The organism is Lachnoanaerobaculum orale (genome assembly GCF_003862485.1).
Classification (GTDB): Bacteria; Bacillota; Clostridia; order Lachnospirales; family Lachnospiraceae; genus Lachnoanaerobaculum; species Lachnoanaerobaculum orale.
The window spans coordinates 32,264-89,934 of record NZ_RRCM01000002.1; the positions used below are offsets into that span (position 1 = coordinate 32,264).

56 protein-coding genes (1 of these 56 cut by a window edge) are annotated in these 57,671 nt (G+C 37.0%); 4 read left to right on the top strand and 52 right to left on the bottom strand.

Features of this window, described 5'->3' with window-relative positions:
• Positions 1-82 precede the first annotated feature (82 nt).
• From EHW90_RS10300 to EHW90_RS10355, 14 genes are all read right to left on the bottom strand, one after another.
• Entirely contained in the window at positions 83-796 is a 714-nt protein-coding gene (locus EHW90_RS10300) for an RloB family protein (protein ID WP_124952694.1), read from the bottom strand.
• A gap of 2 nt (positions 797-798) precedes the next feature.
• Complete coding sequence (locus EHW90_RS10305) at positions 799-2,148, bottom strand: AAA family ATPase (RefSeq protein ID WP_124952695.1); 1,350 nt, start codon at positions 2,146-2,148, stop codon at positions 799-801.
• A gap of 318 nt (positions 2,149-2,466) precedes the next feature.
• Positions 2,467-2,853, bottom strand: coding sequence for an SMI1/KNR4 family protein (locus EHW90_RS10310; RefSeq protein WP_124952696.1), 387 nt, complete (start codon positions 2,851-2,853; stop codon positions 2,467-2,469).
• A 95-nt stretch (positions 2,854-2,948) separates the two neighbouring features.
• Entirely contained in the window at positions 2,949-3,377 is a 429-nt protein-coding gene (locus tag EHW90_RS10315; RefSeq protein ID WP_124952697.1) for an HNH endonuclease, read from the bottom strand.
• Positions 3,377-6,550, bottom strand: a complete 3,174-nt coding sequence (locus tag EHW90_RS10320; RefSeq protein WP_124952698.1) for an ATP-binding protein — start codon at positions 6,548-6,550, stop codon at positions 3,377-3,379. The genes EHW90_RS10315 and EHW90_RS10320 overlap by 1 nt, the downstream gene beginning before the upstream one ends.
• On the bottom strand, positions 6,551-6,721 hold the full coding sequence (locus EHW90_RS13290; protein ID WP_167456753.1) for a hypothetical protein: 171 nt from the start codon (positions 6,719-6,721) through the stop codon (positions 6,551-6,553).
• Between the two features lie 116 nt (positions 6,722-6,837).
• Positions 6,838-7,371 carry a hypothetical protein gene (locus EHW90_RS10325; protein WP_124952699.1) on the bottom strand — a complete coding sequence of 178 codons (534 nt, stop codon included), beginning with the start codon at positions 7,369-7,371 and terminating at the stop codon, positions 6,838-6,840.
• Positions 7,372-7,383: 12 nt separating this feature from the next.
• Complete coding sequence (locus EHW90_RS10330) at positions 7,384-9,687, bottom strand: dynamin family protein (protein WP_124952700.1); 2,304 nt, start codon at positions 9,685-9,687, stop codon at positions 7,384-7,386.
• 3 nt (positions 9,688-9,690) lie between these two features.
• Complete coding sequence (locus EHW90_RS10335; RefSeq protein ID WP_167456754.1) at positions 9,691-12,429, bottom strand: dynamin family protein; 2,739 nt, start codon at positions 12,427-12,429, stop codon at positions 9,691-9,693.
• Positions 12,430-12,496: 67 nt separating this feature from the next.
• Positions 12,497-13,930 (bottom strand): hypothetical protein, encoded by a 1,434-nt coding sequence (locus EHW90_RS10340; RefSeq protein ID WP_124952702.1) that lies wholly within the window; start codon positions 13,928-13,930, stop codon positions 12,497-12,499.
• A 58-nt stretch (positions 13,931-13,988) separates the two neighbouring features.
• On the bottom strand, positions 13,989-14,939 hold the full coding sequence (locus tag EHW90_RS10345; protein WP_124952703.1) for a helix-turn-helix transcriptional regulator: 951 nt from the start codon (positions 14,937-14,939) through the stop codon (positions 13,989-13,991).
• Between the two features lie 213 nt (positions 14,940-15,152).
• Positions 15,153-15,305, bottom strand: coding sequence for a hypothetical protein (locus tag EHW90_RS13355; protein ID WP_207667053.1), 153 nt, complete (start codon positions 15,303-15,305; stop codon positions 15,153-15,155).
• On the bottom strand, positions 15,292-16,143 hold the full coding sequence (locus EHW90_RS10350; protein ID WP_124952704.1) for an Rpn family recombination-promoting nuclease/putative transposase: 852 nt from the start codon (positions 16,141-16,143) through the stop codon (positions 15,292-15,294). The genes EHW90_RS13355 and EHW90_RS10350 overlap by 14 nt, the downstream gene beginning before the upstream one ends.
• Before the next feature lie 232 nt (positions 16,144-16,375).
• The gene (locus EHW90_RS10355; RefSeq protein WP_060930842.1) at positions 16,376-16,639 is read right to left on the bottom strand and encodes a type II toxin-antitoxin system RelB/DinJ family antitoxin; all 264 of its coding nucleotides are present in this window, start codon (positions 16,637-16,639) and stop codon (positions 16,376-16,378) included.
• A gap of 205 nt (positions 16,640-16,844) precedes the next feature.
• On the opposite strand from EHW90_RS10355, the gene EHW90_RS10360 reads away from it, so the two are divergent.
• Together EHW90_RS10360 and EHW90_RS10365 are read left to right on the top strand one after the other, a co-directional pair.
• Positions 16,845-17,027, top strand: a complete 183-nt coding sequence (locus EHW90_RS10360; protein ID WP_060930843.1) for a hypothetical protein — start codon at positions 16,845-16,847, stop codon at positions 17,025-17,027.
• A complete protein-coding gene (locus tag EHW90_RS10365) occupies positions 17,020-17,628 on the top strand; it encodes a hypothetical protein (RefSeq protein WP_060930844.1) in 609 nt (202 codons plus the stop codon). Before EHW90_RS10360 ends, EHW90_RS10365 begins: the two co-directional genes overlap by 8 nt.
• A 35-nt stretch (positions 17,629-17,663) precedes the next feature.
• On the opposite strand, the gene EHW90_RS10370 is transcribed toward EHW90_RS10365, so the two are convergent.
• From EHW90_RS10370 to EHW90_RS10485, 24 genes are all read right to left on the bottom strand, one after another.
• Entirely contained in the window at positions 17,664-18,011 is a 348-nt protein-coding gene (locus tag EHW90_RS10370; RefSeq protein ID WP_124952705.1) for a DUF2304 domain-containing protein, read from the bottom strand.
• Positions 18,008-18,700, bottom strand: coding sequence for a glycosyltransferase family 2 protein (locus EHW90_RS10375; protein ID WP_124952706.1), 693 nt, complete (start codon positions 18,698-18,700; stop codon positions 18,008-18,010). The genes EHW90_RS10370 and EHW90_RS10375 overlap by 4 nt, the downstream gene beginning before the upstream one ends.
• 2 nt (positions 18,701-18,702) lie before the next feature.
• Positions 18,703-19,638, bottom strand: coding sequence for a glycosyltransferase family 2 protein (locus EHW90_RS10380; protein WP_124952707.1), 936 nt, complete (start codon positions 19,636-19,638; stop codon positions 18,703-18,705).
• The gene (locus EHW90_RS10385) at positions 19,635-20,867 is read right to left on the bottom strand and encodes a lipopolysaccharide biosynthesis protein (RefSeq protein ID WP_124952708.1); all 1,233 of its coding nucleotides are present in this window, start codon (positions 20,865-20,867) and stop codon (positions 19,635-19,637) included. Before EHW90_RS10385 ends, EHW90_RS10380 begins: the two co-directional genes overlap by 4 nt.
• 13 nt (positions 20,868-20,880) lie before the next feature.
• The gene (locus EHW90_RS10390) at positions 20,881-21,888 is read right to left on the bottom strand and encodes an ATP-grasp domain-containing protein (RefSeq protein WP_124952709.1); all 1,008 of its coding nucleotides are present in this window, start codon (positions 21,886-21,888) and stop codon (positions 20,881-20,883) included.
• A 2-nt stretch (positions 21,889-21,890) separates the two neighbouring features.
• On the bottom strand, positions 21,891-23,318 hold the full coding sequence (locus tag EHW90_RS10395; RefSeq protein ID WP_124952710.1) for a lipopolysaccharide biosynthesis protein: 1,428 nt from the start codon (positions 23,316-23,318) through the stop codon (positions 21,891-21,893).
• Positions 23,318-24,298, bottom strand: a complete 981-nt coding sequence (locus EHW90_RS10400; protein ID WP_124952711.1) for a glycosyltransferase family 2 protein — start codon at positions 24,296-24,298, stop codon at positions 23,318-23,320. Before EHW90_RS10400 ends, EHW90_RS10395 begins: the two co-directional genes overlap by 1 nt.
• An 8-nt stretch (positions 24,299-24,306) precedes the next feature.
• The gene (locus EHW90_RS10405) at positions 24,307-25,185 is read right to left on the bottom strand and encodes a glycosyltransferase (RefSeq protein ID WP_124952712.1); all 879 of its coding nucleotides are present in this window, start codon (positions 25,183-25,185) and stop codon (positions 24,307-24,309) included.
• A 9-nt stretch (positions 25,186-25,194) separates the two neighbouring features.
• Positions 25,195-26,175 carry a glycosyltransferase family 8 protein gene (locus tag EHW90_RS10410; protein ID WP_124952713.1) on the bottom strand — a complete coding sequence of 327 codons (981 nt, stop codon included), beginning with the start codon at positions 26,173-26,175 and terminating at the stop codon, positions 25,195-25,197.
• Between the two features lie 63 nt (positions 26,176-26,238).
• Positions 26,239-27,903 (bottom strand): 2-isopropylmalate synthase, encoded by a 1,665-nt coding sequence (leuA, locus tag EHW90_RS10415; RefSeq protein WP_124952714.1) that lies wholly within the window; start codon positions 27,901-27,903, stop codon positions 26,239-26,241.
• A 62-nt stretch (positions 27,904-27,965) separates the two neighbouring features.
• Entirely contained in the window at positions 27,966-29,312 is a 1,347-nt protein-coding gene (glmM, locus tag EHW90_RS10420) for a phosphoglucosamine mutase (protein WP_124952715.1), read from the bottom strand.
• Positions 29,312-30,172: a dTDP-4-dehydrorhamnose reductase gene (rfbD, locus tag EHW90_RS10425; RefSeq protein WP_124952716.1), complete on the bottom strand. Its 861-nt coding sequence runs from the start codon at positions 30,170-30,172 to the stop codon at positions 29,312-29,314. The genes glmM and rfbD overlap by 1 nt, the downstream gene beginning before the upstream one ends.
• Complete coding sequence (rfbB, locus tag EHW90_RS10430; protein ID WP_060930857.1) at positions 30,172-31,194, bottom strand: dTDP-glucose 4,6-dehydratase; 1,023 nt, start codon at positions 31,192-31,194, stop codon at positions 30,172-30,174. The genes rfbD and rfbB overlap by 1 nt, the downstream gene beginning before the upstream one ends.
• Positions 31,195-31,215: 21 nt before the next feature.
• A complete protein-coding gene (gene rfbA, locus EHW90_RS10435; protein WP_124952717.1) occupies positions 31,216-32,109 on the bottom strand; it encodes a glucose-1-phosphate thymidylyltransferase RfbA in 894 nt (297 codons plus the stop codon).
• 164 nt (positions 32,110-32,273) lie between these two features.
• Positions 32,274-32,675, bottom strand: a complete 402-nt coding sequence (atpC, locus tag EHW90_RS10440) for an ATP synthase F1 subunit epsilon (protein WP_124952718.1) — start codon at positions 32,673-32,675, stop codon at positions 32,274-32,276.
• Positions 32,676-32,683: 8 nt separating this feature from the next.
• Positions 32,684-34,075 carry a F0F1 ATP synthase subunit beta gene (gene atpD / locus EHW90_RS10445; RefSeq protein WP_124952719.1) on the bottom strand — a complete coding sequence of 464 codons (1,392 nt, stop codon included), beginning with the start codon at positions 34,073-34,075 and terminating at the stop codon, positions 32,684-32,686.
• A 23-nt stretch (positions 34,076-34,098) separates the two neighbouring features.
• Positions 34,099-34,965: an ATP synthase F1 subunit gamma gene (gene atpG / locus EHW90_RS10450; protein WP_124952720.1), complete on the bottom strand. Its 867-nt coding sequence runs from the start codon at positions 34,963-34,965 to the stop codon at positions 34,099-34,101.
• 12 nt (positions 34,966-34,977) lie between these two features.
• Positions 34,978-36,477 (bottom strand): F0F1 ATP synthase subunit alpha, encoded by a 1,500-nt coding sequence (gene atpA, locus EHW90_RS10455; RefSeq protein WP_009446568.1) that lies wholly within the window; start codon positions 36,475-36,477, stop codon positions 34,978-34,980.
• A gap of 45 nt (positions 36,478-36,522) precedes the next feature.
• Positions 36,523-37,056: an ATP synthase F1 subunit delta gene (gene atpH, locus EHW90_RS10460; protein ID WP_124952721.1), complete on the bottom strand. Its 534-nt coding sequence runs from the start codon at positions 37,054-37,056 to the stop codon at positions 36,523-36,525.
• Positions 37,044-37,559 carry a F0F1 ATP synthase subunit B gene (gene atpF, locus EHW90_RS10465; RefSeq protein ID WP_060930864.1) on the bottom strand — a complete coding sequence of 172 codons (516 nt, stop codon included), beginning with the start codon at positions 37,557-37,559 and terminating at the stop codon, positions 37,044-37,046. Before atpF ends, atpH begins: the two co-directional genes overlap by 13 nt.
• Before the next feature lie 12 nt (positions 37,560-37,571).
• On the bottom strand, positions 37,572-37,829 hold the full coding sequence (gene atpE, locus EHW90_RS10470) for an ATP synthase F0 subunit C (protein WP_007594440.1): 258 nt from the start codon (positions 37,827-37,829) through the stop codon (positions 37,572-37,574).
• 74 nt (positions 37,830-37,903) lie between these two features.
• On the bottom strand, positions 37,904-38,632 hold the full coding sequence (atpB, locus tag EHW90_RS10475; protein ID WP_009446565.1) for a F0F1 ATP synthase subunit A: 729 nt from the start codon (positions 38,630-38,632) through the stop codon (positions 37,904-37,906).
• The gene (locus EHW90_RS10480) at positions 38,629-39,042 is read right to left on the bottom strand and encodes a hypothetical protein (protein ID WP_040458181.1); all 414 of its coding nucleotides are present in this window, start codon (positions 39,040-39,042) and stop codon (positions 38,629-38,631) included. Before EHW90_RS10480 ends, atpB begins: the two co-directional genes overlap by 4 nt.
• Positions 39,035-39,328: an AtpZ/AtpI family protein gene (locus tag EHW90_RS10485; protein WP_124952722.1), complete on the bottom strand. Its 294-nt coding sequence runs from the start codon at positions 39,326-39,328 to the stop codon at positions 39,035-39,037. Before EHW90_RS10485 ends, EHW90_RS10480 begins: the two co-directional genes overlap by 8 nt.
• A 429-nt stretch (positions 39,329-39,757) precedes the next feature.
• Between EHW90_RS10485 and EHW90_RS10490 the strand changes: the two genes are divergently transcribed.
• Positions 39,758-41,068: a cell wall-binding protein gene (locus EHW90_RS10490; protein ID WP_124952723.1), complete on the top strand. Its 1,311-nt coding sequence runs from the start codon at positions 39,758-39,760 to the stop codon at positions 41,066-41,068.
• A 9-nt stretch (positions 41,069-41,077) separates the two neighbouring features.
• Positions 41,078-42,985, top strand: a complete 1,908-nt coding sequence (locus EHW90_RS10495; RefSeq protein ID WP_124952724.1) for a GH25 family lysozyme — start codon at positions 41,078-41,080, stop codon at positions 42,983-42,985.
• A gap of 58 nt (positions 42,986-43,043) precedes the next feature.
• On the opposite strand, the gene EHW90_RS10500 is transcribed toward EHW90_RS10495, so the two are convergent.
• The 14 genes from EHW90_RS10500 to lepA form a co-directional block, all read right to left on the bottom strand.
• Entirely contained in the window at positions 43,044-44,126 is a 1,083-nt protein-coding gene (locus tag EHW90_RS10500; protein WP_124952725.1) for a tetratricopeptide repeat protein, read from the bottom strand.
• The gene (locus EHW90_RS10505) at positions 44,117-44,713 is read right to left on the bottom strand and encodes a helix-turn-helix domain-containing protein (protein ID WP_124952726.1); all 597 of its coding nucleotides are present in this window, start codon (positions 44,711-44,713) and stop codon (positions 44,117-44,119) included. The genes EHW90_RS10500 and EHW90_RS10505 overlap by 10 nt, the downstream gene beginning before the upstream one ends.
• A 172-nt stretch (positions 44,714-44,885) precedes the next feature.
• Positions 44,886-45,983, bottom strand: coding sequence for a UDP-galactopyranose mutase (gene glf, locus EHW90_RS10510; protein ID WP_124952727.1), 1,098 nt, complete (start codon positions 45,981-45,983; stop codon positions 44,886-44,888).
• A 12-nt stretch (positions 45,984-45,995) separates the two neighbouring features.
• Entirely contained in the window at positions 45,996-46,961 is a 966-nt protein-coding gene (locus EHW90_RS10515; RefSeq protein ID WP_124952728.1) for a UbiA prenyltransferase family protein, read from the bottom strand.
• On the bottom strand, positions 46,939-47,814 hold the full coding sequence (locus EHW90_RS10520) for a phosphatidylserine decarboxylase (protein ID WP_124952729.1): 876 nt from the start codon (positions 47,812-47,814) through the stop codon (positions 46,939-46,941). Before EHW90_RS10520 ends, EHW90_RS10515 begins: the two co-directional genes overlap by 23 nt.
• A gap of 6 nt (positions 47,815-47,820) precedes the next feature.
• The gene (locus EHW90_RS10525) at positions 47,821-48,414 is read right to left on the bottom strand and encodes a CDP-alcohol phosphatidyltransferase family protein (protein WP_124952730.1); all 594 of its coding nucleotides are present in this window, start codon (positions 48,412-48,414) and stop codon (positions 47,821-47,823) included.
• A gap of 1 nt (position 48,415) precedes the next feature.
• The gene (locus EHW90_RS10530; RefSeq protein WP_124952731.1) at positions 48,416-48,991 is read right to left on the bottom strand and encodes a CDP-archaeol synthase; all 576 of its coding nucleotides are present in this window, start codon (positions 48,989-48,991) and stop codon (positions 48,416-48,418) included.
• Positions 48,988-49,353, bottom strand: a complete 366-nt coding sequence (locus EHW90_RS10535) for a diacylglycerol kinase (RefSeq protein ID WP_124952732.1) — start codon at positions 49,351-49,353, stop codon at positions 48,988-48,990. Before EHW90_RS10535 ends, EHW90_RS10530 begins: the two co-directional genes overlap by 4 nt.
• Before the next feature lies 1 nt (position 49,354).
• The gene (locus tag EHW90_RS10540) at positions 49,355-50,425 is read right to left on the bottom strand and encodes a hypothetical protein (RefSeq protein ID WP_124952733.1); all 1,071 of its coding nucleotides are present in this window, start codon (positions 50,423-50,425) and stop codon (positions 49,355-49,357) included.
• Entirely contained in the window at positions 50,425-52,554 is a 2,130-nt protein-coding gene (locus tag EHW90_RS10545) for a PEP/pyruvate-binding domain-containing protein (RefSeq protein WP_124952734.1), read from the bottom strand. The genes EHW90_RS10540 and EHW90_RS10545 overlap by 1 nt, the downstream gene beginning before the upstream one ends.
• Positions 52,551-53,642: a DegT/DnrJ/EryC1/StrS family aminotransferase gene (locus EHW90_RS10550; RefSeq protein ID WP_124952735.1), complete on the bottom strand. Its 1,092-nt coding sequence runs from the start codon at positions 53,640-53,642 to the stop codon at positions 52,551-52,553. Before EHW90_RS10550 ends, EHW90_RS10545 begins: the two co-directional genes overlap by 4 nt.
• Before the next feature lie 27 nt (positions 53,643-53,669).
• Positions 53,670-54,692 carry a threonine aldolase family protein gene (locus EHW90_RS10555; protein ID WP_124952736.1) on the bottom strand — a complete coding sequence of 341 codons (1,023 nt, stop codon included), beginning with the start codon at positions 54,690-54,692 and terminating at the stop codon, positions 53,670-53,672.
• 10 nt (positions 54,693-54,702) lie between these two features.
• Positions 54,703-55,860 carry a radical SAM family heme chaperone HemW gene (gene hemW, locus EHW90_RS10560; RefSeq protein WP_124952737.1) on the bottom strand — a complete coding sequence of 386 codons (1,158 nt, stop codon included), beginning with the start codon at positions 55,858-55,860 and terminating at the stop codon, positions 54,703-54,705.
• Between the two features lie 3 nt (positions 55,861-55,863).
• A protein-coding gene (gene lepA, locus EHW90_RS10565) for a translation elongation factor 4 (protein WP_124952738.1) crosses the window boundary here: on the bottom strand, positions 55,864-57,671 show its 3' portion. It continues 4 nt past the right edge of the window; only the last 1,808 of its 1,812 coding nucleotides appear in the window; its start codon lies off the right edge, out of view; the stop codon is at positions 55,864-55,866.

Sequence of the window (57,671 nt, forward strand, 5' to 3'; positions counted from 1 at the left end):
ATGCCTTCTCTTCTACCCTCTTTTATCCACTTGTCTTTAGATTCTTCTTTAAATATGTCGTATAACTCCTTCATTGCATCCGTCATCTTATTACCCTCCTTATATATGGGTTATCTTTTATAATCCCCTCTATAATCAACCCTATATTACTACTGATTCTGCCTTTTATATTATGTATATCTTGATTAATATATTTCTCCTGTTTGATTGCAATCATAATATCTTCTGCAAGATCACCTATTTGAGGGTTTTTCTTGGAATTCATCCCTGTTATATTAAGCAAAACATCCTTTGCATAACTATATTTACCATCAACCATATTTAAGAAATATTCTTCCCTGCCTTTTATATAATCTTCATAGCTGCCTTCTTTATGAAGTAACAAAAATAATTCAAAATTAGGATTAGAAACTGCCGCTATATCACTCTTTTCAATATCTTCTATCAATTTATCGTAACCTTCTACTTTTTCTTCAAAAATATCCCCATCAAAAACTATAATCATTCTGTCACGCTCTACATCAAAGTCATTTTCCGCCAGTGCTTTCTGCTTATTTGCAAATTCAACAAGATTCTTTGCAAATGATATGTTTCTATCTTTATCTGTCTTTTCCCAAAGGCGAATATCTATTAAGGGGTGTATACCCAAATTCTTTCTGAGGTCAATCAATTTTTTGAAATAAAAAGTTTCAGTATTTGCACCTTCACATATAAAGTAATATTTCCTCAAAGGCTCAATTTGTTCCTCTAAATCAGAAGAACGCTTATTCCAATTTGTATAAGTATGAACCGGCATAACTACACCTCTTTATTAAATTGAAATTGCTTAAACACAGGTATCGCACCATATCTTCCCTCTAAATAAGCCTTACTTAGTTTTTTGTCATATCTTTCCTTAAATTTATCTAAGGAATAGATTACACTGACATTATTATTATCTCTCTCAATAAACCATATTTCATCTCTACGGAATATTTTTTTGTCCATGATAGCATTCTCATGAGTCGTAAATATCAGCTGAATCCTCTCTTCTTTATGTGATTCCATAAACATTTCAATAAAATGTTCTGTAAGCTTTGGATGTAAGCTTCTCTCCAATTCATCAACAACAAATACAATATCATCTTGCTTTATCATAAGCATATATATAAGATCAATCAATCTCTTTGTGCCGTCAGATTCTTCAGAAAAATCAAATATAGACTTACCATGCTTTAATACAATTGTAGTAATTTCAGGCTCGGAGTTTTCTCTTATTCTTATATTAAAAAATCCTTCACCTATTCTCCAAGTCATTTGCATTTTCTTTAAATTTTCTAATTGCATTTTTAACTTAATACTATCAAAAATATTTGACAGCACATCTTTCGGAATCATCTTACCAAGTTCTTCCGAAGTAATTTCTTTTGTATTTATTTCATTTACCCCTGTATCAAAAGTCTCTATCAATTTACTAACCGTATCCAATGATTCCTTTGTATAATATACCTCATCACTTGAAATGCCTCTATCAGGATTTATTATAATAATATTATTTATAAGCCACTCAAATACCTTTTTGAAAAAGATAAACTTGGAATTATCTTCATATCTCTTGCCCCTATTCATCTCTGTTAGAAAAAGCCCTGTTTCATTTCCTGCAAAATCTTCTGCATAAACATTAAACCTGTTTTTTTCGGCACTTGACAACCTAATTCCTTCACCTAACTTCGGCATATTACCGCCATCCCTTAAAAACAGATTATTTGCACTTCCATCCTGCATTAACTCATACAGCCACTCTTCTATAATCTTTCTCTTACTTAAAACAGCGGCAAAACCATATGCATAAAATTTATCACCTACTGTAAATTGCAGTTCAAATACACTTTCCCTATCTTTATTTGAATCTTTATTCCTACAATAATCATTTACAGACTCCAAAGGAAGTCCTTCCATTATTACTGTTTTTATAAACTCCAATGATTTAACCAAGTTTGATTTTCCTGAAGCATTCGCACCATATATTACTGCATTCTTCAATAAGTTTGTTTGCTTTATTTTAATACGGTGACTCTTATTTTCCTGTATCTTGCTTGATGAAATCATAGACAATTCTTCTTTTTTATCAAAAGACTTAAAATTCTCTACTGTAATATTAACCAACATATTATCCACCTCATGACCATCTAAAAGCTGCTTTTTACTTATTATATATCTGTATACTACGCTTTTTTCTCTATATAGTCAACTCAGATCTATGATATCGTGTTCAAAAAATTAACAACCTGCTTACCTGAAACTAAAAATATCCCAAGATACAATTGGACAAACTCATTTTGCATCTCAGGATACTTAATATATTATAATACACGATTAAATTAACTTATTCTTAGAAATCCACATAATTCTAGCTCTTTATTGACTATAAGTTATACATATACAATCAAAATCAATTTTAATAATTAATAGATATTGATTTAAGATTTAATATAAGCTTTCAATGAATTGCTTCAATTTTTTTCCTGTTGATTCTATTCTATCTGTTTCGTGATCAAAAAATACTACTTCTTCAGATTTCAAATTCAAGCAAATATAGTTACCAAACGGATCAATTCCAAAAGGCAATAAATTTTTATCTTGTACCACATCTAAAGCCTTAAAAACCGTATCATCATCTGATTTATTAAATGATAATACTGAACCAAATACTCTCTCATTATTTCCAACCATAAAACAATACTTTTCCGGTGTTGCAGCATTCTCATCAATAACTAACTGTTTTAAATCTTCAGGAATTTCTATTTCCCTGCTTTGTTCAATTTTAGAAAATATAGTCTTATCTTCTAAATCAATTTTATATTTCCAAACCATATTCTTTCTACCTCCTACCTATACTCTGATCCACCACCCCAAATGCTACGTCCTCCGGTATGCCTACAAATATCATGCTCATCACTATCCACTAATTACATTTTCCCAGGTACCTCATTATGATGCCAAGTCTTACCACTTATTCTAGGTTCTCCATTTCTAATTTGTTCCAATTGTCTTGGTGTAAATTCCTTTGCAAGATCGGGATTACCATCTATAGCATTCCTTAAATTATTTACACAATATTTAAACTGTTCTGTGTCACTCGAATGCCACATTTTTTTAGGTAAATAAGCATCAAATTTACTTTCAAATTGCGGAAATACCCCCTCAATTTTTCTTCCATTGACCCTAATCACCCTTTTTTCATATAAAACTCCATTATACACTGTACCTTCTTTATCTTGATTAATAGTATTTATATGCTCCGGACCTTTTACATCATTCTTTGCATTTTCAAATGCCTTTATTGTTTTGGACGAATCAAGATTTTGTTTTGGCTTAAATTCTCCTATCTCTTTCACTAAATCACCTCACTATTTATGTATTCACGAAATTGTTCCAAATAGCTCTCTTCAACTTCATGTCTCATGATTTGTTCTCTAAGAATACACTCTGCAATCTGATTTCTTCTCCACTCAGACAAACCTGACACAATTGAATCCTCTGCATATATATAAGTATTCATCCACTCCTCAATAGACTCTGACCCCTCTGCTTCTCTTATCAAATCATCATTGGCGACAATATTAAATACTACTGATTGAATATCATCAATACCAATATAACCATTTTGTTTAAACAGCCTTATTAATTCTGTCTTTTCATATGTTGTAAACGACGATTTTATCACTTTATCAATCAATTCATTCATGTTTAAGTCAAGCCTCTCACCCGCCACTTTATCTAAAAGTTTATTTATTATAAGTGAGTTCTCATTATAACCAAATGTCACATCTTCAGATATATTTTCGTACATTCCATCTGCACTTTCATATCCAACTTTGCACAGTACCGGCTCCAACCAGTTATTTTGATAAACTGCTGCAATACCGGTAGGAATCTTTGCAAGCTCTTTTATTTGATCTTCTGTGAGGTTAGCTGATTTACCCACCAAATTTCTATCCTCAGCATCTGGTAATCTCATTATTATTTTTGTATTTGTATTCCTAATTACACTCATATCAAGTAATCCCGGCGCCTGATCTGCTATGATAAAACCTTCTCCATATGTCCTTACTTCCGCAATTGCATTTGAAAGCATTTCTACAGATTTTCCCAGCAAATTAGCTGATTCACCACTTTGTTCAGTTGAAGTCCTCTTCAAAAGATTATGTGCTTCTTCCAAAACAGTAACATGCTTCAAATCTGCATTCATAGCTCCTGATGTCATACGGTATTCTTGTAATCTCATTACTAAAATACCCATAATCATTGATTTAGTCTCCACTGATCCAACGCGGCTCAAATCAATAATTACATTTTCATCAAATAACTTATCATCGCCAAGTTCATCACTGTCAAATATCTTCTTATAAATTCCGTTTGTCAATGATTGAATTCTTGTAGCTAGTGCCCCTATATAATTATCCCTCACCTCATCTGAAAATGAAGATTCATTCATTACATTATTTAGTTCCCTCAATACATCCACAAATGTTGGGAACAACTTATTTGAGTATGTATTCCTTGACGTTTCTAAATTCCAACCGGCGTTTTTGTATGATCTCTCTACAGATTCTTTTAATACTGCCGGCATTGCTGCATACATAGGCCAACATACATTAAATATTTCAATTAATCTGTCTATATGCTCAAGCACATGTATCCCTACAGGAAATTTGAAAGGATTTAATTTTAATAACGGTGTTAAATATATATTGGTGCCATATACCTTCGCATCGTCATTACCGAATACATGTTTGTATTCTCCCTTAGCAGGTTCAACTACTAAGAAATGTATCTTTTGCTTTTTTAACTCTCTTAATAATTGATAAACAGTATTTGATTTTCCTGAACCTGTGGAGCCTGTAATAAATGTATGCATAGCAAGACTTTTTAAGTTCAAATCTACTTTTGTGGCTTGTTCAGATCCCATATGATAAATATTACCTAAGTTTATCTTTGAAGTATTCTTATTAGACAAATTAGTTTCAAAAACATTTCTTCCAAATGCTGCCATTTCAAACACAGGCAAACCATTGATTGATTTTTTAGGTAATCCTATATTTACTGTCAACTCATAGGAATTACTAATCGAAGCCGGACTAAGTAATATTTTACTATTTATCGGACTGATAAATAGTGGATGTGATAATCTCTTTAAATATTCCTTTACAATTCTTCTATCTCTTGTGTCCTCATTCCAATTATTTATTTGTGATGTCTGCAATGATGAATTATCACCTCTCATCAATGCACTGTATCCACTGGATACAATAGCATTAGTCTCAGGATCTGAAGAAATCACATATGTAGCACAATTAAATGCTCCATAAGACTCGCACTTTAAAAGCCTTTCAACCTGTTTATCAATCTTTGACAACAAGTCCTTGACCATCTTATTTTCATTTGATAATTGCAATGTTCTTCCATGTGTTGTTCCTTCCGATTCACCACTGGAATCGCTACTTTGTGTAGAAGATGAATAAGACTTCGATGAACTTTTTCCGGAAGATTCGGAACTGCCACCACTTGTACCTGATGACTGACCAGTGTTTGTTCCATGAGAACCAATTAATGTACTACCAATTTGACCCCCTATGGAACTTCCTAAATACGCACCTCCTGCCACTCCTAGAGGTCCCAAAAAAAAACCTGCTGCTCCTCCAATTGCCGCTCCTGCCAATCCTAATAACTGCCCTGTATCTTTATTTGTACTTGTACCACTGCTTATCCCTTCATTCCAACCGCTTGTTTTTGAATAACTCTGGGTTAAAGATGTGCTTTCACTAATTGAATCAGATAATCCTTCTGTATGTGTTTGGTTTACAGTAATACTCTCTGATTCATTATAGCTGATAGATGTCTTCAAAAACGGTGACAGCTGTGTATAAAGTGACTCATACCCCAACTTTGTACTTGCAATCTCTTTGGCACTTATCGGATCCGCAATCACAACTACACTATACTCTCTACCTTCAACCGAATCTATAAGATGCTCTATTCCTTGAACAAATTTTTCATAGGAATTATCTTTCTCATTTCTAACCGATGCTATTCCTGAAATAGACGTTATATAATCATCCTCAAATATAGTATCGATTAATTGCTTTTTTCTATCACCTGATATAGGAAGTATCTCCAATCCCGGAAAATTACCTGTTAATGCTCTTTTCAAGATCTCCCCCTGTGTTGTAATATCATTATTATGCTTATTTACTACACCTAAGTAATAATCTGTGTATTCCTTATTGCTTTTAATGAATGTAACTACCGTGGCATTGCTTAAATATGCAGCATTTAATACTGTTACAAATTTATCAATAACACTTTCCTTTTTATCAGATACCATTTTTGTGAACTTATATATTCTTGTATATTCAGTGATGTCAAGTTCCTGTAACTCTGTAGGTATATCCGCAACCTGATATTGATTTAATTGATATAAATAGTCTTTTGTTATAATATCCTTCGCTAACAAAAGTGATTCATTAAGTTTATCTATATTTTGAACTTCTGATAACTCAGTATTCATTTACATTCCTCCTCTCATCAGTTTTTCTAAATCTTTTTTTTTATTATTATAAAATTCCCTTCTCCAAATCTCATAATTAGTTTTTTCTTCTTTATTACATTTATCATATAAAGAACATTCTTTCAATTTACATTTTCCATTAATATAATCACAGAAAAATTTTAATTTCATCCATTTTCTGTACTCATATTTAAATTTTCTATATCCTTTTGCACCTTTATTATTACACTCATGTCTTTTTTCACATTTGGCACAAGCTTTTGAAACATCACAACTGTATTTCTTTTTTATATCCTCACTAGTGATGAGCCAATGTACAATATTATTACTATCATCGCTGCTATCGCCACCACACCTATTACTATTTTCACTGTATTGTTCGGTTGGTGGCTCTGTGCGTTTGGGAATTCACCATTATCTACATTTCTATTTACTGTTTCTCTCTTTAGGCTTCTTTCCTGTCTTTGATTTATAACTCTACTTGTAGTGTTTTCCTTTTGTATATCCTTTTTTCCATATAACTTTTTGCCAATAGTTTCAACATCCTTAATTCTCTCATCGCAAAAGTTTCTTTTTAATTCAAAAACTGCCCTTGTAAAATCATCCTCATCAAACTCTGTTTTTATTTTGGAAACAGGCTCAGCACCTACCAGGGTATCATCCTTTAGCTTTATACCATTTGATTCAACATATCTTACAACCTCAAAAAATTCGCTATTTGAAAAGTCTCTATTAGTGTAGCATATACTTCCTATAGCCTCTCTTAATGCCTTTACATCATTATTCGCTATTCCTTTTTCAACTGCATCATATTTTTGCATATTTCTACCTCCTTAAAATTCCAATACTTGACGAATTGCCTTATCCTTCTCATTGAACCAATTCGCTAATGCCTGATTTTCTTTTACCCTTTTTTCAAGTACACTTGACTCCTTAGTATCTGAATCCAGTTTTTCCAAAATATTTGTTATTTCTGTATTTAAAATATCAATATTTTCATTAAATACAGCCTTGTATTCTTCTACCTGCTCATTAGCCTGCTTAAACATATCACTTATATTCCTCTTTATACTGGATGAGAAACTTGACATAATATTGACTATTACTCCCCTCACATCAACATCAATACCATCCTCTACAGCAACTGTATAAGAAATTTGTTTCTTCTTCCAAAACTTGAAAAATCCTGTAAACCCTTTTCTTTCCGGATTATCCTTTACTCTGGTCTCACTTCTGTATCGTGTATGCTCATTTCTGCACTGTATATCATACAAATTCGATATTTTTATAGCATCAAAAGCTCTTATTCGATTAAAATCAAAATTTTCAATTTTGATATTGTCAATAATGCTTTTTACCATATTTGTATAGTCATCCAGCAGTTTTTTACATTCACCAAATATCTTATTTTCAATTTCTCGATTTAATCTACACTCGCAATCCCTTTGGTAATCTTCAAGCCTATACTCAAATTCCGAAATCATATAGTCGGCATCCCTCTTATCAATCTTTGACTTCCCATCATACGGTCTTACCATTTGGTTTAATTCTCTTTCAACATTATACTGTGCCTCCGTTTCAGTATCTGAATTCAGCTTAAAACTGTTTATTTTATACTTATATTCATCATATAGATACTTACCTTGATTATTTTTCTCCTTTGCTATCTTTATTTGTTCTCTAACCTTTAAGAGTTTTTCTACATCTGTAGCTATACTTTTTTCAAATGCAGCCTTCATATTAATCTCATCCAGCCTCTTTACAATATCCTTTATTGCATCCTTAACTTTCATAGGATATGCATATTTATCAATATACTCAGCAATCGTTGCCTCCACCGCCGGTATACCTGTATGTATCAAAGCTTCAAGCTCTCTCTTATCCTCATCACAACCATATTCCCTTATTTTATTCTGTAACTTTTCTTTTACTGTTGGAGTAAGTGTTGCAAATTCTTCGTAATGTAATTCTTTTACTTCAATAAAATCGTTTATGTCGTTTAATGTATTTCTTTCATTACGTGATAACCCCTCTCCTCTCATATTTTTTCTAATCAATAAGGCCATTCTTGCACTGGTTGGAATAAGCGTAGGCTCAGTAATATCAAACTCATTTAGATACTCTCTAACATTTTGTAATAGTTTATCTACCGTCTCTCCTCTTTCCTCATCAAGTGCATCACATTTATTGATAACAAAAATAAAACGATCCCTTGATTGTTTTCCACCTTGTCTCATCTCATTAGATATTGTTCTCAAAAGTTGTTCATCATCTTTTATAGCTATTTGTGTTGCATTCATTACATAAAGGACTACCGAATTTGTCCCTTTTATAATGTTATTAGTAAGTCTACTATGATTTTCATCCCTTGAATTATTAGGTCCCGGGGTATCTCTTAGGCAAAGTCTTATCTTGTCACTTGGGATCGCAGGTACAGAACCTTCTATATCTATATATGTAACCTTATCATTGGAATTAAATTCCTTCATGTTCTCCAATGTAATAGTTTGCCTTGGATAAATCTCTGTAATACCATCATCTGCATAACATGTAGCTTCATAATGGTCCATAGTATCATTGTCAAGTATTTTACAAATAGTTGCTGTACAGGCCTTATTCTCTGAAGGAAGTAGTTCCATATTTAAAAGAGAGTTTATAAGTGTGGATTTTCCGCTACTCATAGTTGCAATTACACTTACCTCAAAAAGCCCATTTTTTGCCTCACTATATGAGTCGAAAATATCTTTTCCTTTATCATTCTTAGTCGTAAATTCAGGTATTTTTTTTTCTTTTATATCAAACATTATTTCATCAAGTTCTTTACTTATACCTGAATCGTTTTTTGCCTCTTCAAATTGTAACTCAAACTTGTTTTTTCCCTTATATAAATTTAATGCGTATTTTAAATCATCAAAATCTATTTTTCTGCCTCTAAAAGTAACTCTTACTTTATCATCATCGCATGAATTATCAATTTCTTCTATCAATCCCTTCCAGTTTGATAACTCTCCAAGCAAGGCCTGTAATCTATGATTCTTTCGTTTTGAACCAATTTTACCTTCTCTCAACTCATTCCCATTCTTTTTAAATACACACTCTACTAAATATGGATTATACCCAATATAAAATTCTGTCATTATTCATTTACCTCCACATACATTGACTGTATTTTTTATAATTCCACTACTCAAAATTTGTGCTTTCTGAATCTCCTCTTCAAGTAACCTTATCCCTGTATTATCTATTGCCCTGTTCAAATCTCTAATCATATATTCCATACCTCTGACTTGAACTTTATCATTTTGATTTTTCAATGTGTCCGTTATTGCAAACGATCGCATAGAATAATCTTTCGGCTGATATACATCGTAACAATCGCAGAATGATCTATACTCATTTCTGGTCAATTCTAATCCATTCAACACCTTTTTAAATAAACTTGCAGATAATGCTGAAACCGGAATAATATATGGCTTTTCAATACCATTTGATAGCAAATATTCTTTGGCAATTGATACAAACTGCTCTACTGATTCTCCCCTATCTTCATCCAATTGATCAACCTTGTTCAATACAAATATCAAAGATATCTTTGGATTTACCTTAATTTGTTCTCTTATTTTCCATAAAAGATACTTGTCATCATTAATTCCCATTTGTGTAGCATTCATTACATATAAGAACAATCCACCTTTAACCTTACTGATGACATCTTCCATAACTTTTTCATGAGATTCATCTCTTGAATTATTCGGTCCTGGTGTATCAACTACAAGTAACGCTCTATCTGTATTTAAAACACCTTTTATATCATCTTTTATCAAAACTTCAACAACTTCTTCGTTATTATTTGCTCTTTCTAATTCTTCTGCAATATTCTCCTTTTCAATTAGAGTTTGTCCATTTTTATATGTAATATAAATGGTTGTGCCGTCTGACTGATCATCATCCAAAATCATATATTTCTTTGCAGTACAAGCTTCATTCTTACTTGGTAATACCTGCCCTCCAAGTAATGCATTTATCAGAGTACTTTTACCACTTGACATAGTTGCCATTACTACCATTGGAAAGATACTTCCTTCATCTACTGTAATACCTGTCGGAAAGAAATCATTACTCAAAAAGGATTCTCTATTTGCCTGATAACATACATTTGAGTCTGAATTATGTGTGTCCTTTCTATTTATACTACTATATTCTTCATTATCAACATTATAAATATACTTTTCGATATATCTGTTAATCACTTCTTCTAGTGCAGGAACACCTGTATGTATCAGGGCTTTCAACCCTCTATTATCCTCGTCACAACCATATTCCCTTATTTTATCCTTTAACTTTTCTTTTACCGTTGAGGTAAGTGTTGCAAATTCTTCATAATGTAATTCTTCAACTTCAATAAAATCTTCTATCTCATTTAATGTACTTCTTTCATTTCGTGACAGTAGCTCTCCTCTCATATTTTTTCTAATTATTAGAGCCATTCTCGCACTGGTTGGAATGAGTGTAGGCTCAGTGATATCAAACTCTTTTAGGTACTCCCTAACATCTTGTAATATTTTATCTGCGGTCTCTCCCCTTTCCTCATCAATTGCATCACATTTATTAACAACAAAAATAAAACGTTCCATTGATTGTTTACCACATTGGCTCATCTCATTAGATATTGTTTTCAAAAGACATTCATCATCTTTTATAATTATTTGCGTTGCATCTATTACATAAATAACTAAGGAGTTTTTTTCTTTTATAATTTTCCGAATTACTTTCTTTTGATTTTCATCCATTGAATTATTTGGTACAGGTGTATCTCTTAGACAAATTCTAATATTGCCGCTTGTAATTACAGGTACTGTACCTTCTATATCTATATATTTAACTTTATCATTCGAATTAAACTCCTTCATAATATCCCGCGTAATAGTTTGTCTCGGATAAACCTCTGTAATCATATCATCTGCATAACAAACAGCTTCATAATGTTTCATAGTATCATTGCTAAGTACATTACAAAAGGTGCTTTTGCATGCCCTATTCTCTACAGGCAAAATTTCTGTATTTAAAATGGCATTTATAAGTGTAGACTTTCCACTACTAGTATTTGAAATAAAATTTATTTTCAAAACATATTGACTATCACTATCTATTGTATATCGTTTTTCCTCATTAGTGTCATTCTTCATGTCTGCTTTACTGTCACAAAATTGTTTCGGCAAAGTTGCGTTTCTATCAATAAGTAAATCAAAACTTTTTTTTGTGGTTTTTATATTATTTACTAATTCAACAATATAATATCCAATAACTTTTCGTAAAAGATTTTCAGCTAAATACTCCATACCTCTTGAGATTATTTGTTTCGCCCATTTCTTATATTCACTTATTTTATAATCAAATGAGCGTGCCAAATTACTATAACCTTGAGTATCTTCAATAATATAATCTATTGCCTCCCTCACTGATTCATATATTAGATTATCCGATTCTTTTATAATCCAATCCTTATCATCTTTAGTAAATTCAAATTCACACAACTCAATACAATCACTATTTAATCCTTTTATACCATATTTATTAAAGATATTTTCTCCTGCATGAATAAGATCATTATGGTATTTTTTTTCTACATTTATCAACAAATTACCAAAATTACCTATTATATCAATTATAGTATCTGTTAAAGTAAAATCAGTTATATTTAATAACTCATCTATATTTTTACATTCATCCAGTACGCAGCACACTTCTTCTTTTACTTTCCATATTCTACTATTTATATATTCTATTTCACCATATATCTGCTCTTTGGCAGAAAATACTGAGCAAAATAGAGCATTTTGTACCTCTCTTTTTATTTTTAACAACTCACGTCTTTTCATTGTATTACCACACATATTCTAAATCTATTATAAACATCAAAATTATATTGTATATTTAACTACAATATCAAACCTCTGATCCACCATTTATCATTCTATCTATCATTTCAAAAGCCTCATTAAAACAGTTTGGATAGTCTTTGAAATAAGTTGATAAATATGATTTAAGTTCATTTCTATAATTCTTAGTCTGCTCCAGTGCTTTTTCTTTTTCAGCTAATAGCTTTTCTTTTTTCTCTTTACCATCTGTTATAGCATCATAAACTTTCTTACCTATAAACTGGCTTACCCCTGGAACAGGAACTAATGTACTCACTGCTGCTCCTGCCGTTAATGCACCTTTATCTATATTATTTTTCTCAAGCATTTCACTTACCTTGTTATAAGTATAACTAGACAGTACTGACCCAACTAATGATCCTACTGCAGCACCAACTATAGGAATAGGAATCAAAATTTGCCCTCCAATTGCACCTCCAACCGTTCCACCAGCGAATACACTTGCTTTTTCTTGAAGTTTATTCATACATTGTTTTGTAGATATCTTTCCTTCTGCATACTGTTTTACAGTATCTCCCGCAACCATCACTGCTGTTATCACATGTCCCGGAACATTTGATTCTACTAAAGCCCTTATAAAGCTTGATGAAGAATATGATAGTGTATGTGAAATAACTGTCAGCGCCGAACTAAAACCATAGCCTGTTGCAGCAGCCTTGCCTGTATCCTTCGCAGTATCTACAATAGCCTCTTTTGCAGTTTTCTCTCCCTTTATTATTGACACAATATTTTGGATTCCCGAAACAGTAGAGACTACTATTGCTGAATCTCTCATACCTCCAATACCGGCTTCATTTCCTGTTTCGAATATATTCTTAGCACTATCCTTTATATCCTGCATTTGTAAGGCTTTTCTTGCATTACTTTCACTTTCGATAGCCTTATGCTTTCCTTCATCAGACAACTCCACCCCAGTTTTTTTCAAATATTCCTTATCATTTACAAATTCTGTATTTGAACGGCTACGCTTAGAATTATTATATTCTCTTGAAACCGTTTCCATATTGTCAGAACTGTTTGATGATTTCTTAATATCTTTACTTGTCAGCCACGGATTATTCTTGGTTTGCTCATGTCGTTTTTTTAAAGGAACTTTATGATCTGCTTCTGCTAAATGTTTTTTCCAATCTTCTCCATATAATCTCTTAGCCTCAGACTTAGTTAAAGATAAATCTTTATTTGTATAAGGATCTTTTACATCACCATTTTCAGAAAACGCTTTCTTTTTTGTCATTTCTTTTGCATGTCCATCGTCCAGAAGCTTTCTGTCATATTTTTCAGGCTTATAAAATTTATCTTTTGCAATCTTTGTAGATTTACTAACTGACTCTGTTATAGACTTACCTGTTCCAATTATTTTAGTATCTCTAACTGATTCTTTTTTATTTTCTTTATCTGAACCACTATTTCTCTCAATACCTTTATTCTTAAAAAACTCCATATAGTTCTCCTCCTACTGTTAAAATTTATAATATTTATAAAATATATTTGATATTTTTCTATATCACCCTCACATTCTCCCCCTGGCTCCTCAGCCACATATCAATACCCTTACCGAATACCTCTGCCCTGATAATATACTTGCCATCCTTTTCGCTTTCTATCTTTGCAGTCGGTAGGCGGTCAAGTATTGCATCAACATCCGACCCGGTGTATTCAAAACAGATTCTGTTGAGTTTTCCGCCATACATAAACTGTATTCTTTTTCTAAACTCTCCTTCTTCAAATCTGTTTTTGTAAGGCATTTTAAATCTGTCTTCAAGTACTCTATAGCTGACAATTCTGTCCACACGGTATATAGTCGGGAAGGCATCATTTATCACATCAAAGTTCTCACACACTTCTTTGTCGTCTATAAATGCTGTTATATAGAAGTAGTATTCGGAAAACATTATTCCCACAGGCTTTACTTTTCTTTTTACTATTGCCTTATCTTTTGTTCTCCTATACTCAAGCTCCACATATCTGCAACTTCTGATTGCCTGACCCAGATCCCATAATGTATCAAGGAAGTTTGTTTTATGCCTTAACTCTATATAATTATGTTCTTCATTCCCTATCAACTCCTTGACAGGCTGTCTGTTTTCTTTCGGTACACAGCAACTTATAAGCTTGTCAAGTATCTCTTGCATTACATCTTTGGGGAATGCCCTGCTGTCCAACAATATTTTACATACTGCAAGTGTCTCGCTGTTTGACAAAGTTCCCTGATATGACGATTCTATCCTGTATCCTCCTACATCTTTATCATAGATTATGGAATTGATAACACCGTTGTTTGTCATATCGGTACCCATATAATCCTTTATGGCTGCAATATCTCTTTGTATGGTTCTTTCATCCACATTAAAGTTTGCAGCTTCTTCGCTTTTATTTACAATACAGCCCTTCACCAGCTTGGAATATATCTTAAGCAATCGTGATGACTTATCTGCTCCGAAAACTTTCATATCTCATCTCCTATATGCCTAATATACTACTCAACATAGACATATATTGTCATTTCAAAAATTATTTACATATAAAATCTTTTTTTATCTAATATCATAGCACCAGCTAATTATAACAAATTTATTAATACTTTTCATTAGCATAATTAAGATTTAAGCCATTTCCTTACAAAAAAGGAACTTATTTCATGGTTCTCCTTATATTTGCTTAATTTAATTTTTATTTTTTGAAGAATAGTCTTCTGTGACAACTTTATTACCCCACTTATTACCCTCTTTATCATACACAGTTTTAATCCAATTAAAAAGGACACCTTTTACAGTGCCCTCATTATTTTTAAATATTACTATTTTACATTTTTTCATTTAAATATTTTTGAAACATGCTTACGCTTATATTTGCTCTTTTTGCGGCATCTTCTACTGAGATTATTCCGTCTTTTGCAAGCATAAGTAATGTATTTATAACACCTTCTTTTCTACCTTCTTTTATACCCTCTCTTCTGCCTTCTCTTCTACCCTCTTTTATCCACTTGTCTTTAGATTCTTCTTTAAATATGTCGTATAACTCCTTCATTGCATCCGTCATCTTATTACCCTCCTTAACATACTTAAAATCATATTTCATTTTAGACGTTACAGGAAAATTCTCACTGTAACAATCATCTTTTGTAAAAACTCCCATTAGTTCTGACAGTGTAGTTCCGTCATTTATATTGGCACTGATATATATTTCTTTAAACCCGTTGTCAACTTCTCTATTGCTTCCGTCTATCACCCTTTTTATTAAATATGAGCTCTTATTTTCTTTGAATATATCGAAATTGCAAATATATATCATGCACACTTCCGGAACATTATCAAAGCTTTCTCCTTTTTTCATCAAGCTTGTAGTAAGCACACTGCTGTAATACCTCACTCTTTTTTGATGATTTACATTGTCGGCATTTTGAACCTCAATATTCACTCGTCTTCCGTCTCTTAACTCGCAATAAGCATCAAGTATTACAGAGCGTCTTTCTATACTAGTTATAGCATATTGCGACTTATTATTTAAGACTTTCAGATGATAATCTTGCAAAAACGTCCTCAATATTTCTTCACAAAACTCCCTATTCTCTGCCATCTTTCTAAATATAATGTCATCAATGGGATTTAACTTTTGTACATATTCTTTGAATTTTTGTATAGACCTGTCAGACATAAACCTCCTTTATAAATAAAATCTTTTTTGAATTAGAAAATATAAGAAATATGTATCTAAAATTATTAGATATGATGAACTGCATCCATAATTATTATAATAAATACTTTTAATTAAATCAATATACTTGACAGAAATATAATATATTTGTAAATTCTTTTAAACTCATTGACTAATTACGTTTTTATAAATTTTTTCAACAAAAAAGCCCTGGTATCCCTGGGACCGAAAATCAAAGTAACGCACTCATCAAATCTTTTACACTATCGAAAGGGCCGTATAAGTCTTCATTATTTTTAGCAGACTCCACAGCTTTATATGTGGTTTCATTCGGCTCATCTATTTTCACCTCAAACGGTAGACCATGACATCTAAGAGCCTGTCTGTAAAAAATGCCCGTTGCAGTACTTAAATCCAATCCCAACTCCTTAAACAGTTCCGATGCTTGCGCTTTCAACTCACTGTCCATCCTTAATGTAAGATTTTCCTTTGTCATTTCCACACCTCCTATCTGACATAAGTATAGCAAAAGATATGTATATTACAAGTACCATGAAAGTTTCGACATTTTAAATTTCGATTCTTATTTCATTTTTCATAATAACATAATAAGACCTGAATTATCTTATATTTAATATTGTTTTTTCTCTATACACAATATATACTTAATATAAATAAATTTACATTTAAGGAGGTTTTATATGGCTACTTCAAGTATTACTCATAATTTTGTTATTTCTAATCCCAAAAGTATAGAGCGCTTTGTTGCAGCTTTAGACGAAGCAGAACGTGATCGTACTCCAAAGCAAGTACTCCCCGGACGCCAGCTAACTAATCCTCAAGAAATCTTATCACTGATGGCAAAGAGGAACAAGCATGCCTGATAATTATTTTACTGTAAATATGCGCGCATATTTGGATAAAAATGTACAGACATATATTGGAGAAGAAAGCCTTAATGAAATACTCTCTGACTTTTCTTGTCCAAAAAATTATGATGTAGAACACTTTTTATTACATAACGCAATTGAATTTACTAAAAAAGATCAATCCGTTACTTATCTTGTTTTTGAGGCTGATACTGCTCTACTTGTCGGATATTTCTCACTAACCATAAAACCCATATCTATAAGTAGTTTAAATATCAGTAAAACTATGGCAAAAAAACTCTCTCGTGTAAGTATACTTGACAAAGAAAACGGATCGTATACAACTGCAGCATATCTAATCGCACAAATTGGAAAAAACTACTCGATACCAAGAGAAAGACAAATTTCGGGTAATCTGCTTTTAGGATTTGCTTTGGAAACTATAAGTAATCTGAAATATTCTATTGGCGGTGTCATGGAGTTTCTTGAATGTGCAGACAGCAAATTCCTATTGGATTTTTATGAAAGAAACCATTTCAAACGATTTGATACGAGAATAACAAATTCACAGTATAATGAACCACATGTATTACATCAACTTTTAAAATTTATTTGAATCAAGGCCATATTTTTATGACCTTGATTCTTTTCTTATTTTATTCTCTCCCTATCCTCCTTCTCCTTCAGCGCCATCTCCTGGGCCAGATTCACCACCTTGTTCTCAAGGAGCGACATCTGTATGCTCATAAAGAAAAGCTTGATAAGGAGCATGCCTATTATTATCAGATAGACTATATTTGCAGGGGATTTGGCACCTACGAGGTCGGAGATAAAGTAGATGATCCCCGGGAACACCGCAAATACTATCAGTATGATGGCAAAGACCACCCAGAACAGTCCGTCTTCTATTCTTATTTTTGATTTCCTTATCTTTCTAACAATGATAAAAAATGACATTATAGATATCAAGATAAGTCCTATTCTTAGTATAGCTGTCATATTTTTTTCTTCTCTCTAAAACTTTGAATAATGATGATGGATGTCAGCATCCTGAACATATACTTCATAGCATTGATAGGTGTAAGGTAGCTTATACCTGCCACTCTTTCATCCATCTCGCCCTGTATCTCACAGACTTTCATGCCCTGCTTTATAAGATAGGATACTGTATCCGGCTCAGGCGCATAGTTAAGTCTGAGTGCAAACTCGGCAATCAGCTTTTCATTGTACATTCGCATACCTGAAGTAGGGTCATGTATTGTCACACCGGTACTTAAGTTTATTGCAAGGCTGATAAGTCTTGAGCCGAGCATCCTCATTGAGAACGGCTTTTTCTTGGTTACAAACCTTGACACTATGACTATATCACATTCCTCACACTTTTTTCTCATTGTAGGAATATATTCAGGTCTGTGCTGTCCGTCACCGTCAAACTGCACCGCGTACTTGTAGCCGTGCTTGTAGGCGTACTTCATTCCGGTCTGAAAAGCACCTGCAAGTCCCAGATTTACAGGTAAGTCAATAATATTAAATCCTCTTTCTCTGCAGATCTTTGATGTAGCGTCAATAGAGCCGTCATTTACAATCACATAGTCCACATCATTTAATGTGTTTGTCAGTCGCTCTATTACATTTGCAATATTCTTTTCCTCATTAAATGCCGGTATTATTACCAATGTATCAGACATATCTATCTCCAAAAACCTTTATTCATGCTGAAAGCTCTCACCACACTCTTCGGTAACATCTTAAAATTCTTACCCGCCAGAAATCCTGCATACTTGCAACCGCTGATATATACAAGCTTCACAACACTGATATATGAATGAGTGGATAAAAGATGCCTTACTGTCTTTAACACCATTTTTTTGCCCTCACTCTCACTTTTTATATTCTTAAATATATGAGGATTGCTTGCCTGTGAAACTCCGATATCAAAATTTCTTTTAAACTGCGCTACTCCGCTGTAATTGTGAGAATGTATCACCTTTGCCCATGCCTCATATTTTATAAAATATCCATGTTCAATAAGCTTGTATGCATAAAGCATATCCTCATTTAAAATCTCTCCTGTATCAAAGCTTCCAAGTGCATCGAATGTCTCTCTTTCATAGGCTGCGCATACATTTGAAGCAAAGTAAGTCTTTATTCCGAGAGTCTGCCTCTCATTAAAAGACTTTATCATTGACTCGACAGGATAATTAAACTCCCTTGTAAACTTTTCAATCTTATTTGCCTTCTTGTCAGGTACCTGTCTGGCATAAGTCATCTTGATAGACTTATCCATTCCTCGAAGCAGATATTTTACAGTTTCCTTGTCAAAGCAAACCGCATCTTGAGTCATACATATAAAATACTTTGCATCAGATTTTGATACTCCGAGATTTCTTGTAGCACCGTGGTCAAATTCATTTTTTTCAATATGCTCAATATAAAGACTTACTTCGCTGCCTTCAAATATACCTTTGATACCCTCTTCAATACCCGACTTGTCCCAAATACTTTTGTCCGTATTTATAATAATAATCTTGCCGGGTTTTACACTTTGAGCCAAAAGCCTCTTTATTGATGTCAAAAATCTGTTGTCAGGCTTATATGTAGGTATTATTACATCTACTAAATTCATTTTTTAACCTTTCTGAGTCCGAAAATCACCGCTATAAGGAAAAATACGGTCAATACCGACATGGTAATCATATATGCAAGTGCGGCTCCGTTCATAGCAAAGTATTTTACCATAAAATCGCTGAAAAAATATGCAAAAACCGCACCGACCACATATATAAAGAATATAACTCCGGTCATCTCAAAGATAACCAGACAATAGTATCCTAAGTTTACTATTGCATAAAGTCCTCCGCCAAGTATCACCAAAACCAATGCCGGTCTGTAAGGCTCTATTGCACTTCCCACATCACCAAGCACAAGCTTAAGTGCAGGTATTCCTAGTATATAAGCTGCAAGCATTCCAAATAACGTTGCCGCAAATATAAATACCGCAATCTTTGATATGGTCGAAACAAAATTTTTTCTGTTACCTGTCTTATACAGTAATGAAAGTTTTGTAAGTATCGGCCTTATTATAAATCCTGCCATCAGATTTATTATGGAAGTCGGTATAAATATTATACTGAAGTAACCGTTTAACTCCTCTCCAAGCCTGTAATTTACAGCATACTTTGCGGCCGCAAATATATAAAGGTCTATAAAGGCTCCCAAAAACAGCCACTTGCTCTTATTTAATAAAGAGAGATATGATGATTTTTTTACACTCTTATCTATATTCAATCTGCCAAGCGGTATAATATCAAAGACCAACGCCGCAAACGCTATACTTGGCAGCAGAGCCAAAGAGCTGAGCCTTAAATCACCTGTAATTCCAAGGATTCCCAAAAATATGCATACACAGAATAATGTTCTGAAAAGCGTTGCCTTTCCGGTCATATCAAGCCTGTCCTGTCTTTGCATTTCAGACTCAAATATATCACAAAATCCGTCCAAAATCTTATACAGCGACAATATCATATATACTTCAAAGACATAGCTGTCTTTAGTCACAAACACTATGTATACAAACCCTGCCAAAACTGCCAAAAGTGAAGTCATCGCACGGAATCTTAAATAATCACAGAATGTATATTCATTTGAAATATCCGTAACCTGTATGGGTCTCATTCCAAAGTATGAAACTATATAAAGCTGCTGGCCTAATGTGGAAAATCCGAAGAAAAATACTCCGCCTGCATACGCTCCCGCAAGCCTTGTGACAGCCACCCCAAGCAGCATACTTGTAACGGCATATACAAGACTGCCAAGCATATTCCAAAAATATGCACTTCTTTCTTTACTGTCCATAATATATCCAAATCTATTTTAATTCCACCATGGTTATTTCTTTTGCAAAGAGGCCGTATTTTTTGACACTTAAATCATTAAGCTCTTTGCCACTGCAAAGTCTTATAATCGCTTCCAGCTCGTTTACTCCTGCATTGTGAGTAAAGGGATAGCCTCCGCCGAATCTTGCATTCATATCTATTATATAGGCTTTCCCGTCTGATAAGAGTATATCCATATCAAGATTTCCTATATGAGAAAGGCTTTTTGCAATCTTCTTTCCTACAGCTTTAAGCTCGCTGTTTTCGGTGACCTCTGCAATATCGGTTTCACCCGATCTCATGGCATATTTTCTCTTTACAGTAACACTTAGATTCTCACCTTCAAGATCATTGAAAATATCCAGTCCGAACTCATCTCCTTTGATCTTTTCCTGTATAAGTATTGCCCTGTTCATATCGGCATTTGACTCAAATCTCAAATATGATTTTTGAATACTTCTCTTTGCCTTTTCATAGAGAACTTCAAGTTCCTTTTTATTCTCGGCTTCAAAAATGCTTAATGAGCCCATTCCCCATCTGGGTTTTAAAATATAAGTTTTATTATCAAAATCAGCATATTCAAGTGCCTTATCAAGATCCAAATAAGTCTCAGGCACAGGCATATTTATCTTCTTAAGATACTCAAGCATTTCAAATTTATCATTACAAATATTTATGACATCCTCATTTGAAACAATGACCTTTACACCAAAAGCCTCAAATTCGGCTTTATTCTTTGCGAGTATCATAAGGTCGATGTCAAAGAGTGAAATCAAAATATCTATTTTTTCATTTTTGCATATTTCCAGTAGAAACGGAATATAATCTTCATCATATATAAGCGGTGACTCAAAAGCCTTATCGGCCACACTCATAGCGGTTGTATTCATATCCGAATTTGTCGCCACAATATTTCCGCTTAATCCGAGGTCCTTGTATATGTCCCTTAAATAATCGATTATATATGCTCTTCTACCCACACTGGTTAAAAGTATATTCATTATTATCTCACCTTACTCACTATCATCTTAAAGTTCTCATTTTTCATAACTACAGCCAGTGCTATATAAATAATTACACCAAGCACTATCTGTATCAGAAGACTTAAAATACCGATTCCTATATGCTTACCTGCAATGTAAATAATAATTCCCATAATTATAGCAGGGATAAAGTTATTTAAAGCATCCATACTCTGTTCTTTTAGGGTGTAACCCAAGAGCTTTCCGTTCGGTGCCGCATTGATATATGCACAGATCAAATCTGAAAAGGCCTTAAGCCCTACAAACACAAATACATTATACCTTATTCCAATCAGCAATATGGCAATTCCAAGAATCTTTTTTATAATTTCAAGCTTTAAAAATATATCACTTCTGCCCATAGCATTTAATGCCTCAAGGTTTGATACATGAATCGGCCAAAATACATATGAAAAACACATCATCTGCAAAAACGGTATTGCAATCCTCCACTTCTCTCCAAGCAGTAAAAGTATAAGATTGTCACTGACCGCCGCCAGTCCGCACATCATAGGTGCCACCACAAATGTGGAAAGTCTTACCGATGACATTAAAAGTGATTTTACATCTTCCTTACTTTCCTGTTTCTTTGACATGGCAGGAAGAAGTACGGACTGTATGGCTGATGAAAGATTGCTTACTACAAGCTTTGGAAATTGCTCACCTCTGTTGAATGAGCCGAGCATATCTTCACTGTATGCCTTACCTATAACAAGTCCGTGTATATTTGTAAAAATCGTATCTATCAGTGATGCCGCCAAGAGCTTTGAGCCATAGGCAAACATGGTTTTTAATCTCTCCAAGCTGAACTTAAGTCCCGGAAAGTATTTTATACCTATACCGAGTATTATAAGGAGTGCAAAATAATATACTATCTGCTGAAAAACCAAAGCCCAGACCTTTGCTCCCTCAAGTGCCATAATTACACTCACACTGCCTGAAATTACAGACGAAAGAAATGTTGCAATAAAAAGAGTTTTAAACTTCATGTTTCTGGCAACATATGAATTTTCTATTGATATAATACTTCCTGGCAGTATTATTATGCCCATAACTCTCAGTATGTCTATAAGCTCGGGATTTTTATATATACCTGCTATAACGGGTGAACCTACAAAAAGCAGTATATATATCGCCAGTGATAAGAGTACATTAAAAATCAGCACAGATGAAAAGTCCAAATCATCCGCATGAAACTTTTGTATCAGTGCTGAAGCAAAGCCGTTTTGTACCAAAATATTGGCTATTGTTGTAAATATCAAAACTATTGCAACTATTCCATACTCTGACGGACTTAAAAGCCTTGCAAGGAGTACCGACACTATAAACTGAACTCCCTGCGAACCTCCGTTTTCAAGTATCTTCCAAAAAAGAGATGTGGAAATCTCACTTTTATTTTTCTTATTCATCAGATATTCAACATCTCTCCTATTGTAAGTATTTTTGAACTTTTAAAAAATGAATATTTCAAGATATCTCTTATCTTTGATACTCTGTTTTTAGATTTCATATTTGCAAATGCATTTAAATATTTGCGTGCAAAATATGTATCGGCCGACCTGCTTTTTCCAAGTTCATCCTTATATAATCTTAAAAACTCTTCCACCTGTGCAAACATACAGTCATAGTTTTCTCTTATCCTTTGTTTGTTTCTCTTTTTTATATTGTGAAGTTCCAGAGGATTCTTTGCACCAAGTTCATTGTTTTCATGTTGACGATATTTTACAAGGCATTCATTAAGAAAACCGACCTTACCGAATGTAAAGGCGATCAGTCCAAGCCACCAGTCATGCATAAAAGAAACCTCAGGCCTTTTATATATATCAAGCAATGCTTTATTTATAATCACCGTATTTCCTGTAATATTGTTTTCAACGAGATATCTTGAAAAACTTTTTTCGGTGCTTATTGTATAAAGGTATTTTGACTCCTTTTTTGCATACTTTATGGCTTCATTTATACCTGTAAGCTCACTCATTTTCTTGTTCTTTGAATTCAGGTTTTCATCCACTATCTCCAAATCCGAATGCACAAGTATCGGCGTTTCTTTGCCATATCTTCTTTCAAGCCTTTGTATGGCCTTCAAACTTTTTTCGAGCTTGTCACTTTCCCAAAAGTCATCCTGATCGCAGAGCGCAATATATTCGGCATCAGCCATATCAAGCAGATTGTAAAAGTTTTCCTTTGCACTGTGAGTATTGCTCTGAACAACCCTTATCTTCTCGCCCAATACACTCTCATAGCTTCTTAATATTTCAAAAGTACAATCGCTTGAATTATCGTCACTTGCAAGTATATTGTAGTCCTTAAAACTTTGACTTATTATACTTTCTATCTGCTCAGGCAAAAATCTTTCACCGTTATAGGTCGCAAGTAAAATTTCTATCATACGCATTCCTAGAGTAATCCGAAAATAATCACTTCAAGCCTTACAAATGCAAAGAAAACTTTTGCAAATATCTGCTGAAGTAAATTTATCTTCAGATAATTTTTATAAAAATACATTGTGGACTCTTCTCTGATTTTCTGGCGTGAGTAGAGGCTTTTTAAACTTTTTTTGATGCTTGCCGAATGTATATGCTTATACTTATACCCTGTAATAACGGCAGTCTTTAAGCCTATACCTTCCATCTTTTTTGAAAGCAGATCCTCCTCACCGTATAAAAACATCTTTTCATCATAGCCTCTTAACTTTATAAAGGCGTCAACTCTTACCATCAAAAGTGCACCAAGTACTGCACCTACTTTTCTTATCTTGGCATTATAAAAGTTTCTGTCATAATGAAGAGCCTTTGTAAAGATTCGCCTGCATATCGGACCGTTCTCCGCCAAGGAATGAAGAAAATCTCTCATCGGCCAACATGAAGCACCTTTAAGTACATTTTCTCTGCTGCCGTATACATCATTTGTTTCTACCAAAGGAGCACATATGCCGATATCCTCATTTTTTTCCATAGCAGACTTTAATACTTTAATCACTCTTTCTTCAAAGTCCGTATCGGGATTCGCTATAAGCGCAAGATCCATGCCGAGATCTTTTGCCACTCTTATACCTACATTATTGCCGGCACCGTAGCCTTTATTCTCATGATTATCTACAAAATAAACCTTTTCATTTTTCTCACAAAAGCTTTTCAGTCTTACCTTGGAATCATCATTTGAGGCATTGTCCACCACTATAACCTTATCAAATACGGCATAATCGGCTACACTGCCTAAGAGTTTTAATGTATTATCGGCATCATTATAATTCAACACTACTAAGGCTAATTTCATCTTCTCTCCTTATTTTCTCTCCGACAGCCTCTTGTAAGCTTTGTTTATATAGTACTCGGATATCAGCTTTCTGATTCTCGGGCAAACTACGGTTACCAAATCCATCATATGATATATAAGCATATAAAGCTTCTTACCGCCCTCAAGTGGAACTTCTCTAAACGGAGTCTTTTCCTTAAAATAAAAATATGCTCTCTTATAAGGGTTATGACTTCCGATGCACCAAGGCCTCTCATCACCTGCAAAATGCAATACTACAGGTCTTTTCTTTGCTTCTTTTAAATCTTCCCTAGTATATGAAAGAGTTGCACCGTAAACTTTAGTCAATGCCCTGTATGAAAAATATTTGTAGTTTGAGAAGAAGTTAAACTTCGGAGGAAGCTTTTTTATTCTCCATCTGAGTACTCCGTTTATGGCATCCTGCTCACCGAAAAGACTCTTATCCCAAATACTTTTACTGTAGCTGATTATCTTTTCTCCAAGATTTTCTTCTCTCCATTTTTTAAGGTCTATCAACAAAAGACCGGCATTTACATAGGAAGCCTCATAGTCAAGTCCGATTTCATACCTTACTCTCTCAAGCACCGTAGGCTCCTCTACGGCGGCCACTACATTTTTGCCAAGCTTTGTATTGTATAATTCCCTTATAGAACGAAATATAACCATATCGCAATCCAGATAAAGTATTCTATCGACATCTTCCGGCAAAAGCTCACCTACAAGCAGCCTGCCCATCTTGCTGATATCAAAGGACGCATCCTGCAATCCTGTATCAAAATATTTTGATGTGTCTTTAAGTTCTATTATCTCTACAGCTCTGCCAAACTTTTTTGCTATACTTTTCAACTTGCCCAAAGAGTCCCCACCAATTCCTGTGGAAATGATGAAGACTCTAAGCTCTTTCTCATGTCTGTTTCTCTCATATAACGAATATAGGCTTACGCCGAGATGCAGGGCAAACTTTTCATTTGCTATATAAACTATATTCATGTTTACCTCAATTATAATATATAAACTCAGACAGCGCGCTTGTGTGCTGTCTGAAATACATTTTTAGTAGAACAATCTATTTACCGCAGAGAACAGACCTCTGATAGATGATCTTGTGATATTTCCTGAAATACCTACACCGTATGTGGTCTTTCCGCTTTCAACATCCAGCATATGGATATATGAAGCCGCCTTTGCATTTGAACCTGAGGCAAGAGCGTGCTCGTTGTAATCAAGGACTTTCATCTCCTTACCTACAACCTTCTCAAGGCCTCTCTTGACAGCGTCGATAGGACCGTTTCCGCTGCTTTCAAATACCTTCTCTTCTCCGTTCTCTCTGTATGTTACCTTGACAAGTGTAGAGAAATCTCCGTCCTCATCGGCATCTGTTATGACGCATTTTTCAAAATGCAGAGGTTCTTTCTTCTCAATGTAGTTTTTCTCAAACTCCTTGTAGATTTCCTCCGGTGAAACCTCACCCTGCACTTCTGAAATTCTTTGGATAATATCTGCAAATTCCTTGTGCATACCCTTCGGCAATTTGAAGCCGTAGAAAGTATCCATAACAAAGGCAACTCCGCCCTTTCCGGACTGAGAATTGATTCTGACTACAGGCTCATACTCGCGACCGATATCTGCAGGGTCGATAGGCAGATAAGGAACTTCCCAGTACGGGTTGTTTCTCTGCTTCATAGCCTGAACGCCCTTGTTGATAGCATCCTGATGTGAACCTGAGAATGCGGTAAATACAAGCTTACCTGCATACGGATGTCTAGGGTCAATGCTCATCTTTGTGGTTCTCTCATATACATCTATGATCTCTTTGATATTGCTGATATTAAGATTCGGATCAATACCCTGTGAGAACATATTGTAGGCAATATTTAAAATATCCACATTTCCGGTTCTCTCACCGTTTCCAAACAGCGTACCTTCCATTCTGTCGGCTCCTGCCAAAAGTGCAAGCTCCGCAACGGCTGTTCCTGTACCTCTGTCGTTGTGAGGATGTGTGGAAAGTATTATTGCCTCTCTATTCTTAAGATGTGTACTCATCCACTCGATTCTGTCTGCAAATACATTAGGTGTTGTCATCTCAACAGTATTCGGAAGATTTATTATTATCTTATTTTCTTTGGTAGCACCCCATGCATCAACAACGGCGTCACATACGTCAAGTGCAAAATCAAGCTCCGTTCCCATAAAGCTCTCAGGTGAGTATTCCAATATAATTTCACCGTCATGGTCTTTCATATACTTCTTTACAAGAGCCACACCTTCAAGTGCGATATTTTTTATTCCTTCTCTGTCAAGACCGTATACCACATTTCTTTGTAATGTGTCGGTAGAATTGTAGATATGCATTATACATTTCTTAATTCCCTTTATAGCTTCAAAGCTTCTTTTTATAAGATGCTCTCTACACTGGCAAAGTATCTGTACAACTACATCATCAGGAATAAGCTTTCTGTCTACCAACTGACGTAAAAAGTCAAATTCTATCTGTGATGCGGCAGGGAAGCCGATCTCTATTTCCTTAAAGCCCAACTTTACAAGCAGATTAAACATCTCTATCTTTTCTTCCACCACCATCGGCTCGACCAATGCCTGATTGCCGTCTCTTAAGTCTGATGAGCACCATATAGGCGCCTTCTCTATTTGCTTATCCGGCCATGTTCTCTCTTTAAAATCCACTACGGGATTTCTCTTATATCTTTCAATATGATACATTCAATCTCTCCTCTTTTCTATTCTATAGTCAAGCTTTGTCTCATTCCCTGATTTTTGTCCCCCTATATTAAAAGTCCCTCTTTTTCCATTACCTTGATGACCTCATCGGTGTACTTCTCACAGTCTTCCATGCTCTTTGCTTCCACCATCACCCTGATAAGAGGCTCGGTACCGCTTGGACGAAGAAGAATTCTGCCGTCACCTCCAAGTGCTTTGCTGACGGCATCTACCGCATCAAGCACAGCCTTATTCTCGCCTGCAATCTTTTTATCAGTTACTCTGACGTTTTTAAGCACCTGTGGGAAAATATCCACCTCGCTTGCAAGCTTTGAAAGTGGTTGCTTTGTCTCCAAAACCACCTCCATTACTTTAAGTGAAGTAAGTATGCCGTCACCTGTTGTGGCGTGCTTTGCAAATATGATATGACCGGACTGCTCACCGCCGAGGCAGTGACCGTTATTTTGCATATTTTCATACACATATTTATCACCTACGGCAGTCTTTTCGTAGTTTATTCCTTCTCTTTCAAACGCCTTATAAAGTCCGAAGTTTGACATTATTGTAGTTACCACTGTGTTATTGAAAAGCTCACCTCTCTCCTTCATATACTTACCGCAAATATAGAGGATAAGGTCTCCGTCCACCACATTGCCTTTTTCATCCACACATAGACATCTGTCCGCGTCTCCATCATAGGCAAAACCTATATCACAGCCGTTTTCAAGCACACATTTTTGAAGACTCTCTATATGTGTAGAACCGCAGTCGGTATTTATATTTATACCGTCAGGATTGTTATGAATTACATAAGTATCCGCACCCAAAGCGTCAAATACATTCTTTGCAATGCTTGACGCCGAACCGTTTGCAAGGTCAAGCGCCACCTTCTTTCCCTTAAAAGATCTGGTAGCTATGGAGATAAGATAGCCTATATATCTGTTTCTACCTGCGGCATAGTCTACAGTTCTTCCTATATTTTCCTTTGTGGCAAAAGGGATTGCATCGTCAGGTCCGTCAATATAGCTTTCTATCTTTTCTATTACTTCTTCCTCAAGCTTTTCACCGTTGCCGTTTATTACCTTGATACCGTTGTCATAGTACGGATTGTGGCTGGCTGAAATCATTATACCGCAGTCAAAATCATCGCTTCTTACAACATATGAAACACTTGGAGTTGTAGTAACATGAAGCAGATATGCGTCCGCTCCTGAAGCCGTAAGTCCTGCAACCAAAGAATACTCAAACATATAGCTTGACCTTCTGGTGTCCTTACCTATAACCACTCTGCATTTTTTACCGTCTTTAGAGTAGTAGCTTCCCAAAAATCTGCCGACTTTATATGCATGCTCTACAGTGAGGTCTACATTTGCCTCTCCTCTAAAGCCGTCTGTTCCGAAATATTTTCCCATCAGTTTTCCCCCAATTCAAGCAAATATCTTCTAAGTGCGTCCTGCCAAGGCGGCAAAAGTTCAAAACCGTTTTCTGTGAGTTTGGACTTATCCATCCTTGAGTTGTGCGGCCTCTTTGCCTTTACCGGAAATGCATCCGAAGATACCGGTGTTACCGCTACATCAAGTTTTGCCTGCTTGAATATCTCAACCGCAAAATCATACCATGAGCAAAGCCCCTCATTGGTTGCATGATATCTGCCGTATTTGTCAGTTACAATCATATCTACCAAAAGTCTTGAAAGATCCGGTGTATATGTAGGTGAGCCTATCTGATCGTTTACTACGCTTACAGCTCCTCTTTCTTTTCCGAGTCTTATCATTGTCTTGATAAAGTTATTTCCGTGAAGTCCGAATACCCATGAAATTCTTACTATGAAGTATTTCTTAAGTAATTCTTCGACATAGAGCTCACCCTTATATTTTGCCATACCGTAAACATTAAGAGGCGCTCTCTTATCATCAGGCTCCCAAGGTCTTTCGCCCTCTCCGTCAAATACATAGTCTGTGGAAATATACATCATAGCGACATCAAGTGTCTTTGCAACCTCGGCTATATTTTTTGTACCCTCGGCATTTATCTTTGTAACAAGGGCTTCATTATCCTCCGCCGCATCCACCGCGGTATATGCCGCACAGTGAATTATAGCGTCGATCCTGGCATCATTATTTATCTTTTCAATCACTCTCTTTGTAGCGGCTGCATCCGTGATATCAAGATCGTCTATATCAATACCTACAGATTCTATATTTCTTTTAGAAAGTTCGCAAAGCAGGTCGCTTCCAAGCTGCCCCTTTGCACCTGTTACCAATACTCTCATTAAAGTCTTTCTCCATACATATTTTCAAAATACTTTGTGTATTCTCCGCTTATGATATGCTCCCACCACTCTTTATTGTTAAGATACCATTCAATTGTCTTTACAATACCTGTGTCAAATGTATACTCAGGCTTCCATCCAAGCTCGGTTTCTATTTTGGTCGGGTCTATGGCATATCTTCTGTCATGGCCCGGTCTGTCCGTTACAAACTTGATAAGACTCTCCGGCTTATTAAGTGCCTTAAGTATTGTCTTTACCACCTCAAGATTGGTTCTCTCATTATGTCCGCCGATATTGTAGACCTCACCGACTTTACCCTTTCTTACTACAAGGTCAATTGCCTTACAGTGGTCTGTAACATAGAGCCAGTCTCTTACATTCTCTCCCTTGCCGTATACAGGAAGCTCCTCGTCATTAAGCGCTCTGCTTATAATAAGCGGAATAAGCTTCTCAGGGAAATGATAAGGTCCGTAGTTGTTTGAACATCTTGATACGGTCACAGGAAGTCCATATGTTCTGTGGTACGCAAGTACGAAAAGGTCCGCACTTGCCTTCGATGATGAATAAGGGCTTGAGGTATGAAGCGGTGTTTCCTCCGTAAAGAATAAATCCGGTCTGTCAAGAGGAAGGTCTCCGTATACCTCATCTGTGGATACCTGATGATATCTCTTTATTCCGTATGTTCTGCAAGCGTCAAGTAGAGTTGTGGTTCCCATTACATTTGTTCTTACAAAACTCTCAGGATCTGTGATAGATCTGTCTACATGGCTCTCAGCCGCAAAGTTTATAACCACATCAGGCTTTTCTTCTTCAAAGAGCTTGAAGATAAATGCTCTGTCAGCGATATCACCCTTTACAAACTTATAATTCGGTGCATTCTCCACCGGCTTTAATGTCTCCAAGTTTCCCGCATAGGTAAGAAGATCCAAGTTTATTATCATATCCTCAGGATACTTATTTACCATATAGTGAACAAAATTTCCGCCGATAAATCCGGCACCGCCTGTAACAATAATTTTCATATTAACCTCGTCTGTTTTATTTTACGCTTGATGTATGTGGTCGATATACTTGCCGTCATATACATCTTTTAAATATTTTCCGTACTGATTTTTCTTAAAGATCTCATATGCCTTTAAAAGTTCTTCTTTGCTTATCCAACCGTTCAGATATGCAATCTCCTCAAGGCAGGCTATCTTTCTGTGCTGATGTGTTTCCATTGTATATACAAAATTTGTAGCCTCAACAAGGCTCTCATGAGTTCCCGTATCCAGCCATGTAAAGCCCTGTCCGAGTACCTTCACCTCAAGCTCTCCTTTTTCAAGGTAGATTCTGTTAAGATCCGTGATTTCAAGCTCTCCTCTGGCTGAAGGCTTTAATTCCTTGGCATATTTCACCACATCATTATCATAGAAGTAAAGTCCTGTAACACAGTAGTTACTCTTCGGTTTTTCAGGCTTTTCTTCTATTGAAACGGCCTTACCGTTTTTATCAAACTCCACTATACCGAATCTTTCAGGATCGTCTACATAGTATCCGAATACGGTAGCTCCCTCATCCTTTGAAGCTGCAGATTTTAAATGGTTCTTAAGTCCGTGTCCATGGAATATATTGTCACCAAGTATCATTGCCACCGGCTCATCGCCGATGAACTTTTCACCGATGATAAACGCCTGTGCCAGTCCGTCCGGGCTTGGCTGAACTGCATATTCTAATTTCAGTCCGAATTGTGCACCGTCTCCAAGCAATTCTTTAAATCTTGGTGTATCGTCAGGTGTGGAGATAATAAGTATCTCTCTGATACCTGCCTCCATCAGTACGGAAATAGGATAATAAATCATCGGCTTGTCATATATAGGGAGTAGCTGTTTTGATGTAACCTTTGTCAGCGGATACAATCTTGTGCCGCTACCGCCTGCTAATATAATACCCTTCATTTTGTGTCCTCACTTTCGCCGGGGCTTTTACCCTCAAAGCCTTTATATGTGTAACTTTCAATAACTTTTATAATACCATAATTTAATAAAACTGTGAAGAAATAAAAAAGGACTGTATGCATTATCCTCATTTTTCAAGAAAATATACATACAATCCTTATTATTTATTTATGCCCTGCTACATCCAGACGAACCAATGCTCTTCTGAGTGCCAGTTCGGCTCTTGCGATGTCCACACCGTCTTTTTGTGAAAGTCTCTTTTCGGCTCTCTCCTTTGCCTCTTTGGCTCTGACAACATCTATCTCATCACCGTACTCACATGAGTCTGCAAGTATGGTAACTTTATCCTGTAATATTTCGGAAAAGCCTGAGTGAAGTGCACAGTTTTTCACACTGCCGTCTTCACAGTGAATAGTCAGCTTACCCGGTGCTATTACATTTACCATAGGGATATGCTTGGCATATATACCGACATTTCCCTGTGTTGTGGTGTACTCGACCATAGTAGCATCCCCCTCAAAAAAAACATGATCGGGGCACATTATCTTTAATGCAAACTTGTCCATACTACCTCCTATTTAGAGGCACGCTCTACAACCTCATCAATAGTTCCCGCATTGAGGAAATACTGCTCAGGTATATCATCATGCTTACCGTCAAGAATCTCTCTAAATCCTCTGATGGTCTCTGACAGAGGTACATACTTTCCTTCAATACCTGTAAACTGTGTTGCCACAAAGAAAGGCTGTGAAAGGAATCTTTGGATCTTTCTTGCTCTTGCTACTGTAAGCTTATCATCCTCTGAAAGCTCATCCATACCGAGCATGGCAATAATATCCTGTAACTCTTTATACTTTTGCAATACCTCTTGTACTCTTTGAGCAACTTCATAATGCTCCTCACCCACTACATGAGGTGAAAGTATTCTTGAAGTTGAACCCAGAGGGTCTACAGCCGGATAGATACCCATCTCAACTATAGAACGGTCAAGAACTGTGGTAGCGTCAAGGTGAGCGAATGTATTTGCAGGAGCAGGGTCTGTAAGGTCATCCGCAGGCACATATACGGCCTGAACCGATGTGATGGAACCGTTCTTTGTAGAAGTGATTCTCTCCTGAAGCGCACCCATCTCTGTCTGAAGTGTAGGCTGGTAACCTACTGCGGAAGGCATACGTCCAAGAAGCGCTGAAACCTCCGAACCTGCCTGTGTAAATCTGAAGATATTGTCGATGAAAAGAAGCACGTCCTTTCCACCCTTATCTCTGAAATACTCCGCCATTGTAAGTCCTGTAAGTCCTACTCTCATTCTTGCACCCGGCGGCTCGTTCATCTGACCGAACACCATGGTAGTCTTATTGATAACTCCGGACTCGGTCATTTCGTGGTATAAGTCGTTACCCTCTCTGGTTCTCTCACCTACACCTGTAAATACCGAATATCCGCCGTGCTCTGTTGCTATATTTCTGATAAGCTCCTGAATAAGTACGGTCTTTCCGACACCTGCACCACCAAAGAGTCCTATCTTTCCACCCTTTTGATATGGACACAGAAGGTCAACTACCTTGATTCCTGTCTCAAGTATCTCGGTCTGAGTTGACTGCTCCTCAAAACTTGGAGCTTTTCTATGTATAGGAAGATACTCCTCAACCTTTGGAGCTTCCTTCTTATCAATAGGTTCTCCAAGTACGTTAAAAATTCTACCCAGAGTATTCTCACCTACAGGTACTGAAATAGGTGCACCTGTTGCTTTTGCTTCCATTCCACGTACAAGTCCGTCCGTACTTCCCATGGCAATGGTTCTTACTATATCGTCTCCCAGATGCTGTGCAACTTCTACTGTAAGTACGCCGTCAGCTGTATCTATCTGTATTGCCTCATTGATCTGCGGCAAGTGTCCTCTTGAAAACTGAATATCCAAAACGGCACCGATAATCTGGGTTATTTTGCCAATATTTGGCTCTGCCATCAACTTTTCTCCTTCCTCTTCCACTATTCTATGGCGTTGGCTCCGGCCACAATCTCTGTAAGCTCTTGAGTGATAGCACCCTGACGAGCTCTGTTGTACTGTAAGCCGAGCTTATCTATAAGTTCTTCCGCATTTGATGTTGCAGAATCCATAGCTGTCATTCTCGCTCCGTTTTCCGAAGCGACAGACTGCATCAAACCGCCGTAAATAACAGAAGAAATGTATTTTGGAATTATAGCATCCAATACTTCATCTTCATTGGGAGAATAATTCATAAGGGCTCTCGCACCCTCACTTTCCGTAGTCTCAGGCTGCAATAAATCTTCCTTGCTGATAGGAAGCAATTTCAAAAGTACGGGATCATGTACAACCGTATTCTTGAAATTGGTATATATCACATAAATCTCTGAGAGCTTTCCGGTTTCATAGTCGTCAAGCAATACCTTTGTAATATCTGCAGCATCCTTGTACAGCGGCTCTTCCACAATCTCTGAAAAGTCTCCCTCTACTTCAAAGCCTTTGTGTAAGAGCGCATCTCTACCTTTTTTACCTACTGCATATATAAGTGTTTCATTGCTTTTGAATTCGCTTATTACCTGCCTGCTTACAGCATTGTTATAGCCTCCTGCAAGACCTCTGTTACCTGTAATAACCAATACGCCTATCTTACCGCCGTCATTTTTCTTAAGATACTTGTGAGATATATTCTCACTTTTCTCAAGCATTGATGCTATAGTCTGATACATTACGGTAAAGTAAGGCTTGGAAGCGTCCGCTTTTGCTCTTGCTTTTTGAAGCTTAACCGTAGCTACAAGTTTCATGGCTTTGGTAATCTGAGCAGTGCTTTGTATCGCCGCACGCCTACGCTTTATTTCCTTCATTGAAGCCATAATACACCTGCACTATGCTTTCTTACATTCATTGATAACATCTGTAAGTCTCTTTGCAAGATCCTCAGAAATTTCTTTTTTATCTCTAATCTCAGCAGCTATCTCAGGATGCTTACTCTCAATAAATCTGAACAGCTTATCCTGGAACTCAAGCACCTTATCTGTAGGCACGTCAAGTAAGAGCTTCTTTGTAGCTGCAAATATAATGATTACCTCATATTCAACCGCCATAGGCTTATAATTAGGCTGCTTTAAGATTTCTCTTATTCTTTCACCCTGTGCAAGCTGATTCTTGGTAGCCTCATCAAGCTCCGAACCGAACTGTGCAAATGATGCAAGCTCTCTGTACTGAGCAAGCTCCACTCTTATAGGTCCTGCAATCTTCTTCATAGCCTTAATCTGTGCGGCGCCACCAACTCTTGATACTGAAAGTCCGGCATTGATGGCAGGTCTGAATCCTGCATTGAACATCTCAGTTTCAAGATAAATCTGACCGTCTGTAATAGAAATAACATTGGTAGGAATATACGCTGAAACGTCTCCCGCCTGTGTCTCTATAATAGGCAATGCGGTAAGTGAACCGCCGCCAAGGTCGTCTGAAAGTCTTGACGCTCTCTCAAGTAATCTTGAGTGAAGGTAGAATACATCACCCGGATATGCCTCACGGCCCGGCGGTCTCTTAAGAAGAAGTGAAAGTGTACGATATGCGGCAGCATGCTTTGTAAGGTCATCGTATACTACCAATACATCCTCTCCTCTTTCCATCCACTCCTCACCTATAGCACAGCCTGAGTAAGGTGCGATATATTGAAGCGGTGCAAGGTCACTTGCGGTAGAAACTACTACTGTGGTGTAGTCCATAGCACCGTAATCCTCAAAAGTCTTTACAATTGATGCAACAGTGGAAGCCTTCTGTCCTATAGCAACATAGATACAGTGAACATTCTGTCCCTTTTGGTTGATGATTGTATCTACGGCGATAGAAGTCTTACCTGTCTGTCTGTCACCGATTATAAGCTCTCTTTGTCCTCTTCCTATAGGAATCATGGCATCAATAGCCTTTATTCCTGTTTGAAGCGGTGTATCTACGGATTTTCTTTCGATAACACCGTGTGCAACTCTCTCTATTCTTCTAAAGGTATCTGTAGTTATAGGTCCCTTTCCGTCTATAGGCTGACCGAGGGCGTTTACTACTCTTCCTGTAAGTGCATCACCTACAGGAACCTCAACAACTCTGCCTGTGGTCTTTACTGTATCACCCTCACTGATATTTCTCTTATCACCAAGTAAAACAGCACCAACATTGTCCTCTTCCAGGTTCAAAACCATGCCGTAGACATCTCCCGGGAACTCTAAAAGCTCACCCTGCATAGCCTTAGCCAGACCGTGTATTCTTGCAATACCGTCCGCTACCTGAATAACAGTACCTACATCCGATACCTCGAGTTTAGTTGAATACTTGTTTATCTGCTCTTTTATAACTGAGCTGATCTCTTCAGGTCTTAGATTCACTAGACTCGTACCTCTTTTCTTTAAACTTTTTGCCGGTAATACGGCTTATGATAGCATTTTTCGCATCTTTTCAATTCTGGTTTTTACACTTGAATCCACAACTCTGTCACCTATTCTGATGACAATACCGCCCAGAATACTCTCATCCACTATATACTCCGCCTCAAGAGATTCATACTTTGAAGACTTTATAAGCTCCTCAACTATTCTCTCTTTCTTTGCAGTATCAAGCGGCAATGCGGTTGTAATCGTTGCCTTTCCTATAAGCAAAAGCTCTTTTATACAATCTATAACATAGTCAAGGATAGGTAAAAGCTCCGCCTGTCTCTTTTTTTCGATAACGGTAACTAAAAGTCCCATTGAGTCATCACTCACATGATGCTCAAATATTCCTTTCAAAAATGATACCTTCTCCTCATCGTCCATCTTAGGAGAATCAAGGAGCAAAGCAATATCTTCATTTTTTACAAAAATATCTTTTATCGCCTTTATCTCATCAAGTGCAACATTTAAATTATTTTTATCAGATACTACCGACACATAAGCATCTCCATATACTTTGGACACTAATTTTGCCATGTACCATCTCCGATTTCTTTTAAAGTCTCCTCGACAAGTCTATCCTGCACTTCTACATTCATTGCAGAATTGACCGCCTTGCTTGCAATAATCGAAGCCACATCCACAATATTTGACTTTACTTCTTCCATGGCTTTCTTCTTTGCCAGCTCTATCTCATTGTTAGCTCTGTCAGTAATTCTCATAGCTTCGGCTCTTGCCTCTTCTATGATTTCATTTTCTCTATCCTTTGCCCTTTTTCTTGCGTCTTCCAAGATAGCGTCAGCCTGCTTTTTGAAACCGGCCAACTTCTCTTCGTATTCCGCTTTAAGAGCTTCAGCCTGTGCCTTCGCCTCTTTTGCGCTATCCAAATCTCCCGCTACACGCTCTCTTCTTTTCTTGAGCATATCCTTTGCAGGATTAAAAAGCAAATAGGAAAGAATAAAGAACAAGAAAAGGACCGCAAAGCCTGTAATGGCTGAATCAGCCAAAAGCTGAGGGTCAAATCCTATCAGTCTTTCCATAAACCCTCCAAATTAAGCGCCGAAAGGCTTAACAAACATAAGAATCATAGCAACAACGAGTCCGTAAAGACCTGTTGTCTCGGCAACGGCCTGTCCGAGAAGCATTGTTGATGTGATATCCGCTCTTGCTCCCGGATTTCTACCTACAGCTGCCGCACCATGTCCTGCAGCGATACCCTGTCCGACACCCGGTCCGATACCTGCTATCATAGCAAGTCCTGCACCTATAGCGGAGCAACCAAATATAAAATCCTGTCCTGTCATATTCATAAATAACCTCCAAAATATATGATATCAAGTAGACAAAAAACTACTCAAATCCTGAAAATACTTTATCTAATGAACTATTCTAATTTGTCATTGATATAAACCATACTAAGCATACAGAAAACATATGTCTGTAATGCTCCTGAGAACACATCTGTATACAGATGTAAGAATGACGGTACACCTATCTTTAAAAAGATCGGCATCATACCGTACCAAAGTCCCATGATCAAAACGCCTGAAAGCACATTTGCAAAAAGACGCAATGAAATGGATATCGGGTTTGCTATCTCACCAATAACATTGATTGGGAAAAGTAATGGGATTGGTTCAAACAGCGATGTAAAGTGTTTTAATTTTCTGTTCTTGATACCCTGGAAATTTACTATAAGGAATGTAAATAATCCGAGTAAGAATGTAACACCGTAGTCCGCCGTAGGGTTTCTCAGTCCCAACAAACCGCTAAAGTTTGAAACAAAAATAAAGATAAAGATTGTTCCTATATAATTCAAGAATCTGTCCTTGTTTCCACCAAGAATAGTATCTGTCATAGACTCTAAGGCTTCAATACCACATTCCAAGAAGTTTACAAAACCGCTTGGAGCTTCATATGGATCCGATGCCTTTATTGCCCTATTTGCAAATATAGCAAATATGGTAATCAATACAACAACAATCACCAAGGAAACTGTAGTCGTAGTCAAATAGAGTTCCTGACCGAACAGCTTATACTTATATAGGCCGTGAATCATGAAATCCAAATTTTTGGCTCCACCTGCACTTTCAGCTAAAATACTTAAGCTCATGTCTCCTCCTTTCTTCTTTTTTCAAATATTTTTTTAAACAGTGGATACATATATGCGCCTGACTTCAATCCGAAAACGGATATAACAATCGCGAGTGCATTTATGTATCTACTGTTCCAAAATATTGCTACAACAACGAATAAAACCGCCTTCCTGAGTAAAGAATGTATCATAATCTTTCTCTGTGCATAAGAAGGGGTCCCCCCGTACAGACTGTCCTCAGTGGATATACCCATATCCACAACCATAGCCAATACCAAAACAGTTCCTACCAGTATACCAAGTTCCATAGAAGAGACAGAGTACTTCATAAGTCTTGCAAAAGGAATAGCCGCAAGGCTTAAAATAATCTCATAAATCAAAACACCGATACCCATATAAAGGCATGTTCTTCTTGTATCCTTACTCATTCTTTTTCTTAAAAACCCTACTTTCTTTCTTCGGTAAAACAAAACTGTTTTCGTTTATTTGCAGGTCCTTTTTTTGATCGTCTTTCTCCATCTTCTTTAGAGAATTCATAATAAGCCTATACCCGGACATACATCCGCTTATCACTCCAAGCAGCAAGAATATCAAGGTAAAAGGAAAATGAAACTTTCCCTCAAGCTTAATACCTACAAATGTACAGAGTAAAACAGGTGTAACCATGGTAAAACCTACCTGAGAAATGAGTGATAAATATTTTAAGGCCTCCATAATCTTTCACCTCCTAATATACTCCAAAACCGTAAAAACTTTCAATATAGGAATTTATTTTCTACGGTTTTACCATTATACCTATATATTCTCACCTTGTCTATATTAGTGTTTTTTTTATCAATATCATTGTTAAATTAAAGACTAACACCACAAAAAACTATACAAAAATACTATCATCTATAAATTTTTAGATAATACTTTTAAGAATGTACTTTAAATGTAGCTTATTACAGCAACTTTTATTTCTAAAAGAATATAAATCGGTGTTCTGTAAATCGTAAACATTTGTTATAATATATATACTGTTCTATTGTTAGGGAAGATGTTATAATAAAAGTAATGACGGGTATAAGTTCAAATGTAAGAGAGCTGATTTCGGTAAGCTCTTATAGTTTGATCTCATCCATAACAATATAAGGAGGAAATATGAAGCAAACTATAAAAAAGATGTTGGTTACAGGCGCAATTAGCGGACTGCTTTCACTCTCCGCCGTTTCTGCCGTGTACGCATCTAATAACCGTTGGAAATCAAACAATGGTACCTGGACCTATGTTGATGATAATAATCAACTGCACAAAGGCTGGCTACAGTCTTCAGAAGGCTACTACTATATGGATTTGTCCACTGGTATCATGACTACAGGTTGGAAAAATATTGATTCAAAGTGGTATTATTTCAAATCAAACGGAATAATGGCTACAGGTTGGTTTAAAGTAGGAAATGAATGGTATTATACACTCAGCAGTGGTAACCTTGTACAGGGATCATGGCTTAAGAGCGATTCAAACTACTATTACTTAAGAGGATCAGGTGCTATGGCCACAGGCTGGAGACAGATGGACGGATCATGGTACTATTTTAAACCTGACGGAAGAGCCGCATTCGGCTGGACTAAAGTAGGTGACAAGACATATTACTTCTCAAGCGCCGCAAAAATGTGTACCTCATGGAATCAGATTGACGGTATTTTCTATTACTTCAATCCTGACGGCTCCATGAAGACCGGTTGGGTCAATGACGGTACCCACAAGTACTATATGGAAGAGGCTGCCGGCGATAACCACGGCAAGATGAGCTTCGGTTTCAAGAAGATAGCAGGTACAACTTACTTCTTCAATGAACAGGGACATATGGTTAAGGGTTGGCTGAAGTCAAATGACAAATACTATTACTTCGATGAAGAAGGAAAGATAGTTGCCGGTAAAACCATAACTATAGAAGGAAAAGAATATACCTTTGATACACATGGTGTATGTACAAATCTCAGTGGCACTCCTAGCAGTGTCACTAATGCTATACCGGGAATACTTAAGGCTGAAGCCACCAACGGCACAAAGTCCTCTTCGGAAAATCAGTCAAAGAGCGCTTCTTCAGGTCAGCCCGGTGTAGTACCCGCTCCGGGTGACACTAAGTCGGCTGAATCAAAACCGGGTGAGACCAAGTCAGGTGAGTCCAAACCTGCCGAGAGCAAACCGGGTGAAAGTAAAACGAACGAAGCAAAACCTGCCGAGACAAAGTCAGGCGAGAGCAAAAATACCTCTACTTCAGCCACAGAGCCTACCGTACCTGCCGCACCTACAGGCGAGACAAAGTCAAACTCTGAAAGCTCTAAGTCAAGCAGCCCTTTGGGAGAGGCTAAGCCGAAATCTCCGGCAGATGAAACAAAAAAAGGTAACGGTTCTGCAAGCAAAGATGAAGTCGGATTAAAGCCCGGCGAAACATCAGGACCTAAATAGAGGTAAATCATGCATTTAAATAAATTTTCAAAAGCTGCCATATCAATTTCACTTGCTATGTCATTACTCACTCCTATGACCGCATTTGCGGCAAACGAGTGGACCATGCAAAGCCCCGGAGTCTATCAAATGCTTGACGGCTCTTCACTTTCAGGTGTAGTGGCAAGAGGTATTGACCTTTCACATTATCAGGGCAATGTAGACTGGGACAAGGTTGCGGCAGATGATGTACAATTCATATTACACGGAACCAGATATAAGGGACAGATAGACCCTGTTATAAGAAAGAATTTATCTGAAGCAAATAAAAGAGGCATTAAACTCGGTGTATATATCTACTCATATGCGATGAGCGTCGAGCAGGCTGAAGCCGAGGCGGACTTTGTACTGGATATTATAAAAGACTATCCTATATCTTATCCTGTGGCATTTGATGTGGAAGACGCCAATACTCAGGGTAAACTGCCTAAGGATCAGCTCACCGCAATTATCAAAAAATTCTGCGACAAGGTTGAAGCCGCAGGCTACTACCCTATCGTATACGCCAATGACTACTGGATTGCAAACAAGCTTGATATGAACGCACTCAAAAAATACGATATATGGGTTGCCAGATACAATGTAAAACATTCATATCCGAACCCTGTTATGTGGCAGGCTACCAGTACAGGTAAAGTCAACGGAATAAACGGAAATGTCGATATCGACTTCCAGTATAAGTCTTTCAGTGATAAGATTCCTTCAACCACATGGAGAACCATCGCAGGCAAAAGATATTATTTCAAAGACTATAACATGGTAAAGAATGCATGGGTTCATGACAATAAGAACTCATACTACATGGACTCAGACGGTGTAGCAAAGACAGGTTGGTATACCGAAAACAATGCAACCTACTACCTTGATCCGCAAAACAGCGGTGCCGCAAAGAGAGGCTGGTACAATGAGAACAACTCCTGGTACTATCTTGACAACAGTGACGGAAAGATGCAGACAGGCTGGTATGCCGACGGCAATAAGAGATACTACTCCGACAAGGACGGTAAGATGCAGACCGGTTGGCTGGTAGACGGCAAAGATACCTACTTCTTAAACCCTTCAGGCGCTATGGCAACAGGATGGGTAAGTGACGGTAATATCTGGTACTTTATGGACAAGTCGGGTAAAATGCAGACAGGTTGGGTTGATACCGGAAATCAAAGATATTACCTTGACAATACCGGTAAAATGCTTACAGGCTGGACAGATATCGGAAATTCAAGATATTTTCTGTCTCCAACCGGTGCCATGTCTAAGGGTTGGCTGAATGAAAGCGGTACTTGGTACTATATGGACAATAACGGCAAGATGCAGACAGGTTGGGTTAATGACCGCGGCAGCTGGTACTATATGGATAACACAGGCAAGATGCAGACAGGCTGGATAAATGACGGCAGAAACAAGTACTTTATGACTGATTCCGGTGCTATGCAAACCGGTTGGTTAAAGCAGGATAACGGTTGGTACTACATTGACGGTTCAGGTTCTATGAGAACAGGTTGGGTTAATGACGGCGGCACATGGTATTACATGGATGACTCAGGCAGGATGAAAACCGGCTGGATCGACTCAGGCAACAACAGATACTTCCTGTCACCAAGCGGCGCTATGAAGACAGGTTGGATAAATGACAACAACACCTGGTACTACCTAAGCGGCTCAGGTGCCATGTCAAAGGGTATGATAAATGTAAATAATGTTTCATACTACCTTGATGAAAACGGCAGGATGCTTGTAAACACTACAGTAAATGTAAACGGCACGGAATACAAAATTGACGCTTCAGGTGCTATGACCCCTGTAGCTACAGAAAGCACCACCGCACAGGAAACCTCTACAGTTTCTACACAGGCAAGTGTAGGACCGAGAGCAAATTAAATAAATATTATAAGACCACCTGAAAGTCTAAGACTTTAATAGGTGGCCTTTTTTATTATTATAAATGTTTTTTCCACTTCTTGAGCGTATCCGTTGTATAAGAGATCAAATCTTCATTCTTACTCTCTTGTAAAACTCTCTCAAGCCATATGATTGATTCTTCAACCTTACCGTCAAAGTAGTAATTATCAGCTAATATACAATATAACTCGTCTCTTAAGTCGGCTTCTTCATCCGGTATTCTATCAAGCAAATCTTTGACTGTTTCCGTAGATTTATCATACATCTCAAGTTGCTGATATATGTATGCCAATTTTCCTCTTGCATAGATATCATCGGGATCCAGTTCAACAGTCTTTTCAAACCAAGGTATTGCCATAGAGTACTGATAACAGTTATTTAATGCTACAGCGACAGCATATGCGTTATCGGCAGTCGGATTGTTTGCATATATTCTGTATCCGAAAGGCAGATATTCAAGATTTTGGTCATCTGTTAATTCGTTTGCATATTCCTCTTCCTCTTTTGTCAGAGGTGTTTTATCTCCGGTATCAAGGAATTCCTTTGTTAACGTGTTGATTCTATCTTCTTTATGTGAATTGATAAATTCCAATACATTCGGAATAACATTTTCTTTGGCATATGCAGATTCCCCAAACCATATGTTTGACTGTCCGAATCCCTTTCCTACTCCGTCTTTTGCCGCACTTCCTATAGTAAAAGTTCTCTCATCTTCAGGTAAAAGGTACGCATCCTCCGCACTGCATTCAAACCAGTAATATCTGTCGATACCGCTTGCAGGTGTACAGCGCATTTCTTTTAAAAATCTGTTTGCGATTGCATTCTCATACCATCCGACAATTACAGTACCTCTTTCCTGATGTGCGGCACACCAAATTACTAAAACATTGTTTGCTTCATCAAAATGTCTATACTTCTCGTCAAATTTTTCTATATGAAACTCCTCGCCTATATCTTTGACAAAGCCGTAGCACTTTCCGTCCATATTTAAGAAATTCCACTTTTCATGCGCATCTTCATTTTCCTGAACCCATCTTCCTCCTGTTGTCGGATTCATCTCTCCTGCAATACGACCGTCATAGTATCTCAAATACGCAATGTTACAAAATATTATATACATATCTCATCCTTTCTATCTTCAATAACAATATTCAATGCATTATTCCCGTCCTTCAAACATGCAATCGGTTTACGCCGCATATTTGTACAAGATAACATCCCTTTTGTCAGCATCTCTTTGGTATCAACATAGTATTTTGTCACACCTCTCTCTACTACCAAAAAAAGTTCAAATTCATCCGGAACGAGTACATCCAAAAGGTAAAACATATTACAATGAAATTCCTTAAGAAGCTCTCTTCTTACATCCGCTGTGCTACCCGGATTCGCATTTATCAAATCATCCATCCTGTGTAAAACAAATTTTCGCTCATTTTCTCTAAACTCTTCCTGCATTCTGGGTATCTGCTCTCTTTCAAGAAACCCCACTTGACCGTGATAACCGAGCGCATATTTCATCCAGTTCAGATCTATATCAAGTAATACAGATAATCGAAAAAGAGTCTCTGCACTGACAGTATCGCGACTTAGCTGTGCTGAAAATGTTGTATTTTTTATTCCAAGTTCGCCTGCAATCTGTTTTTCCGTTCTATTTCTGTTTTTGATAAAACGCTTTATCATTCCACCAATCTTATTTGTGTCCTCCACGCTGAATTCACCTCCTTTGTAAGTTCTTTGCTTGATGTATATACTATACCAAGGCTTCTGTATTGATAATAGAGTAAAAAATCCAATGTGGTTGGATTTTTATGGAAATTATCATCCCACAAAAAAATCAGAGAGTATTTAATACTCCCTGACTTTTTTATATAAACTTATTTTACAAATTCTTCTTCACACACTCAAGTGCCGCTTCCACCACCTTGTCCATATCGTAGTACTTATAGGCGCCAAGTCTTCCGCCGAAGATTATCTCAGGGCGGGTTTTTGAAAGCACTACATAGCTTTCATAGAGAGCATTGTTCTTTTCATTGTTGATAGGGTAATACGGTTCCTCACCCTTTTGCCACTCTGTAGGATATTCCTTTGAAATGATGGTAAAGTCCTGCTGTCCGTACTCAAAATGCTTATGCTCTATAATTCTGGTAAAAGGTACTTCCCTCTGCGTGTAGTTTACTACGGCATTTCCCTGATAGTTGTCCGTATCAAGTCTCTCATCCTCAAAGTACACTCTCCTGTATTCAAGTACTCCGAGCTTGTAATCAAAGAACTCGTCAATCATTCCGGTATATACCGTTTTGTCGGCTATATCGGGATTTTCCTTTATAAAGTCTTTGTACTCCGTATTTGTTCTTACCTCAATGCCGTCAAGAAGCTTTTCTACAATACCTGTATATCCGCCTATAGGTATTCCCTGATATCTGTCATTGAAGTAGTTGTTATCAAAGGTAAATCTCAGCGGAAGTCTCTTTATAATAAATGCCGGAAGCTCCTTTGCGTCTCTGCCCCACTGCTTTTCGGTATATCCCTTTATAAGCTTTTCATATACATCTTTTCCTACCAAAGATATAGCCTGCTCTTCCAAGTTTTTAGGATTATCTATGCCTGAAGCCCTTCTTTGCTCCTCAATCTTTTCCTTTGCTTCCTTCGGAGTCTTTATATTCCAAAGCTTACTGAAGGTATTCATATTGAAAGGCAGATTGTAAAGCTCATCCTTATATATTGCTACAGGTGAGTTGATATAATTATTAAACTCCGCAAAATTGTTTATATACTCCCATACTTCTTTATTTGAGGTGTGGAAAATATGCGCTCCGTATTTATGAACATTTATTCCGTCCACATTTTCAGTATATATATTTCCCGCAATATGGTCTCTTTTATCAATTACCAATACACTCTTGCCTCTATTTTTTGCCTCATATGCAAATACCGCTCCGAAAAGTCCGGCTCCTACAATCAAAAAATCGTACTTCATAATAACCTCTTTCTAAATTTTTCCAAATATCAAATAAATTACAATAGTTGCAATCATCATACATTCCTGTATATATGTGTACCTCTCCACCTTGTCTACAATCCTATACTTTGTAGGGTCTTTCTTGTACTCAATAAACTTCACGGAACAACACAATGTATTGATAAGTAATGCCGCCACCGAAATCTTATTCAGATTCCAAACCAGTACAATATTTGTAAATATATCAAGCCAAGTCAATACAAATACAAAATCAATACATTTCTTATACCCGAAAAGCTTGGAATAGGTCACATACTCCGTTTCTTCCTTCGGCGCCCTGATTTTTCTTGAAATCTCCCAGATAAGTGCCGGAAAGTACAAAGTCATTACAGCCATCAGGTTTGTAATATCAAATACAGGCAGCTTATACTTCATTATAGCATATGAAATAACATAGATATTCAGTATTATCTGTACAGGATTATGTGTTACCAAAGCAAGAGGCAACGACTTGGCTATCTTATGCTTTTGGAAAAACCACACCGCCATAAGACTTCCGTAGGTATAGAGTATCAGACAGAAGATAAAGTTTCTCATAAACAAAATATTTATAAGTAGAGTTACACCTATCAATATAGCGGCAAAAATCCTCAAGTCTTTTTTATGCACTCTTCCCGACGGCAGCGGCCTTGTGGCAAACAGTCTGCAATCCAGTTCATAATCCTTAAAATCATCCGCAATCCTTAGCCAGAGTAAAAAACTGAAAACCGTAAAACCGCCGATAAGAATACCTAAAACATCATGCTGCCTAAAATATGATATAAAATCGGACTGCCCTTCTATCTTGCTAAACTCAAGCAGCCGTCTTCCGCTTACTCCGTGGTTTAAAAGCACCATAAAGTATATTTCAAGAAATACAATATATCCAAGACAAAGCCTGGGTATTATCGGATACATCTCTTTAAAATAAATCCTAAGTCGCTTTATTACTTCCATAGCCTATTCTCTCCCCTATTTTTATTTTCGTTTCAAAACCTCTTTCACTGTTTTTTAAAATATCACCGTCTATCTCTATACCCTTACCTACAATCTCAACAATGCTTGAACCTCCATATGAGAAGTATCCCTTTTCATCGCCTTTTTTGAAACTTCTTTTCCTATGGTTATGGATATGTCCGACAAGCATCGCCCCTATCTCCATATGTATTATATCACCGAATGCTGTATGCCAGTACTCAACTTCTCTTTTATTTTCTGCAAATGCCCTCCAATATGCCGCATCTCTTCTCACACTTTCAAGCCTGCCTGCGATACTTCTTCTTCTTACAAAGACACCGTTTACAGGATAAATATACCTGTGATAATCGCAAAGACTGAGCCTGTAAATTAGAAGATATCCACCTTTTGCCCACTCCGGCAGAGGCTCTTTCAACAATTTGTCAATGTTATAAACATTTCCCTTTATCATTATTTTAAGCTTTTTATTGCCAAGGTAAAGCCCCTTATCCTCACCTATCTTAAATACTCTTATCTTTCCGCTTGCAGTTGCCGCAAAGCCCTCACTGTCTGCAACCACATCTTCTTTTCTTTTGAAGAAATCGTCAAAGCTTTTAAAATCTTTATTTATAAGGCCTTTATCCATACCATATTTTTTTACAAAATCTTTTATCTTTTTCTTTGACAGACTACTCTTATAGTATATTGAAAGCAGCTTTGAAAAATAAATTCTTGAAAATATAAATTTCAGTACTACTCTGCCTACCAAGCTGTGATATAAAAACTTGATTATACTTGCAGAGTCTTCCTCTTCTTTTATTATCTTTCCCGTTTTCCTGTCTTTTATCTTCATAATCACCTATAAAAGCAATACTATAAATACAATTGCAAGTACTAAAAATCCTATTCTTACATAAATATTCGGCTTTTTTATCTTCTTATTCCACAAAAACCCGAGTATAAGCAGCACATACAGATACTCTATCGGTATTACCGAAAGTACTTTTATATACTTACAAAGTACCACATAGAGTGATATAAAAAATGCCGAGTATGTAACCGCCAGCCCTGTAAAATGTTCTTTGTCCTCATCCGCAGTGCAATTAAAATATGCCAATCTTATTATTACAGCCAAGATATAAAAACTTAGTAAAACGGTGGAAACATAAATACAATCGGAAAAAAATGCTCTGTATATCTTTGCCGGAAATACTCCGAATGAGATAAGGTCGGCCAGTGAATCTATTTGTACACCGAAATCTTTTTGTAAATTCGTCCTCTTATACATTCTTGCAAATATTCCGTCAAAGGCGTCACAAAGCCCTGCAACCATCAACAATATGGTGGCAAGATATAAATCATTGACACAGAATATTCCAAATACCGATATCACAACTCCGATATATGTCAGTATAACACTTGGGTGATACACCCCTAAAAACAGCTTCTTCATCTTATAAATACCTTCTTACTCCAAACATTATCAGTACCAGATTTACAACTATATGTGTAATAGCTCCGAGAAAAATCCCCAAAATATATTCAGGCAAGGTAAGCCTGCCAAGTACTGCAAGTACCGATATCACACCGAGCATTGAATCCGTCTGGTCATAGATAAATACAAGTATATTAACCGGGAATCTTCCTCTATGACTTGCATCAATATCAAATCTTCTCTTTATAAAGCTGTTGGGCAATTCAAATATCATATATGCAAAACCGAATAACATACCTGTAAGCATATTAAAAATAAATGTATTATCGTAATATTTGTAGATAAGATTACAGCTTTCCAAGCCGGAAATCTTTAAAATAATGCCCCATATTATAGAAAATATTGAAGTTCCAAGCATCATACCTACAAATCCGAGCATAGTCTTACTGTCTCCGAATATTCGCCTACCGCCAAGGCTCAACTTACAATCTATCGGAATCCTCAGAAAAGAAAGCTTTTTTATCTTTACAAAGAGCATATTGAAGATGCCGCCGAATATCACCGGCATCATACTGATATAGAGTGACGCAATCATAGTCTCACTCCGCCACAGTCAACACCTGCAACTATCTGTACCAGGAAAAAGGCGATACCGAAGCAAAGCACACCTGCCGCCGCCATATCCTTTATCACCTTTATTTCAGGGTGAATCTCTTTTGAAATAAAATCCGCTATATGTTCTATTGACGTATTTATACATTCAAATGCATACACACCTGCCGAAGTGATTATATACCCGAGCCATATACTCTTATCCGCTTTTAATACAAACAAGTCCAATATAAAGAATAAAATATCAATAACAAGGTAGTATTTATAATTTTTTTCCGTCTTTATTGCAAATATCAGTCCGTTTATCGCGCAGTAGATACTCTTTAAAAATGTCTTATTCTTCATGTCAATCTCCAATTGTCTTCTCCAATAAAACATACTTTCTTTTTTCTTTTATCTTCTCTTTAAAATATCCGCCTGTAGCCTTGCCGTTATCTATCAGCGCAGATACCGCACAGCAACTTTTTTCCTTTAACATATCCACCACAAGCTGTGAGAGCGCGGACCCGAGTCCAAGGCATTTAGCATCTACGCCCATATACAAAAGTACATATCTTTTTGCATTTGCCTTAATATTCATAATATTAAGTAAAACGGCAGGTGTCTTTGGCTTATAGAGTAAATTTCCGTAGTCCGGAAGACAAATCAAAAATCCTTTAAGTTCATTTTCCTTATATGCCAAAAACACCATATCGGGGTCAAGTATCATACTTAACGGCGAATAAAGCTTTATAAAATCCTCTTCACTTATCATTTTAAAGCCTGCAAAGTTTTTATACCCTTCTGTCAAAACCGGATATATATCCCTTAAATATTTCTCCAAGTTTTGGAGATCAGGGTGAATGAATACATAACCTTTACCTTTAAAGTATTCCCGTCTGTTTTTCGCCTTTTCACTGTCGAAACTGTCATCCGGAGTGTCAAAAAAATATGAATAATATTCTTTTGACAACTTAAAACCGCTCTCTTCCCAAAACTCACTGTAGTAAGCTTTGTTTGCAGGTTCTCCCGTATATGATAATTCATCTGTAAGCGCAAATCTGTACCTGATCCAAAAAGATATATCAATCGGACCTAAAAGTCTTTTTTTACCGGCCTCCTTTGCAATTCTTTCACATTCAGCCAATAAAAGCTTTGATACCTCAATATCCTTTATACATTCAAAAAATCCGATATATGCGGTATCATCCTCATATAATGAAACCACACTTCGTCCTACCGGCTCATCGTTTTTATTCTTTACTATAAGTGCAAAATTTTCTACACCTTTGCAAAGTATACTAGTATTTTCCAAAACCTCTTTTTCAAAGGTTTTATTCTGTACAATATGTTTTTCATCATAAATCTTTGAAGGAAGCCTTAAAAACAGCTCCTTATCCACATTTTTCTTTACTATATTGATGCTATACTCACCCATTAAGACCTCTTTACTATCTTACAATAACCTCTGTTGCCGTCTATATCTACAATATCACCGCTTTGTACCTGATTCATCAAACCCTTTATACCCACTACGGCAGGCTTTTTTAACTCCCTTGCCACTATTGCGGTATGTGAAAGCAGTGAACCTCTCTCCGCCAAGATTCCCTTTGCCACATCCAGCAAAAGAAACCACCCCGGATCGGTAGAATATGTGGCTATTATCTTGCCCTTTACATCTTTTAGCGAGACCTTTCTCATATCTGTAATTTTTATAATCTCACCGCTTACTCTGCCGCTTGATACTCCTCTGCCTATAAGAAAGTCTTTCCTTTCATTACCGTCTTTTTCTATTGCCTGTACATTGCAAAAGTCTATATCGGGACTTCCTAAAAGCTCCACTCTCCTTATCGTAGGGATATTCTCATAGACAAGCAGCATATTCTTTTCTTCATTTATTTTATCGCCAAAGTCTTTACCGAGAAAGATCATATCTCTTATCTGCTCAAGTGAGAGGTGATAAATATCATCTCCTACAGTCTTTAGCGCTATCTTATCAATCAACTTTCTCATAAGCCCGAAAAGCCTGCTTCTGTTCAGCCTTGAAATCTCACGGTTATTTGTTGAAAGCCTTGCAAGAGATTTTCTTTTGTATATATACTTTCCCTTTTTTATCTTTAAAGGAAGCTTTTCCCTTTCTTCTACAAGCTTGTCAAGGCTTTCGGGATTTGTGGAAAATGTTCTTGTCTCAAGTTTTAACTCACCTACAGTTCTGTCGCCGTAATATTTTATATATCTTTTTTTCTTCTCAATGTACCTATGCGACTCTTTTCCAAATCTTTTATATGTGTAAATCAAATCATTAAGCGCTTCTGCCGGCTTTTTGCTCTCAAGTGAAAGGGATTTCTTTACTTTATCACCTGCAAAGTAAGTACTCAAAAAGGACACCATATCATTTATAAGTGTCAAATCCCACTCCCTGAAGAATATATCTTCCATCTCTTTGAAGAGAAGATACAACTTCTTCGGGTCGTCCTCTTTTTCAATTTTCTTATCAAAATACCGGAATTCCTTTTTGAAAAAAGTAGAAAGGTCTCTCATCTTTCTCTGTGAGACTGCCATTAGATACAAAAACGAAAAAAGAAGTCTTGACTTTATATATATATTCGGCTTTTCTTTTGAAAATGTAATTTTTTCGCTCTCCACGCCCAGCATTTTCTGCCATATAGGGATTATACCCGCTGATAAGGGCAACAATCTCAATATATCGTACCAGCTGCTTATCTCATAGTACATCCTTCCGCTAAAATCACATACCATATGTGGGAACAAATCTTCATAATATTTTACAGACTTTCCAAGTGCCCTGTTTCCCAATCTTGTAAAAATCTTTGTATACACCTCTTTTGCAAAACTTCTTGTAAGCTTTTTGCAAACTCCGGGATAGCTTTCTGCGATATTGCTGTTGTCAAGTATACGAACCGGCAAGTCAAAATCAAGACTTGTAATCTGTCTTGCCTGCAAAATATATATCTTTTCATCCTCTATGGCAAATTCTATATCCATAGGTTTATTGAAAAGTTTTTCTATTCTCTTCCCGAGCTTTTCAAGTTCCTTTACAAAATGCTCCGGAAATAAAATATCGCTTCCTTCTTTATAGCTTGCTCCTTCTCTGTAGCAATGATAGGTAACAGTCTCCTCTTTATCGCCGACCACATTTTCACCCAGTCCCTTGCCGACCACTATTACCATATCATTTAAAATACCCTTAGGATTGGAGGTAAATATAACCCCCGAATAACTTGCCTTTACCATTTCCTGTATTATTACAGAAGCGTTGTTATTCTCACTCTTTATCCCGAGGCTCTTTTCATAGTATCTTATTTTGTAGCTGTCCGCTACAGCCAAAACAGCCTTTTTCACATTCTCTTTTGTCACATTCAGTACTGTCAGGAATTGCCCTGCATATGAAAACTTTCCGCCGTCCTCATGTGCATCATTTGAGCGAACGGCAAAAAGCTCCGATTCAAAGTATGAAAAATCTATATCTTCATTCGGATTTACCACTTGAAATTTGGGAACCGAAAAACCGTTTTCACTTAAAATTCTCAAATTTTCAGCTTTCATAAACTTCTCCGAATTATGTCACATATTCTGTCAACACTGTCAAGCTCCAAATCAGGATATATAGGCAAGGTCAAAACTTTCTTTGAAATATCAAGTGCGACAGGCGTAAGCTTCTCATCAAATCTGCCTCTGTAGCACTCATATGCATTGGTACAAGGATAAAAATATTTTCTTGCAAAAATATTCTCCTTTGCAAGTGCATCATAAAGCTTATCTCTGCCTTCCACCACTATCGGAAAGTAAGCGTAGTTATACTCGGTATCGCTTCCATATTTATTGAGTCTGACGGCCTTAATATCTGAGAGTCTTTCTATATATCTTTCACATATTTTCTTTCTTTTTGCTATGTACTCGCTCAGATGGTTCATATTGCAAAGTCCCATAGCCGCAGCAAACTCGTTCATCTTTGCATTGCTGCCCACATAAGGAACGTTTTCCTTGTCCGCAATTCCGAAGTTCTTTAAAAAATCAAGGGCCTCTCTTCTTTCTTTGTCTCTAAGTGTAACGGCACCGCCCTCTATAGTGTTAAATACCTTGGTCGCATGAAAACTGAATATACTCATATCTCCAAAATCCGCAACACTTTTACCCTTGTATCTTTCACCGAAGGTATGTGCGGCATCATATAGTACATACAGATTATGCTTCTTTGCTATCTTTTCTATAGCCTCCACATCACATACATTACCGTATACATGTACAGGAAGTATTGCCTTTGTATCTTTTGTTATCAGCTTTTCAATCTTCTCAGGGTCCATTGTGAAATTGTCTTCTTTTATATCACAAAATACAGGCTTAAGACCGTTCCTTACTATGGCATGTGTAGTGGAAGCAAAGGTAAAAGGCGTTGTAATGACTTCACCGTCTATCTTAAGAGACTGCAACGCAAGTTCAAGCGCCAGATGCCCGTTCACTGTAAGCACAACCTCCACTCCGTCCATAAACTCGCTAAGTCTCTTCTCAAGCCGGTTGTGGACATCACCCATATTTGTAAGCCATGCACTGTCCCATATTTTATCTACATATTGAATGAACTCCTCCTTAGGAGGCAATGTAGCCTTTGTGACAAATATTTTTTTCTCTTCCATATACCTCCTTAACAAATACATTCACCTTTATAATATCTCTATCAACTTATTTACATCTTCGTCGTCTGTAGCCCAGCTTGTACAAAATCTTATCACATGTTTTCCGTTTTCAAGTGTCTCCATAAATCCGAACGCGACATTTTCAGAAAGTTTCTCTCTTTGTAAATCGTCTACCACAATAAACTGCTGGTTGGTCGGAGAATCAAGGTAGAGTTCATAGCCCTTTTCTGTAAGCGCCCGCTTTATCTTCATTGCGGCATCCACACCTGTTTTTCCAAGCCTTTCATACAATCCGTTACTAAACAGTACATCAAACTGTATTCCCATTACTCTTGACTTTGCAAGTACTCCGCCGAAGAGCTTCATATTTGTAAAGAAATGCTTACAAATATCCTTGTTTGTAAAGACTATAGCTTCTCCAAGTAAAGCGCCGCATTTTGTACCGCCTATATAGAATACGTCACAAAGATCTGCAATACTTTTAAGTGAAGTATCACATTCGCTGCTTCCAAGTGCATAGGCAAGCCTTGCACCGTCTGCGAAAAGCAAAAGTTCATACTCTTTGCAGACTTTATTTATCTCTTCAAGTTCTTTCTTTGAATACAGTGTTCCGTACTCTGTCGGCTGGGAAATATATACCATTCCGGGATACACCATATGCTCATGATTGACATCCGCATAGAAATTTTCACAAAATCTCTTTATACCGCCTGCATCAATCTTACCGTCCTTTGACTTTAAAGTAAAAACCTTATGCCCTGTATTTTCTATAGCTCCTGCTTCATGTACCGCTATATGTCCCGTATCGGCGGCTATCACACCTTCAAAGTTTTTTAAAACACTTGCTATAACTATCTTATTTGCCTGAGTTCCTCCGCTTACAAAGAAAATCTCGGCATCTTTGCCTATTTCTTTTTTTATCTTTTCCTTTGCGGATATACAAAATTCATCGTCGCCGTAGCCTGACTGCTTTGACATATTGCTTGAAGCCATCGCATCCAAAATCTCAGGTGCCATACCCTCACTGTAATCGTTTATAAAATATAGCATAAAATTATCCTCAGTCTAATAAAAAGTCACTCATAACCATATTGCTTAAATCAAGTCCCTTGTCTGTAAGTCTCAGATAAGGTGAATTGTACTCCATAAGATTCAACATAATATTTCTCTTTATCTGTCTGTCATACAGCTCAAACATATCTATACCGAACTTTTCATTGAACTCATGCCTTGAGACTCCTCTTGTCAGCCTTAATCCGAGGAACATAAACTCTTCCATATTTGCCTTTTTATCAAGCTCTTCTATGTCGCAATAAAGCGGCGTAATATCCTGCTGCATCTTGATATTCATATACTTTTTGTAGTCGCCCTCTACATGGAAACGCCTGTTCATCACATATCCCGATGCGCCTACTCCAAGTCCCAGATATGATACCCCGGTCCAATACCCTATATTGTGCCTACACTCTCTGCCGGGCTTTGAGTAGTTGCTTATCTCATATCTCTCATATCCGTGCTCTTTCAGGATATCCTTTGTTACGGCATACATTTCTCTGTCCACATTTTCATCAGGAAGCAAAGCTTTCCCCTCTTCACTGCCGTACTTGTCAAAGAAAGGTGTATCCGGTTCTACAATCAATGAATACGCACTGATATGTTCAGGTCTAAGCTCACAAACTCTCTTTAGGGTAGTCTTATAGCTGTCAACTGTCTGATAAGGCAGTCCGCTCATAAGGTCCACATTGATATTTGTGAATCCGAACTCTCTTGCAAGCTGATAACTTTGCAAAAAGTCCTTATAAGTATGTATTCTGCCAAGCGCTTCAAGCTCTTTTTCTATACTGCTTTGCAATCCGAAGCTTATTCTGTTTATACCCGCCTTTTTGATATGCATTATCTTGCTCTTTGACAATGTACCCGGGTTACACTCTATAGTGATTTCAGCATCAGTTGCCACAATAAAGCTTTCACGTATGGTATTCATTATCTCAAGTATCCATATACCGCTGAGTGTGGTCGGAGTGCCTCCGCCTATAAATATGGAGCTGACCAAATAATCTCTGTAGTTTTCTCCCTGTGCTCTTATCTCCTCTGTAAGCTGTGCAACATAGGCTCTTTTCTCACTGTCATCTGCTGCAAACGACAAAAAATCACAGTATCCGCATTTTTTTTCACAAAAAGGTATATGTACATATAATTCCAACTTTTTCATAGACATTATCTAATCCTCATCCAATTTCAGTACACTCATAAATGCCTTTTGAGGGATTTCGACATTACCGATCTGTCTCATTCTCTTCTTACCCTCTTTTTGCTTTTCAAGCAGTTTTCTCTTTCTGGTAATATCTCCTCCGTAGCACTTTGCAAGTACGTCTTTTCTCATTGCCTTTACAGTCTCTCTTGCAATGACCTTTGATCCGACCGCCGCCTGTATAGGTATCTCAAACAGGTGTCTCGGTATCTCTTCTTTTAATTTCTCACACATCTTTCTGCCTCGTTCGTAAGCGGAGTCTGCGTGAACTATAAATGAGAGTGCATCCACTTCTTCCTTATTTATCAATATATCAAGTTTTACAAGTTTTGAAGGAACATATCCCTTCAGGTCGTAATCAAGTGAAGCATAACCTCTTGACCTTGACTTTAATGCATCAAAGAAATCATATATTATCTCGTTGAGCGGCAAATCATATCTTAAAATGGCACGATTTTCCTCTATATACTCCATTCCAAGATATACACCTCTTCTCTCCTGACACAGATTCATAATGGATCCCACGAATTCCTTGGTAAGCATTATCTCTGCGGAAACTATAGGTTCTTCCATATGCTCTATCTCTGAAGGGTCGGGCAGGTTTGAAGGATTGGTAAGTTCTATCACTTCACCGTTTGTCTTAAATACCTTGTATACAACTCCCGGAGCTGTGGTCACAAGGTCAAGATTATATTCTCTTTCAAGTCTTTCCTGTATTACTTCAAGGTGCAAAAGCCCTAAGAATCCGCATCTGAATCCGAATCCAAGTGCCAGTGAGGTCTCAGGTTCAAAGAAAAGTGATGCGTCGTTAAGCTGCAATTTTTCAAGTGCCTCTCTTAAGTCATTATACTTTGCTCCGTCCGCCGGATAGAGTCCGCAGTACACCATGGAAGTAACCTTTTTATATCCGGGAAGCGCCTCTTTACAAGGATTGTTGTTAAGTGTAATGGTATCACCGACTCTTGTATCTTTTACATTCTTGATACTTGCGGTGATATACCCTACCATTCCTGCAGAGAGTTCATCACATGGGATAAACTGTCCTGCGCCGAAATATCCTACTTCCACTACTTCTTCCACAGCACCTGTTGCCATCATCTTTATGGCGTCACCTTTTTTTACACTGCCTTCTTTTATACGCACAAAGACTATTACTCCCTTATATGAGTCGTATATGGAGTCAAATATAAGTGCCTGAAGCGGTGCATTGATATCTCCGTTAGGTGAAGGAATTTTGGCTACTATCGCTTCAAGTACGTCCTCTATATTAAGTCCCATTTTTGCGGATATTCGCGGTGCATCATGTGCCTCAATACCTATAACATCTTCTATCTCACTTGCAACAAGGTCAGGGTCCGCACTCGGCAAATCCACCTTATTTATAACCGGGAACACTTCAAGGTCATGGTCAAGTGCCATATATACATTGGCAAGAGTCTGCGCTTCTATTCCCTGTGCCGCATCCACTACAAGTATTGCTCCGTCACAGGCCGCAAGTGATCTTGACACCTCATAGTTGAAGTCTACATGCCCCGGTGTATCTATCAAATTGAATATGTATTCATTGCCGTCATTTGCTTTGTATACTGTTCTTACCGCCTGACTTTTTATGGTAATGCCTCTCTCACGCTCCAAGTCCATATTGTCAAGCACCTGTGCCTGCATCTCTCTGCTGGTCAACAGTCCGGTCTTTTCTATAATCCTGTCTGCAAGTGTAGACTTACCATGGTCTATATGTGCAATAATACAAAAATTTCTAATCTTACTCTGGTCAACAG

Bases quoted from the DNA above. Each gene is read 5' to 3' on its own strand.
- EHW90_RS10300 (WP_124952694.1), bottom strand. From the start codon at position 796: ATGCCGGTTCATACTTATACAAATTGGAATAAGCGTTCTTCTGATTTA.
- EHW90_RS10305 (WP_124952695.1), bottom strand. From the start codon at position 2,148: ATGTTGGTTAATATTACAGTAGAGAATTTTAAGTCTTTTGATAAAAAA.
- EHW90_RS10310 (WP_124952696.1), bottom strand. From the start codon at position 2,853: ATGGTTTGGAAATATAAAATTGATTTAGAAGATAAGACTATATTTTCT.
- EHW90_RS10320 (WP_124952698.1), bottom strand. From the start codon at position 6,550: ATGAATACTGAGTTATCAGAAGTTCAAAATATAGATAAACTTAATGAA.
- EHW90_RS13290 (WP_167456753.1), bottom strand. From the start codon at position 6,721: ATGAAATTAAAATTTTTCTGTGATTATATTAATGGAAAATGTAAATTG.
- EHW90_RS10325 (WP_124952699.1), bottom strand. From the start codon at position 7,371: ATGCAAAAATATGATGCAGTTGAAAAAGGAATAGCGAATAATGATGTA.
- EHW90_RS10330 (WP_124952700.1), bottom strand. From the start codon at position 9,687: ATGACAGAATTTTATATTGGGTATAATCCATATTTAGTAGAGTGTGTA.
- EHW90_RS10335 (WP_167456754.1), bottom strand. From the start codon at position 12,429: ATGAAAAGACGTGAGTTGTTAAAAATAAAAAGAGAGGTACAAAATGCT.
- EHW90_RS10340 (WP_124952702.1), bottom strand. From the start codon at position 13,930: ATGGAGTTTTTTAAGAATAAAGGTATTGAGAGAAATAGTGGTTCAGAT.
- EHW90_RS10345 (WP_124952703.1), bottom strand. From the start codon at position 14,939: ATGAAAGTTTTCGGAGCAGATAAGTCATCACGATTGCTTAAGATATAT.
- EHW90_RS13355 (WP_207667053.1), bottom strand. From the start codon at position 15,305: ATGAAAAAATGTAAAATAGTAATATTTAAAAATAATGAGGGCACTGTA.
- EHW90_RS10350 (WP_124952704.1), bottom strand. From the start codon at position 16,143: ATGTCTGACAGGTCTATACAAAAATTCAAAGAATATGTACAAAAGTTA.
- EHW90_RS10355 (WP_060930842.1), bottom strand. From the start codon at position 16,639: ATGACAAAGGAAAATCTTACATTAAGGATGGACAGTGAGTTGAAAGCG.
- EHW90_RS10360 (WP_060930843.1), top strand. From the start codon at position 16,845: ATGGCTACTTCAAGTATTACTCATAATTTTGTTATTTCTAATCCCAAA.
- EHW90_RS10365 (WP_060930844.1), top strand. From the start codon at position 17,020: ATGCCTGATAATTATTTTACTGTAAATATGCGCGCATATTTGGATAAA.
- EHW90_RS10370 (WP_124952705.1), bottom strand. From the start codon at position 18,011: ATGACAGCTATACTAAGAATAGGACTTATCTTGATATCTATAATGTCA.
- EHW90_RS10375 (WP_124952706.1), bottom strand. From the start codon at position 18,700: ATGTCTGATACATTGGTAATAATACCGGCATTTAATGAGGAAAAGAAT.
- EHW90_RS10380 (WP_124952707.1), bottom strand. From the start codon at position 19,638: ATGAATTTAGTAGATGTAATAATACCTACATATAAGCCTGACAACAGA.
- EHW90_RS10385 (WP_124952708.1), bottom strand. From the start codon at position 20,867: ATGGACAGTAAAGAAAGAAGTGCATATTTTTGGAATATGCTTGGCAGT.
- EHW90_RS10390 (WP_124952709.1), bottom strand. From the start codon at position 21,888: ATGAATATACTTTTAACCAGTGTGGGTAGAAGAGCATATATAATCGAT.
- EHW90_RS10395 (WP_124952710.1), bottom strand. From the start codon at position 23,318: ATGAATAAGAAAAATAAAAGTGAGATTTCCACATCTCTTTTTTGGAAG.
- EHW90_RS10400 (WP_124952711.1), bottom strand. From the start codon at position 24,298: ATGATAGAAATTTTACTTGCGACCTATAACGGTGAAAGATTTTTGCCT.
- EHW90_RS10405 (WP_124952712.1), bottom strand. From the start codon at position 25,185: ATGAAATTAGCCTTAGTAGTGTTGAATTATAATGATGCCGATAATACA.
- EHW90_RS10410 (WP_124952713.1), bottom strand. From the start codon at position 26,175: ATGAATATAGTTTATATAGCAAATGAAAAGTTTGCCCTGCATCTCGGC.
- leuA (WP_124952714.1), bottom strand. From the start codon at position 27,903: ATGTATCATATTGAAAGATATAAGAGAAATCCCGTAGTGGATTTTAAA.
- glmM (WP_124952715.1), bottom strand. From the start codon at position 29,312: ATGGGAAAATATTTCGGAACAGACGGCTTTAGAGGAGAGGCAAATGTA.
- rfbD (WP_124952716.1), bottom strand. From the start codon at position 30,172: ATGAGAGTATTGGTAACAGGTGCAAAGGGGCAGCTTGGAAGCGACCTG.
- rfbB (WP_060930857.1), bottom strand. From the start codon at position 31,194: ATGAAAATTATTGTTACAGGCGGTGCCGGATTTATCGGCGGAAATTTT.
- rfbA (WP_124952717.1), bottom strand. From the start codon at position 32,109: ATGAAGGGTATTATATTAGCAGGCGGTAGCGGCACAAGATTGTATCCG.
- atpC (WP_124952718.1), bottom strand. From the start codon at position 32,675: ATGGACAAGTTTGCATTAAAGATAATGTGCCCCGATCATGTTTTTTTT.
- atpD (WP_124952719.1), bottom strand. From the start codon at position 34,075: ATGGCAGAGCCAAATATTGGCAAAATAACCCAGATTATCGGTGCCGTT.
- atpG (WP_124952720.1), bottom strand. From the start codon at position 34,965: ATGGCTTCAATGAAGGAAATAAAGCGTAGGCGTGCGGCGATACAAAGC.
- atpH (WP_124952721.1), bottom strand. From the start codon at position 37,056: ATGGCAAAATTAGTGTCCAAAGTATATGGAGATGCTTATGTGTCGGTA.
- atpF (WP_060930864.1), bottom strand. From the start codon at position 37,559: ATGGAAAGACTGATAGGATTTGACCCTCAGCTTTTGGCTGATTCAGCC.
- atpE (WP_007594440.1), bottom strand. From the start codon at position 37,829: ATGAATATGACAGGACAGGATTTTATATTTGGTTGCTCCGCTATAGGT.
- atpB (WP_009446565.1), bottom strand. From the start codon at position 38,632: ATGAGCTTAAGTATTTTAGCTGAAAGTGCAGGTGGAGCCAAAAATTTG.
- EHW90_RS10480 (WP_040458181.1), bottom strand. From the start codon at position 39,042: ATGAGTAAGGATACAAGAAGAACATGCCTTTATATGGGTATCGGTGTT.
- EHW90_RS10485 (WP_124952722.1), bottom strand. From the start codon at position 39,328: ATGGAGGCCTTAAAATATTTATCACTCATTTCTCAGGTAGGTTTTACC.
- EHW90_RS10490 (WP_124952723.1), top strand. From the start codon at position 39,758: ATGAAGCAAACTATAAAAAAGATGTTGGTTACAGGCGCAATTAGCGGA.
- EHW90_RS10495 (WP_124952724.1), top strand. From the start codon at position 41,078: ATGCATTTAAATAAATTTTCAAAAGCTGCCATATCAATTTCACTTGCT.
- EHW90_RS10500 (WP_124952725.1), bottom strand. From the start codon at position 44,126: ATGTATATAATATTTTGTAACATTGCGTATTTGAGATACTATGACGGT.
- glf (WP_124952727.1), bottom strand. From the start codon at position 45,983: ATGAAGTACGATTTTTTGATTGTAGGAGCCGGACTTTTCGGAGCGGTA.
- EHW90_RS10515 (WP_124952728.1), bottom strand. From the start codon at position 46,961: ATGGAAGTAATAAAGCGACTTAGGATTTATTTTAAAGAGATGTATCCG.
- EHW90_RS10520 (WP_124952729.1), bottom strand. From the start codon at position 47,814: ATGAAGATAAAAGACAGGAAAACGGGAAAGATAATAAAAGAAGAGGAA.
- EHW90_RS10525 (WP_124952730.1), bottom strand. From the start codon at position 48,414: ATGAAGAAGCTGTTTTTAGGGGTGTATCACCCAAGTGTTATACTGACA.
- EHW90_RS10530 (WP_124952731.1), bottom strand. From the start codon at position 48,991: ATGATTGCGTCACTCTATATCAGTATGATGCCGGTGATATTCGGCGGC.
- EHW90_RS10535 (WP_124952732.1), bottom strand. From the start codon at position 49,353: ATGAAGAATAAGACATTTTTAAAGAGTATCTACTGCGCGATAAACGGA.
- EHW90_RS10540 (WP_124952733.1), bottom strand. From the start codon at position 50,425: ATGGGTGAGTATAGCATCAATATAGTAAAGAAAAATGTGGATAAGGAG.
- EHW90_RS10545 (WP_124952734.1), bottom strand. From the start codon at position 52,554: ATGAAAGCTGAAAATTTGAGAATTTTAAGTGAAAACGGTTTTTCGGTT.
- EHW90_RS10550 (WP_124952735.1), bottom strand. From the start codon at position 53,642: ATGGAAGAGAAAAAAATATTTGTCACAAAGGCTACATTGCCTCCTAAG.
- EHW90_RS10555 (WP_124952736.1), bottom strand. From the start codon at position 54,692: ATGCTATATTTTATAAACGATTACAGTGAGGGTATGGCACCTGAGATT.
- hemW (WP_124952737.1), bottom strand. From the start codon at position 55,860: ATGTCTATGAAAAAGTTGGAATTATATGTACATATACCTTTTTGTGAA.